General features: G+C 69.8%; 16 protein-coding genes and 1 pseudogene. 11 read left to right on the forward strand and 6 right to left on the reverse strand.

Going from position 1 to position 40,554, the window contains the following annotated elements; translation table 11 throughout:
• Nucleotides 1–89: 89 nt before the first annotated feature.
• The 4 genes from gndA to ACFXB5_RS25125 all read right to left on the reverse strand — a co-directional run bounded on the left by gndA (nt 90) and on the right by ACFXB5_RS25125 (nt 6,287).
• The gene (gndA, locus tag ACFXB5_RS25110; protein WP_385211688.1) at nt 90–1,544 is read right to left on the reverse strand and encodes an NADP-dependent phosphogluconate dehydrogenase; all 1,455 of its coding nucleotides are present in this window, start codon (nt 1,542–1,544) and stop codon (nt 90–92) included.
• 306 nt (nt 1,545–1,850) lie between these two features.
• Nucleotides 1,851–3,743 carry an SMI1/KNR4 family protein gene (locus ACFXB5_RS25115; RefSeq protein WP_385211690.1) on the reverse strand — a complete coding sequence of 631 codons (1,893 nt, stop codon included), beginning with the start codon at nt 3,741–3,743 and terminating at the stop codon, nt 1,851–1,853.
• A gap of 154 nt (nt 3,744–3,897) precedes the next feature.
• The gene (locus ACFXB5_RS25120) at nt 3,898–4,917 is read right to left on the reverse strand and encodes a Gfo/Idh/MocA family protein (protein ID WP_385211692.1); all 1,020 of its coding nucleotides are present in this window, start codon (nt 4,915–4,917) and stop codon (nt 3,898–3,900) included.
• On the reverse strand, nt 4,914–6,287 hold the full coding sequence (locus tag ACFXB5_RS25125) for an NDP-hexose 2,3-dehydratase family protein (RefSeq protein ID WP_385211694.1): 1,374 nt from the start codon (nt 6,285–6,287) through the stop codon (nt 4,914–4,916). Before ACFXB5_RS25125 ends, ACFXB5_RS25120 begins: the two co-directional genes overlap by 4 nt.
• Before the next feature lie 297 nt (nt 6,288–6,584).
• Here ACFXB5_RS25125 and ACFXB5_RS25130 point away from each other — a divergent pair, with 297 nt between their 5' ends.
• The 7 genes from ACFXB5_RS25130 (at nt 6,585) to ACFXB5_RS25160 (ending at nt 12,351) form a co-directional block, all read left to right on the forward strand.
• The gene (locus tag ACFXB5_RS25130; protein WP_385211696.1) at nt 6,585–6,791 is read left to right on the forward strand and encodes an MbtH family protein; all 207 of its coding nucleotides are present in this window, start codon (nt 6,585–6,587) and stop codon (nt 6,789–6,791) included.
• A gap of 24 nt (nt 6,792–6,815) precedes the next feature.
• Nucleotides 6,816–7,688, forward strand: a complete 873-nt coding sequence (rfbA, locus tag ACFXB5_RS25135) for a glucose-1-phosphate thymidylyltransferase RfbA (RefSeq protein WP_385211698.1) — start codon at nt 6,816–6,818, stop codon at nt 7,686–7,688.
• A gap of 12 nt (nt 7,689–7,700) precedes the next feature.
• Nucleotides 7,701–8,678, forward strand: a complete 978-nt coding sequence (gene rfbB, locus ACFXB5_RS25140; protein WP_385211700.1) for a dTDP-glucose 4,6-dehydratase — start codon at nt 7,701–7,703, stop codon at nt 8,676–8,678.
• 91 nt (nt 8,679–8,769) lie between these two features.
• On the forward strand, nt 8,770–9,555 hold the full coding sequence (locus ACFXB5_RS25145) for a thioesterase II family protein (RefSeq protein WP_385211702.1): 786 nt from the start codon (nt 8,770–8,772) through the stop codon (nt 9,553–9,555).
• 14 nt (nt 9,556–9,569) lie between these two features.
• Nucleotides 9,570–10,823 carry an activator-dependent family glycosyltransferase gene (locus ACFXB5_RS25150; RefSeq protein WP_385211703.1) on the forward strand — a complete coding sequence of 418 codons (1,254 nt, stop codon included), beginning with the start codon at nt 9,570–9,572 and terminating at the stop codon, nt 10,821–10,823.
• A complete protein-coding gene (locus ACFXB5_RS25155; RefSeq protein ID WP_385211704.1) occupies nt 10,820–11,428 on the forward strand; it encodes a dTDP-4-dehydrorhamnose 3,5-epimerase family protein in 609 nt (202 codons plus the stop codon). The genes ACFXB5_RS25150 and ACFXB5_RS25155 overlap by 4 nt, the downstream gene beginning before the upstream one ends.
• 5 nt (nt 11,429–11,433) lie before the next feature.
• Nucleotides 11,434–12,351: an NAD-dependent epimerase/dehydratase family protein gene (locus ACFXB5_RS25160; protein ID WP_385211706.1), complete on the forward strand. Its 918-nt coding sequence runs from the start codon at nt 11,434–11,436 to the stop codon at nt 12,349–12,351.
• 27 nt (nt 12,352–12,378) lie between these two features.
• Here ACFXB5_RS25160 and ACFXB5_RS25165 read toward each other — a convergent pair whose 3' ends face one another.
• On the reverse strand, nt 12,379–13,266 hold the full coding sequence (locus ACFXB5_RS25165) for a 2OG-Fe dioxygenase family protein (RefSeq protein ID WP_385211708.1): 888 nt from the start codon (nt 13,264–13,266) through the stop codon (nt 12,379–12,381).
• A 494-nt stretch (nt 13,267–13,760) separates the two neighbouring features.
• Here ACFXB5_RS25165 and ACFXB5_RS25170 point away from each other — a divergent pair.
• The 4 genes and pseudogenes from ACFXB5_RS25170 to ACFXB5_RS25185 form a co-directional block, all read left to right on the forward strand.
• A pseudogene (locus ACFXB5_RS25170) lies at nt 13,761–25,938 on the forward strand (type I polyketide synthase); the annotation flags it as partial.
• Nucleotides 25,939–26,179: 241 nt separating this feature from the next.
• Nucleotides 26,180–37,216 carry a type I polyketide synthase gene (locus tag ACFXB5_RS25175; protein ID WP_385211710.1) on the forward strand — a complete coding sequence of 3,679 codons (11,037 nt, stop codon included), beginning with the start codon at nt 26,180–26,182 and terminating at the stop codon, nt 37,214–37,216.
• A gap of 178 nt (nt 37,217–37,394) precedes the next feature.
• Nucleotides 37,395–38,798, forward strand: a complete 1,404-nt coding sequence (locus ACFXB5_RS25180) for a tryptophan 7-halogenase (protein WP_385211715.1) — start codon at nt 37,395–37,397, stop codon at nt 38,796–38,798.
• 15 nt (nt 38,799–38,813) lie between these two features.
• The gene (locus tag ACFXB5_RS25185; RefSeq protein ID WP_385211711.1) at nt 38,814–40,082 is read left to right on the forward strand and encodes a cation:proton antiporter; all 1,269 of its coding nucleotides are present in this window, start codon (nt 38,814–38,816) and stop codon (nt 40,080–40,082) included.
• 40 nt (nt 40,083–40,122) lie between these two features.
• On the opposite strand, the gene ACFXB5_RS25190 is transcribed toward ACFXB5_RS25185, so the two are convergent.
• The coding region (locus ACFXB5_RS25190; protein WP_385211713.1) for an LnmK family bifunctional acyltransferase/decarboxylase at nt 40,123–40,554 on the reverse strand (432 nt) is incomplete at its 5' end.

Raw genomic sequence — 40,554 nt, forward strand, 5'->3', positions numbered from 1 at the left:
TCACACACCCGGCCCCGCGCGCTATGCCCACCTCACGACGCCGGCCCCCCCCCCTCAACCCGGGGCGGTCGCCAGGCCGCCCGCGGCCGTCAGGCCGTACGCTCGTCGCGGTCGGCGCCCCACAGCGTGTGGAACGAACCCTCGCGGTCCACCCGCCGGTAGGTGTGCGCGCCGAAGAAGTCCCGCTGCCCCTGGACCAGCGCCGCGGGCAGCCGCTCCGAGCGCAGCGCGTCGTAGTACGCCAGCGCCGCCGAGAAGCCCGGTGCCGGTACGCCCAGCTCGACCGAGGTGGCCACCACCCGCCGCCAGGCGTCCTGCGCCGCGCCCAGCGCCTCGGCGAAGTGGCCGTCGGTCAGCAGCGTGACGGGCTTGCGGTCCTTGGCGTACGCCTCGGTGATCCGGTTCAGGAACCGCGCCCGGATGATGCAGCCACCGCGCCAGATCCGCGCGACCGCCCCGGGGTCGATGTCCCAGCCGTACTCCTGGCTGCCCGCCTCGATCTGGTGGATGCCCTGCGCGTACGCCACGATCTTCGAGGCGTACAGCGCCTGCTCGACATCGTCCGCGAACCGCTCCGCGGCGGCCCCCGTGAGGCCCTTGCCGGACGGCCCCGGCAGCCCCTGAGAGGCGTCCCGCAGATCCGCGTGGCCGGACAGCGAACGGGCGAACACCGCCTCGGCGATCCCGCTCACCGGCACACCCAGGTCCAGCGCGGTCTGCACGGTCCAGCGGCCGGTGCCCTTCTGCTCGGCCTGGTCCTGCACGATGTCCACGAACGGCTTGCCGGTGGCGGCGTCGGTGTGCCCGAGCACCTCGGCGGTGATCTCGATCAGATACGACTCCAGGCGGCCGCCGTTCCAGGTGCGGAACACCTCCGCGATCTCACCCGGCGACATGCCGAGCGCCCGCCGCAGCAGGTCGTACGACTCGGCGATGAGCTGCATGTCCGCGTACTCGATGCCGTTGTGCACCATCTTCACGAAGTGGCCGGCGCCGTCCGGGCCGATGTGGGTGCAGCACGGTGTGCCGTCCACCTTGGCGGAGATGGACTCCAGCAGCGGGCCGAGGGACTTGTAGGATTCCACCGATCCGCCGGGCATGATGCTGGGCCCGTTGAGCGCGCCCTCCTCGCCGCCGGAGATACCGGTGCCCACGAAGTGCAGCCCGCGCTCGCGCAGGGACTTCTCCCGGCGCCGGGTGTCGTCGAAGTGGGCGTTGCCCCCGTCGATGATCACGTCGCCCTCTTCGAGGAGGGGTGCGAACTCCTCGATGACGGCGTCGGTGGGCGCACCCGCCTTGACCATGATGATCAGCCGCCGGGGCCGCTGCAGCGAGGCGACGAACTCCTCCGCGCTCTCGGCCGGCACGAAATTCCCCTCGTGACCGTGCTCCTCCATGAGCGCCTTGGTCTTGGCGAACGTGCGGTTGTGGAGAGCGACGGTGTGCCCGTGCCGGGCGAAGTTACGGGCGAGGTTGCTACCCATGACGGCGAGCCCTGTGACGCCGATCTGGGCGGTGGGCTGGGCGGTGGAAGGGCTGGGCATACGGTGTTCCACTCCTGTCACGCGCATCGAATCCTTATGCGAGGCAGCAACGCCGAGGGGAGCGAGGATCTTCCCCATCGATCAGCCGGATATCGCCCGGCCATAGTTGCACGATGTGCGCGACGGCGGACGAGTGTCCGAGGAAAGCGGCCGGGGTGTGTCATTTTTCGCACGCCCGGACGGGACGCCGGATTGTGGGGTACTCACAAGGGGCGTGGTGGACGGGGGGTGGGGATGCGATGGGTGCACGGTGGGTCCGTCGGCGGGTGATCTTGCCGCTTGTCGGCGGTCCTGGCGTGCGGCTTCCTAGTGCATGTGGATCACCGCGTAGGTCTCGCCGTCTCTCGGCGGCCGCGTCCAGGAGCGGGTGGCAATCGTGTGCAGCCGGCCGTTCACGATGGCGTGACGCGGCAGATGGGCGCCGAACTCCCCGGCCAGCGCTTCCAATAGCGACCGTTCCACCTCGGCGCTGTCCTCCAGGTTGCTGAAGAACCCGCTCGGGTCCAGCGCTTGCGGTATCTCCCCGCTTGACCGGACCTCTCCGTCGGCGTACGTGAACGCGTACTCCTCGACGCCGTCTCGCGCCACCGACAGGTGGAAGAACGGCTCCCCGTGCCAGGTCCTCAGGCCGCTCCACACCACCACCGCGCGAGTGCCCGCGCTGGCGGCCGCGGCCGGGGAGACGAACCGCCGCCGGTCGAACGGGGCGGGATCGCCGTCGAAGGCGAAGCTCCAGCCGGTGCCGGCCCGGCCGACCGCCATCAGAGCCCTGTCCTCGTAGGACGAGAACTCCCTCTGGCCATGCCGCGACCTGTCGCGCGCCTCCCAGAAGGTCATGGGTTCGGTCAGCACGGTGCCGTCCCCGTCCGCGAGACGGCCGGGCAACTCCTCCGGCTCCACGCCTTCCACCAGGACGAACCGGTAGGAGGTGCGGTTGTTGCCCGGGTCCGGCTCCGCGAGCCACGCCAGGCCGCTCGTGTCGAGCCCGGCCGCCGGAGCCGGTGCCTGGCCGGTCTGTCCGCCCCGTGGAGTGGACAGCAGCTCGCGGCCCCGCTCCGGAGTCAGCAGCGGCCCGAGCACGGGGTCCGCCACCCACCCCAGCGGCGCCAGGTGGTCCGGCCCCAGCGGCTCCCACAGGGGCAGAGCATGTATCAGTGTCCGCCACGCCCCGTCGGTGTCTCCCCACCGCGCCAGCTCCCGCGCCCGCTCGACCGCCTCCCCGAACGGTCCGGCCGCCGTGTACCGGTACGTGCCGTTCCGCACCTGATCCAGCGTCGCGTAGGCCAGTGACACCAGGTCGTCGTCGGCGCCCCGCAGATGGAACGTCAGCGTGGCGTCGTCCCGGTACGAGTGCGCCGCGTGCTCGGCGACCAGTGGTGGCAGCAGCTCGGGAGCGTAACTCCGGTCCGTCACCAATCCGTCGAAGTACACCATGGAGGTCTGTCCGAGCAGGCGGCGTATCTGGTCGCCCAGCCCGACGGCCCGAGGTCTGCCGTACTCCTTGGCCTCCTCCAGCGCCGTCCCGGCCCGTTCCCATCCGCCGCGCAGCGCCTCCAGCCGGGCCTCCTCCACCCGGGCGTCCAGCTTCCGCGTCGTATCGTTGGCGAACACCGGCTCCTCGTCACTCGGGTGCGCCAGCAGGCTGTGGAACTCCCGGTACATATCCCGCATGAACGCGAGGAAGTTCGCATGCCGGTCGGGTGGCGCGGCCCGCCAGCTCGCCCACGTGTACACGGCCCACTCACCGTTCTCGTCCACGTCCTCGGGATCCAGGAGGACGTGGGTGATGTCGGACTCCACGTCGAGCTGCAGCCCGCGCCGCCAGATGTCCGACTCCCTCCGCTCCTCGGCCCCGGCATCCTCGTCCAGGTACTCCTCGAACATGTCCGCCAGGCCCGACTCGTTGTTGTGCCAGTGCGCGTCCTCGGTCCCCGCCAGCAGCCACACGAACTCGCCCGCATGCCGCCACCCGTCGCTGACCTCGAGGAACTCCCGGTACGACGGGGGTATCCGTCGGCCGAGGCGCTCTTCCATGGCCGCGATCCGCTCCTCGGACGCGGGCGGGAACCCCAGCCACCGCGACTGCCGGGCGGCCTCGTCGTCCTCGCTTCGCGTCTCGTCGTCCGGCAGGGAATCCGCCCACTCCCCGCTCCACCTGAGCAGGAAGGACCGCCAGTCGAATGCCGTGGTGTCCGTCATACGCCCGATGCTGCCACCTGCCACTGACATCACTCCGCCGCTTGCCGCGGTCAGCGCCTCGTTGGTCCGATCGCGGACCGGGACCAACGTCCCGTCCACGATCGACATCCGATCCGGGCCGCACCGGACTCTGTGCGGAAGGACGGGGCTCCCCTTATGGGCGGTCATCGGTCATGACGCGCACGGCTTGGCTGCGCACTTCATCCACGCACTCCAGCAGGGCGACCGCGTCTCGCCGCTTGTCGGCCTCCGCGCTCCCGTCGCCCACCTCGCCCCCGCGCACCGCGGCCACGAAGTCCTGGAGGCAGCCGCGCAGTTGGTCCGACGCCGGCAGCGTGAACCGCTCCTCGTGGTCCTGCTCCTTTAGCACCAGCACCGGCTGGTGAGCGGCGGGCGGAGTGAACGCGCGCGTCACCGACAGTCGCCCCCGGTCTCCCCACAGCGTGTACGACGACGCGTACACATGCTCGAAGCCGAACGTCACGTGGGCCAGTACCCCAGAAGGCGAGATCAGCAACGCCTGCCCCGACAGGTCGAGCCCGTCCGAGGCACGCGTGCGCAGCGTCGCCCCCGCCACCCGCGGCCCGGGCCCCAGCAGCAGCGCCGCGGCGCGCAACGGATAGACGCCCACGTCGAGCAGCGCCCCGCCCCCGAGGCCGGGTGCGTACCGGATGTCGTCAGCGGGTAGCGGCGGAATACAGAAGGACGCCTGGAACGTGCTCGGCGTGCCGATCCGTCCGCGCCGCACCAGGTCCGCGGCGAACGCGTGCTGCGGATGGTGCGGGAACATGAAGTTCTCCCGCAGCACCAGACCGCGCTCCCGCGCGAGGGAGCACAACTGGCGTGCCTCGTCGGCGTTCACCCCGATCGGCTTCTCGATCAGCACGTGCTTGCCGGCGCGTAGCGCGCGGTCCGCCCACGCGCGGTGCAGCGCCGTCGGTGTCGAGATGTACACCGCCTCCACGTCCGGGCGCCTCAGCAGCGCCGCGTAGTCCGTCTCCGCCGCACAGCCGAATTGCTCGGCGAAACGGCCCGCCTTCTCCACGGACCTGCCGGCGATCGCGATGAGATCGACCTCCGGCATGCTCACCGCGGTGGGGAGCACGCGCCTGCGGGCGATCGACGACGTGGCCAGCGCCCCCAGCCGCAACGGCCGGACTCCGGCCGGGCTCACAACGCCCGCAGCGCCGCCACCAGGGTCCTGGCCTGCACGTTCACGTGATGACTGTAGTGGAGCAGTTCGTCCAACTGGCATGGTGTCACCCAACGGAAATCGTCCGATACGGTGGGGAGGTCGCTCTCCGCCTCGATGATCAGGTAACGGCTCTGGGCGTTCCGGAACCGGCCGCCTTCCTCCGACAGGACCACGTCGTAGGCGGCGCCATCGGCGCGGGCCAGTGCCTCGGCGAGATAGGGCGGCTGGTCGGCCGCGGGGAGATGGGCGTAGTTCTCGGGCACGCACTGCACCGTGGGGCCGAGCTCGACTACGTCGAGGAAGCCCGGCTCCGCCCGCGCCCGCAGCAGCGCGTGCGGTACACCGTCGACACGGCGGACGAACAGGGCCACGACTCCGGTGCCGTGCGGTTCGAGCAGCGGCTGGGACCAGGAGGGCACCTCCCGCCGGCGCGAGGAGACGTCGACCGCCACCACCTTGAAGTACAGCGCCCGCTCATGGGCCACCTCGTCCGCGGTACGGTGCCAGCCCGCGGTCTCCGCGAGGCCGATCGGCACCACCTCGACCTCGTGCTCGGCCCGCCGCCGCGTGATCCAGCTACGGATCTCCCGGTCCGCGTGGAGCGCCCGCCGCGTGTCCTCCTGCCGCCAGTCCGGAAGGCAGGACAGGACGGTCCGCGCGTCCATATTGATCAGGTTGTCCTGCCGCAGCAGCGCGTGGACTTGTCCCAGCGTCAGCCAGGCGAAGTCCGCACCCGCCTCGGCCTCGGGGCCGACCTCCACGACCATGTTGCGGTTGCGCTTGCGCAGGAACCACGAGCCCTGTTCCGACTGTAGAACGTCCGCGACGACGGATTCGGGTGCCGCGCGGCGGAAGAGCTTCAGATAGGGGACGGCGGAACCACCGTGCACCCGGGAGTAGTTGCTCTTGGTCGCCTGCACCGTCGGCGACAGCTGCACGCCGTTGACGTTCCCCGGCTCGGGCTTCGCCTGCATCAGCAGATGTGGCACACCGTCGAAGTCGCGCAGCGCGATGCCGAGAAGGCCGATCTCCGGCTGTCGGATGATCGGCTGTGACCATGCGGACACCGGACCGAAGTCCGATCGCACCCGCAGCCCGTGCACCGAGAAGAACCGTCCGCTCGCGTGCCGCAGGTCGCCCGTCCGTTCGTCGAAGCCCCAGCCGCGCAAGGCGGCGAACGGCACCCGCTCCACTCGCTGCGCGTGCTCGCGACGACGTCTGTCGAGCCACGCCAGTACCTCCGGGTTGCTCATCACCCCGCCGTCGACCGCGGCGGCGGAAGCGGCAAGCCTCGACACGCTACGGGGCTCCGCGGTGCGGGACGGCAACATCAGACCTGTCGCGGTCATCGACTCCGCCTCTACTCGTTCCGGGAAACACGGCCGCCGAGCGCTCGGCGATCCGCGGGCTGCGCGGTGCACGACATCGGCACCGCGCCGCCACCCAACTGTGGGTGCAAAGGGCGGATCTTGCGGCGGCTGTTGCGCAGCAAGAGTGCCATAGGAGGGTTTGCCTGGCACCGGTTCAGGGTGTGACGGGATCTGTAACTGTGGCTCTCGCGGACGCCCCTCCCGCCGGGGCACGTGAGGATGGTGGCGTTCAGGTGGCCTATCCACCGCAGGACGGCATGAGAGGCAGAGACTGGCGTGAATCCTTTCGACGATCCCGACGCCGAGTTCTTGGTGCTGGTCAACGGCGAGGGGCAGCATTCGCTGTGGCCCGCCTTCGCGGACGTGCCCGACGGCTGGCAGGTCGCCCACAGCAAGGACACCCGTGAAGCGTGCCTGGCCTACATCGAGGAGAACTGGACGGACATGCGGCCCAAGAGTCTGATCGAGGCCATGGGCGGCTGAGCCGTCCTCGGCGCGCGTTACGGTATGAAGGGGATAGTCCTCGCGGGCGGGAGCGGTACCCGGCTGCATCCTTTGACGCATGCGGTGTCGAAGCAGATCCTGCCCGTCTACAACAAGCCGATGGTCTACTATCCGCTGTCGGTGCTCATGCTCGGCGGGATCAGGGAAATCCTCGTCATATCGACTCCGCGCCATCTGGACTTGTTCCGTGTGCTCCTGGGCGACGGCAGCCGGCTGGGGATGTCGATCGAGTACGCCGAGCAGCGTGCGGCGAACGGCATCGCCGAAGCCTTCGTCATCGGTGCGGAATTCATCGGGGACGAGCCCGTGGCGCTCGTGCTCGGGGACAACATCTTCCATGGTCCCGGTTTTTCGAGGATTCTGCACCGGGAGGCAGGCAACATCGACGGCTGCGTGCTCTTCGGCTACCCGGTCAAGGACCCGGAGCGCTATGGCGTTGGAACCATGGACGAGCGGGGCCGACTGATCCACCTGGAGGAGAAGCCGGCGGAGCCCAAATCGAATCTGGCGATCACCGGACTCTATCTCTATGACAACGACGTGGTGGACATCGCCAAGAATATCCGGCCCTCCGAGCGCGGCGAACTGGAGATCACCGACGTCAACCGGGTCTATCTGGAGCGCGGTAAGGCCAGGCTGATCAGCCTGGGCCGCGGCTTCGCCTGGCTCGACACCGGAACGCACGATTCACTGCTCCAGGCCGGACAGTACGTCCAGCTCCTCGAACAGCGCCAAGGAGTGCGGATCGCCTGTCTCGAAGAGATCGCCTTCCGCATGGGGTTCATCGACGCCGTGGCCTGTTACGAGCTCGGCGAGCAACTGCGGCACACGGACTACGGAAAGTATCTCATGGACATCACGGCCGAAAACCGCTGAGGGGAAGAACTCATGCGCATAGTCGTGACTGGCGGCGCGGGCTTCATCGGCTCGCACTTCGTCCGCCGGGCACTGACAGGGGCGTACGAGGCCCTGGTGGACGCGGAGGTGGTGGTGGTCGACAAGCTCACCTACGCCGGCAACGAGGCCAACCTGGCCGAAGTCGCCGCCAGTCCCCGGCTGCGTTTCGTGCGGGGTGACATCTGCGACGTGGCGCTCATCAACGACCTGTTGCGCGGGGTCGACCAGGTGGTCCACTTCGCCGCCGAATCGCACGTAGACCGTTCCATAGCCGGCGCCGAGGAGTTCGTCAGGACCAATGTGCTGGGCACACACACTCTCCTCGAGGCGGCGGCCGAAGCCGAGGTGGCGAAATTCGTCCACGTCTCCACGGACGAGGTGTACGGCTCCATCGACCTGGGCTCCTGGAGCGAGAACGAACCACTCGATCCCAACTCCCCCTATGCCGCGTCCAAGGCATCGTCCGATCTCCTGGCACTGGCCTTTTACCGCACCCACGGGCTTCCCGTGTGCGTGACCCGGTGCGCCAATAATTACGGCCCCTATCAGCATCCGGAGAAAGCCATCCCGCGGTTCATCACCAACCTCATGGATGGCGAGCCGGTGCCGCTGTACGGCGACGGCGCGAACGTGCGGGACTGGTTGCATGTCGAAGACCACTGCCGGGGCGTCGCCCTGGTCGCGGAAAGGGGCCTGGCGGGGGAGGTGTACAACATCGGCGGCGGTACGGAACTGGCCAATCGGGAGCTCACGGAAAGAATACTCGAATTGCTCGGTGCCGACTGGTCGATGGTGCGGAAGGTGCCGGACAGAAAGGGACATGACCGTCGCTATTCGCTGGACATCACCAAGATTTCCGGCGAACTCGGCTACCAGCCCGCCATGTCCCTCGAGGAGGGCCTGGCGGATACCGTGAAATGGTATGCGGGGCGGCGCGATTGGTGGGAGCCACTGAAGGTGAGCGGATAGTGGGTGGGTGCGCGGAAGAGAACTCTCGAAGCTGAGGGAACCTCTCGTCCACGAGAGAAAAGGATCACCAGAGAAAGGAACGATGAGCGCCATGGCGTTGCCCGCTACCGGTGAGAGCCGGTGGTTCCGCAGGTTCCATCCGAACCCGGAGGCCGATATCAGCCTGGTGTGTCTGCCGCACGCCGGGGGAACCGCGAGTTTCTACTTCCCGCTCTCCGAGCTGCTGCCTTCGACCGTGGAGGCCGTGGTCGTCCAGTACCCGGGGCGACAGGACCGGCTGAGTGAGCCGTGCGTCGAGAGCGTCCCCGAGATGGCGCGGGCCGTCTTCGACGTGCTGAAGCCGCTCGCCGCCAAGCGTCCCGTCGCGCTGTTCGGTCACAGCATGGGCGCCGCCGTCGGATTCGAACTGGCCATGCTGCTCGAACGAGAGCTGGGGACCACACCCCTGGCGCTCTTCGCCTCGGCCAGGTCCGCGCCTTCGCTCCAGCGCGGCCGGGACATCCACCGTCTCGACGACGCCGGGCTCGTCGCCGAGCTGCGACGGCTCAGTGGCACCGACGCGCAGATCCTCGACGAACGCGAACTGCTGCAATTGGCTCTGCCGTCGATCCGCAGCGACTACAAGGCGTCCGAGACCTACCAGACAGAGCCCGGCACGGCACTGCGGTGCGACATCGTCGCACTCACCGGCGAAGCCGACGACCACGTCTCGGTCGAGGAGGCGGCGAGCTGGCGGGAGCACACCGCGGGCAGCTTCGACCTGCGGGTATTCCCCGGGGGCCACTTCTATGTCGCCGAGCACGGGACAGCGGTGGCCGCGGCGATCACGGACACCCTGAGTGCGGCGCGGACCCGCGGCGGACAAACCATCGGCTGAGGGAGAACCCGACGATGCGTGTACTTTTCGTGACGCTCTCCGACAGGTCGCATCTGCTGTCCATGGTGCCGCTCGCGTGGTCCCTGGCCGGCGCGGGCCACGACGTCCAAGTGGCCAGCAGCCCCGCGCTGGTGGACGCCATCAAGAGCATGGGCCTGACCGCGGTCTCCGTCGGCGAGGACCACAACTTCCACGAGATGCTGGCGCGGAACCGCGGCTCGCTGGAGAACCCGCTTTCCGACTGGTCCAACCCGACCCTCGAGGCGCACTCGTGGGAGCAGGCACTGACGAAGCTCAGAGTCAGCGTCATGTTCTCGCACCAGGTCTACAACGACCCCATGATCCCCGACCTGGTCGCGTATGCCCGCCGCTGGCGACCCGACCTGGTCGTCTGGGAACCCCTCAGCTACGCGGGGCCGGTGGCGGCGCGCGTCGTCGGCGCCGCCCACGCCCGGCTGCTGTGGTGCTTCGACAACCACTCCGCGATGCGCGACGTCTTCCTCCAACGCCAGGCGGAACGCCCGCGGGAGCGCCGTGAAGACCCGATGGCCGACTGGCTCGGCAAGCACCTCAGCCGCTACGGCAGCTCGTTCGACGAAGAGGTCGTGGTCGGCCAGTGGACCATCGACCAGGTACCCACCAGCCTCCAATTTCCGTTGACGGTGGAGCGGATACCGGTCCGCTACCTCCCCTACAACGGCCCCTCCGAGATCCCGGACTGGCTGCACGAGCCACCCGAACGCCCGCGCGTCGTCCTGACTCCCGGCATCTCCGCGCGTGCCGTGGTCGGCGGCACCCTCCTCCCGATCCCCGACATGATCGACACGCTGGGCGACATGGACGTTGACGTGGTGGCCACGCTGCCGCCCGACGAAGCCGAGAAGCTCGTCAAGGTCCCCAGCAACACCCGTATCGTCGAATTCGTCCCCCTGCACGCCCTGCTTCCCACTGCCTCGGCCGTCGTCCACTACGGTGGCTTCGGCTCCTGGAGCACGGCACTCGCCAACGCCGTACCCCAGTTCATCCCCACCATCCGCTACGCCGACTGGTGGAACAGAGCGACAAGCCTGTCCAAGGCCGGCGCGGGACTCGCCGTTCACGCCTCCGAGCTGACGGCCGACGTTCTGCGCGACAGCGTGCAACGGCTGGTCAAGGATCCGTCCTTCAAGAGCGGAGCCGAGCGCCTGCGCCAGGAGAACCTGAACGCCCCCACCCCACACGATCTGGTGCCCGTACTGGAAAACCTCACCGCGGAGCGTCGCCGATGAAGGTACGAGAGCTGGCGGTGTCCGGCGCCTACGAGTTCGTCCCCGACGTTCACCGCGACCAGCGCGGCGCGTTCGTCGCCCACTACACCGAAACCGCCTTCTCGGAAGCCGTGGGGTATCCGCTGCGCCTGGGCCAGGTCCACCACAGCTACTCCCGGCGCGGGGTCGTCCGCGGCGTGCACTATGAGGACGTACCGCCCGGCCAGGCCAAAGTGGTGACCTGTCCCGCCGGGGAACTGCTCGACGTGGTGGTCGATCTGCGGGTGGGTTCCCCCACGTTCGGCCGCTGGGACAGCACCCGGCTGAACCCGGACTCCTGCCGTGCGGTGTACCTGGAGGAGGGACTCGGGCACGCGTTCATCGCCCTGCGGGACAACACGGTGGCCGCCTATGTGACGTCGGTGGAGTACGACCCGGCCGCCGAGCACGAGATCGACGCCTTCGACCCGGCGCTCGGACTGCCCTGGCCCGACGGCATGGAGTACCTGGTCTCCCCACGTGACCGGGACGCGCCGACGCTGGCCGAGGCCCGCCGCGCCGGCGTGCTGCCGTCGTACGAGGCGTGCCGGGCGCTGCACGTGGACAGGGGTGACAGGGCACGGTGAACGACGTGATCGATGCGCACGCGAGCTCCGCCGTCGTCATCGGCGGCACCGGATTCCTGGGACGGCACATCTGCACGGCGCTGGCCGCACATGGATATGACGTCCTGGCCGTGGCGAGAAAACCCGTTCAACCGATTCCCGGGGCCCGCTTCCTTCCGCTCGACGTGGCATCCGCGACGGTCGGGGACATCGCCGAGGCCGTGGGCTCCGCCGATCTCGTCGTCAACGCGGCGGGCGACATCGGGGCGGACGACGAGGAACGGATGACGGCCGGGCATGTCCTGCTCGTCGACCAGCTGGTGCGTGCCGTCTCGACGCTCCGCCGGCGGCCGAGGCTGCTACAGCTCGGCACCGTGCACGAGTACGGCCCCGTCCCGGAGGGCACGGCCATCGCGGAGGACCACCCGACCGCCCCTGGCAGCCTCTACGCGCGCACCAAGCTGGCCGGCAGCCGAATCGTCCTGGACGCCACGGAGGCGGGGCGCGTGGACGGCTGTGTGCTCCGCCTCACCAATGGCTGCGGACCCGGCGCCCCGCTGCACGGCTTCCTCGGCCGACTCGCCGCCCAACTGCGCACCACCAGCGAGGACGCGCCGCTCACCCTGACCGTCGTCGACGACCAGCGCGACTTCGTCGACGTACGTGACATCGCCGAGGCCGTGGTGCTGGCGGCGGGCACACGGGCGACCGGGCGGCTGATCAACATCGGTTCAGGGACCGCCACCAGCATGCGGGAACTCGCCGGAATTCTCGTCTCCGTGTCGGGAGTGCCCCCGCACCTGGTGCGGAAGGGGCAGGCCCCGGTACACAGCAAGGGTGGCGCGTGGACCCAGGCCGACATCCGGCTCGCGCGCGGGCTGCTGGGCTGGTCCCCGCGGGTGCCGCTGGAACAATCCCTCCGCGACTTGTGGGCCGCTTCGTGACTTTTCCGGTCTGACGCGGCGCGGCCGCTACCTGGATGGTGTGCTGTCGAGGAGGCGCAGGCCGACCGTCATGGGAAGCTCCCGGTGCGGCTTGAGCGAATCGAAGGAGTGCGAGTGGTGCCCTTCGGCCACCGGCTTGCGGGTCAGGAAGGCCAGCAGGTCTCGCGTGGCGGGCTTCGACTTGTCGGCGGCGTACAAGGTCGAGACGCTGTGCTTGCTCTCGTGGTCGACGATCAGGCACGTGTCGAGGAAGTCACGGTGCTGCGCCTTGGCGTGAACCAGGTCGGCGTCCGCGTCGTGCCATCGAGTGCCGTTCACCTCGCGCATGTCGTGCAGGAACGTGACGGCGCTGTCGCCCGTCATGTTCTCGCTGCCCAGGTAGGTCGTCATGGTGTGGTCGACACCGTCGCTGTGTACCCCTTCGAGCGCCGGCTCGCCGATCAGGTCACCGTCGGTGATGGTCCGCACGTTGAGTAGTGTGCAGATCCACTGGTCGCTGTCGTAGTCCAGTTTCGGCCGGTGGGTGACCGTCACGCCTTCGAAGACCAGGAACTTGAAGACGAAAAGCGCCTGTAGGGCGGTGTTGAGCTGTAGGTCGTTCTGAATCTCGTCGAAGATGCGCACCTGACCGGAATCGTGCCGTACGAAGTCGTCCTCCATGGACAGCATGAACGGCTGGAATTCGAGCCGCCGCACCCGCATGGACCGCGGGTCGAAACCGAAGCGGCCGGTCCTGGTCTTTCGGAACGGGAGGGTCGGGTCGCTCTTCAGCCCGTCACTGACGGTGGTGAGGCTCTTGAGGTCGTCGTCTGTGGCGCCCAATCCCTTGACGATCCTGGTGAGCTGAGCGCCGGGGACGAAAGCGAAACGATCGCGGATATAGGTCGAGCGTATCTCTGTAATCTCGGAAACCACGGAGTCATAGTTCGACATATCTTTTGTGCCCTCCATGATGATACGGCGGATTCATTGGCCGAGACCGAGGCCGACGGCCGCTCGGGTGTGATGCGCAAAGTCTGTGTGATCTACCAGGTCTGGGAAGCCGCTCGGCGGACTGCGGTTCACCGGATGACGGAATCGGCGAGCCGGTACCAGAACATTCGGCATGCGCTGACGTCACATTTACCATCCGACGGCCCGGTGGGCAATGGGTTGCGAAAGCTGATGCCGATGGGGTGGCGCTGTAACGGCGGTTATCGCCGATGTCACTGATGGGTGTGGCGTCGGACAGTTAAGGGCAGTTGATGCCGGGTATATCGAGAGCATGAACTCCACGCCGGGCCTCTTCTGAATTCGTTTCCGTTCGGCCGTACGCCCGGTGCTGGAGGTTTCTCTCGATGACCACTGTCGGCCTGCCTGGAGGGGTCCTCGCCGGAGACGCTGTCGACCCGGACACGGCGATAGCCGTGATCGGCGTCTCCTGCCGGTTCCCGCGGGCGGAAAGCCCGCAGCGGCTGTGGGAGCTGTTGGCGTCGGGCGAGAGTGCCGTCACGGAGGTCCCGTCGGACCGCTGGACAGGTCAGGCCTCCAACGAGGCACCTCGCTGGGGCGCCTTTCTCGACCGGCCGGCGGACTTCGACGCGGGCTTCTTCGGCCTCTCCCCCCGCGAGGCGCCTTTCGTCGACCCGCAACAGCGACTCGTATTGGAACTGGGCTGGGAAGCCCTTGAGGACGCCCGCGTGGTCCCCAGCAAGGTCAGCGGCAGCCGACTGGGCACATTCGTCGGCGTGAACGCGGACGACTACGCGAAGCTGCTGACTCGTCACGCCGAAGCACTCGGCGCCCACCACACCTTGCCGGGCATTCAGCGCGGCATTATCGCCAACCGGCTCTCCGCTTTCCTCGGCGCCATTGGCCCGAGCCTCACGATTGACTCCGCACAGTCCTCCTCCTTGGTGGCCCTGCACCTGGCCTGCGAGAGCCTGCGGTCCGGGGAGTCGGAACTGGCCATCGCGTGTGGCGTCAATCTGCACCTGATGCCGGAAAGTGTGCTGCTCGCCGCAAGCTGGGGCGGTCTCTCGCCGGACGGTCGCTGCTACACGTTCGACGCCAAGGCCAACGGATATGTGCCGGGCGAGGGCGGAGGCGCCGTCGTGCTCAAGCGTCTGAGCGCCGCGCTCGAGGACGGAGACCGCATCCTGTGCCTGGTGCGTGGCAGCGCGACCAACAACGACGGCGGGGGTGAGACGCTCACCTCTCCGACGGTGGGCGCCCAGGCCGATGTGCTCACCCGGGCCTACGAGCATGCCGGCCTGTCCCCGGCCGCCGTCCGCTACGTCGAGCTGCACGGAACCGGAACCCCGGTGGGCGACCCGGTCGAGGCTGCCGCGCTGGGAGAGGCCATCGGCTGTCGGCGTCCGGTCGGCCGGCCTCTCGCCGTCGGGTCGATCAAAACCAATATCGGCCACCTGAGCGGCGCGGGCGGTATCGCCGGGTTCATCAAGACCGTCCTGGCCCTCAAGCATCGACTGCTGCCCGCCAGCTTGAACTTCGAGACACCGAACCCCCGGATTCCTCTGGACGAACTCAACCTCCAGGTGCAGCGGAAACTCGGTCCGTGGCCCGGGGACCCGGCGCCGGACGAGCCACTCGTCGCGGGGGTGAGCTCCTTCGGGATGGGCGGCAGCAACTGCCATGTCGTGCTGTCGGACTGGCGGCCGGAACCGGCGGACGAGCACACCGGCGGGCGTACCCGAACGGATCTGCCGGTCGTGCCCTGGATCGTCTCCGGCCGCTCCGAGCAAGCGCTGCGCGGACAGGCGCGCCGCCTGGCCCGATTCGTCGAGGGCGCCGGCGACATGGACGTGGTCGATGTGGGCTGGTCGCTGGTGTCGTCGCGGTCGTGTTTCGGGCATCGCGCGGTGGTGTTGGGTGCGGGTCGGGGTGAGCTGGCCGAGGGGTTGTCGGGGCTGGCTGAACGGGGCGGTGGCTCGGGAGTGGTGTCGGGTTCGGTGGTGGACGGTGATGTGGGGGTGGTGTTTTCGGGGCAGGGCGCGCAGCGAGTCGGTATGGGTGAGGGCTTGTCGGGTTTTGGTGCGTTCGCCGCGGCGCTGGATGAGGTGTTGGGCGTCTTTGACGAGGTCGCTGGTGGTGTGGCCGCTGGCATAGAGCTCTCGGAGGATCTTCAGGAGGTTTTTGGGGTCGGCGGGGATTTTTCGGCTCGACTGCGGGAGGTGATGTCCGGAGGTATTGACGGGTTGACCGGGACGGGGTGGGCCCAGCCGGCGTTGTTCGCGTTCGAGGTGGCTTCGTGGCGTTTGCTGGGTTCGTGGGGTGCGCGTCCCTCGGTGGTGGCGGGGCATTCTCTGGGCGAGTTGGTGGCGGCTTATGTGGCGGGTGTGTGGTCGTTGCGGGACGCGGCTCGGGTGGTGCTGGCGCGTGGGTGGTTGATGCATGGGTTGCCGACCGGCGAGGGCGTGATGGTGGCGGTGGGAGCTGGGGTGGATGCGGTGCGTTTGGGTGACGGTGTGGAGGTCGCGGCGGTGAACGGTCCTGAGTCGGTGGTGCTTTCGGGGACGGTGGCGCCGGTGTTGGCCGAGGTGGGGCGCTTGGAGGGGTTGGGGGTGAGGACGCGGCGTTTGGCGGTGTCGCATGCGACTCATTCGGCGTTGATGGAGCCGATGTTCGAGGCGTTCGGGCGGGTTGTGGGGTCGGTGGGGTATCGGGATCAGTCTGTGCCGGTGGTGTCGAGTGTCACGGGACGGGTGGCTGCTCCGGGGGTGTTGCAGGATCCGGAGTACTGGGTGCGCCAGGTGCGCAGGACGGTGTTGTTCGCTGATGCGGTGACCACGATGCGTGAGCACGGGGTGGCGACCTTTCTGGAGATCGGCCCCGACGCCGTTCTCACCCCCATGATCAAGGAGTCGGTCCGGGCCTGGACCGAGGACGAGCGGACGCATCCCGACGTCGCCGCTGTCCCGTTCTGCCGCAGGGATCGGGACGAGACGCATACCGCGGCCACTGCGATGGCTCACCTATGGGTGCGCGGTGAGGAGGTCGACTGGGAACCGTTCTTCGTGGGGGCGCGAAAGGTCGACCTGCCCACCTACGCGTTCCAGCGCGAGCGGTACTGGATCGAGAGTCGGCCGTCACCGGAACGGACGGTCGCCGAACCCACTCGGAAGGTCCTCGAGACCGACGGGACCGGGGTGGTAACGGCGTTGGACGCGAGGCGGGCCGACGGACGCCTCGCCGCTGTTCTGGCCGGGCTGTCCGAGCCCGAACAACGTGACGCCATCCTCGACGCGGTGTGCGACCAGGCGGCGTCGGTCATGGAGTACACCGGCCGGGTCGATGCCACGCTGACGTTCAAAGACCTCGGCTTCGACTCGCTGATGGCGCAGGAACTGGCCGACGGACTCGCCGAACGCACCGGTCTGCCCCTCGCCGGCCGGCTGGTCTTCGACTACCCGACCCCGCGCGGCCTCGCCCACCACCTCTACGAAGAGATCACCGGAAAGCGACAGGTGGCTGTCACCCGCGTCGCGAAGGCGACGGCGGAGCCGTTGGCCATCGTGGGCATGGCGTGCCGCTACCCCGGCGGCGTGAACACGCCCGAACAGCTGTGGCAGCTGGTCGTCACCGGCGAGGACACCATCTCCGGGTTTCCCGCCGACCGGGGCTGGGACCTGGACGGCCTCTACGACCCGGACCCCGGGCACTGGGGCACCAGCTACACACGGAACGGCGGCTTTCTCAGCGGAGCCGGTGACTTCGACGCGGAGTTCTTCGGGATTTCGCCGCGTGAGGCGCTGGCGATGGACCCGCAGCAGCGGCTGCTGCTGGAGACGTCCTGGGAAGCACTGGAGCGAGCCGGAATCGATCCGCGATCGCGCCGCGAGTCGGCGACCGGCACCTACATAGGCGCCACCACCCACTACTACGGTCCACGTGCTCACCAGGCCGCTGACGGCTTCGCCGGTTACCTGCTGACCGGTAACACGCCGAGCGTGATGTCCGGCCGTATCGCCTACGCACTCGGACTGGAAGGTCCGGCGGTGACGGTGGACACGGCGTGTTCGTCGTCGCTGGTGGCGCTGCATCTGGCTGGTCAGGCGCTGCGTTCCGGCGAGTGCGACCTGGCCCTCGCCGGCGGCGTCACGGTCATGGCCTCCCCGGACATGTTCATTGAATTCAGTCGGCAGCGCGGGTTGTCGGCGGATGGCCGGTGCAAGGCGTTTTCGGCGGGTGCGGATGGTACGGGGTGGGGTGAGGGTGTGGGTGTGCTGGTGGTGGAGCGGTTGTCGGACGCCAGGCGGAACGGGCACCGGGTCCTTGCCGTGGTGCGTGGTTCCGCGGTGAACCAGGATGGTGCGTCGAATGGGTTGACGGCGCCGAACGGTCCGTCGCAACAGCGGGTTATTCGGTCGGCGTTGGCGAGTGCGGGGCTTGGCGCGGACGAGGTCGACGCTGTCGAGGCGCATGGTACGGGGACGAGGCTGGGTGACCCGATCGAGGTGCAGGCGCTGCTGGCCACGTATGGGCGGGACCGGGGCGGGCATCGGCCATTGTGGCTGGGTTCGTTGAAGTCGAATATCGGTCATACGCAGGCGGCCGCGGGTGTGGCCGGTGTGATCAAGATGGTCTTGGCGATGCGGCACGGGGTGTTGCCGAAGACGTTGCACGTGGCGGAGCCGACGCCGCAGGTGGACTGGTCCGTGGGTGGGGTGGAGCTGCTGACCGAGGCGCGTCCGTGGGCCGGGGGTGGTCGTCCGCGACGGGCGGGTGTGTCCTCGTTCGGGATCAGCGGCACCAACGCACACGTCATCCTGGAAGAGGCCGAAGAGGCCGAAGAGGCCCCGGACAAGCCGGAAGCGCCGGCGGAAGAACCAGATGGCGCCCCCGCTGTCATGCCCTGGGTCCTGTCGGGGAAGAGCGAGGCGGCGCTGCGCGGGCAGGCGCGGCGGCTCGCGTCCTTCCTGGAGACGCGCCCCGAGGTGTCGCCCGTTGACGTCGGGATGTCACTGGTCACCTCACGGTCGCTTCACGAGCGGCGCGTGGTCGTGACGGGCGGCTCGCGGGAGGAACTCCTCAAAGGGGTAAGGGCCGTGGCCGAGTCCACCGCGACGAGCGGTGCGGCGCGAGACGGCGGAATCACGCCTCGCCCCGTGTTCGTGTTCCCGGGGCAGGGGTCGCAGTGGGTGGGAATGGCTCGGGAGCTGCTGAGGTCCTCGACGGCGTTCGCCTCACGGATGAGCGAATGCGCGGTGGCGCTGTCCTCGTTCGTGGAGTGGTCGCTGCTGGATGTGCTCGACGATGCCGATGCGTTGGAGCGCGTGGAGGTGGTCCAGCCGGCACTGTGGGCGGTCATGGTGTCGCTGGCCGAGGTGTGGCGCTCGTACGGTGTCGAACCGGCGGCCGTGGTGGGCCACTCGCAGGGGGAGATCGCGGCCGCGGTGGTGGCGGGCGGCCTGTCGCTGCGGGACGGTGCCCGGGTGGCGGCGTTGCGCAGCCGCGCGATCGGCACCGGGCTGGCCGGGCGCGGCGGGATGGTGTCGGTGGCGTCACCGGTCGACGAAGTGCGACGGCGTATCGAGACGCTGAGCGGGGCGGTGGCGGTGGCGGCGGTCAACGGGCCGTCGTCCACGGTGGTGTCGGGTACGCCGGAGGCGCTGGACGTACTGCTGGCACGGTGTGAGCGCGACGGAACAAGGGCGAGGCGTATCGCGGTGAACTATGCCTCGCACTTCTCGCAGGTCGATGAGGTTCGCGAACAGATCCTCGCCGATCTGGCGCCGATGGAGCCCCAGACGTTCGCGGTGCCCTTCTTCTCCACGGTCACTGGGGACTGGCTGGGCGGCGAGCGCGGCCCGGACGCCGAGTACTGGGTGCGAAACCTGCGGCAGACGGTGCGTTTCGAAGAGGCGATCCGCGCGCTGGCCGGTGAGGGTTTCGGGGCGTTCGTGGAGTGCAGCGCGCACCCGGTGCTGACCGCGAGCGTGCGGGAGACGCTGGTGACCGCGGGAAGCGACGCCGTGGTGGTCGGTTCGCTGCGGCGCGACGACGGCGGTGCGCGACGCATGCTCACGTCGCTTGGCGAGGCGTTCGTCCACGGTGTGCCGGTGGACTGGACGCGGGCGTACACCGGGTCGGGGGCGCGGCGCGTCGATCTGCCCACGTACGCGTTCCAGCACGAGAGGTTCTGGTGGGAGCCGGACGCCGAGCCGGCACCGGAGGGCAGCGCGGCCGACGCCGCGTTCTGGCAGGCCGTGGAGGACGGCGACGCGGAGGCGCTGGCCGGCGCACTGGAGGTCGACGACGAGTCGGTCGCCCAAGTGCTGCCCGCGTTGAAGTCCTGGCGGCAGCGGCAGCTCGTGACCTCGACGGTGGACGGCTGGCGTTACCGCACCAGGTGGGTCCCCATGAGTACGGCACGTCAGCCGACGCTGTCCGGCACCTGGCTGCTGGTCGTCCCGGAGGGCCGCGCCGGGGAGGCCGTGGGGCCGACCGCGGCCGCGGTGCGGGACCACGGAGGCGACGCGGTCACGGTCGAGCTGCCCGCCGGGGCCGTCCGCGACCGGATCGCCGACATGCTGCGAGGTGTTCGGGCGGAGGGCGGCGAGTACCGCGGTGTGTTGTCGCTGCTGTCCCTGGCTGACGGGCCGCCCACCGGAGCCGGTGTCTCCCGGGCGGGCCTGACCGGGACGCTCGCCCTGTTCCAGGCGCTGGGCGACGCGGGGGTGAACGCACCCCTGTGGTGCCTGACCCGCGGTGCGGTGGCCGCCGCGGACAGGGAACAGGTCGGCGTCCCCGCCCAGCGGATGGTGTGGGGCCTGGGCCGGATCGTGGCCCTGGAGCACCCGGAGCGGTTCGGCGGCCTGGTGGACCTGCCGGAGCGGTGGGACACACGCGTGGGCCGCCTGCTGGCGGCGGTACTGGCCGGTGCCGAGGGCGAGGACCAGGTCGCGATCCGTCCCTCCGGAATGTTCGCCCGCCGTCTCGCCCGCGCCACGCGTCCCGGCCCGGGGGCGGTGTGGCGCCCGCGCGGCACCGTGCTGGTGACGGGTGGTACCGGTGGTCTGGGCGCGCGGGTGGCCCGCTGGCTGGCCAGGTCGGGTGCCGAGCACGTGGTGCTGGCCGGCCGCCGTGGACCGGACGCGCCCGGCGCCTCCGCGCTGCGCGAGGAACTGGAGGCCACCGGCGCGCGGGTGACCATCACCGCCTGCGATGTGAGCGACCGCACGGCACTCGCCCGGCTCCTCGATGACGTATCCGACGGCTGCCCGCTGTCGGCGGTGGTCCACACCGCGGCGGTCCTGGACGACGCGGTCGTGGAGCGGCTGACCCCCGAGCAGATCGACCGCGTGCTGCGGGTGAAGGCCGACGGTGCCTGGTACCTGCACGAGCTGACCCTCGGCATGGACCTGGACGCGTTCGTGCTGTTCTCCTCCGTGGCGGGCACCCTGGGCGCCTCCGGACAGGGCAACTACGCGCCCGGCAACGCCTACCTCGACGCCCTCGCCGAGCACCGGCACGGCCTCGGCCTACCCGCGTCCTCGGTGGCCTGGAGCGCTTGGGCCGAGGAAGGCATGGCCGAGGGCGGTATCGGCACGGTGGCGCGCCGGCACGGCCTGCCGGAGATGGCCCCCGAACTGGCGGTGTCGGCACTGGCGGGCGCGGTGGCCGAAGGCGAGCCCAACGTCGTGATCGCGGATGTCGAATGGGACAGGTTCCATGTGGCCTACACCGCCACCCGCCCCAGCCCTTTCCTGGCCGACCTGCCCGACGTACGCGGGCTCGCCCACGCGGCCGGTCCCGGCACACACGCGGCGGCCGCGCCCGACGGCCTGGCCGGCAGGCTGGCCGGTCTGGCGACCCGGGCCGAACAGGAGACGGCGATGCTCGCCGTGGTACGTGAACACGTGGCGTCGGTACTGGGCCACGTGGAAGCCGACGCGGTTGATCCGGCCCGCGCGTTCAAAGACCTCGGCCTCGACTCGGTGACCGCCATCGAGCTGTGCAACCACCTGAACGCGGCGACCGGCCTGCGCCTGTCGCCCACCTCGGCCTTCGACTTCCCGAACGCCCGCGCCCTAGCGGCCCACCTGCGCGCGGAACTGCTCCCCGGCCCGGAGGCGGCGGCCGCCTCGCCCGTGGCCGCAGAACCGGCGACGGACCAGGACCCCGTGGTCATCGTCGGGATGAGCTGCCGATTCCCCGGTGACGTCCGGTCCCCCGAGGACCTGTGGCGGATGCTCGATACGGGTGGGGAGGGAATCACCCCGTTCCCCGACGACCGCGGCTGGGACTTGGCGGCCCTGTACGACCCGGACTCCGGCTCCGACCGCGCCGGGACGTCCTGTACCGACGAGGGCGGTTTCCTCCACGACGCGGGGGACTTCGACGCCGACTTCTTCGGGATTTCGCCGCGTGAGGCGCTGGCGACGGACCCGCAGCAGCGACTGCTGCTGGAGACGTCCTGGGAGGCGCTGGAGCGGGCGGGCATCGACCCCTTGGCGCTCAGGGGCACCGGCACCGCCGTCTTCGCCGGGACGAACGGCCAGGACTACCTCGCCCTGAGCCCCGAGGTGCCCGAGGAGGCGGCGGGATACGTCATCACCGGCAACACGGCCAGTGTGCTCTCCGGCCGGGTGTCCTACGCGCTGGGCTTCGAGGGTCCCGCGATGACGGTGGACACGGCATGTTCGTCCTCGCTGGTGGCCCTGCACCTGGCCATACAGTCGCTGCGCACCGGCGAGTGCACGCTCGCCCTCGTCAGCGGGGTGACCGTCATGGCCACGCCCGGCCTGTTCACCGAGTTCACCCGCCAGGGCGGGCTCGCTCCTGACGGGCGCTGCAAGGCGTTCGCGGCGACGGCCAACGGTGCCGGCTTCTCCGAGGGCGTGGGCGTACTGGTGGTGGAGCGGCTGTCGGAGGCCCGGCGCCAGGGGCACCAGGTGCTGGCGGTGGTACGGGGTTCGGCCGTGAACCAGGACGGCGCCACCAACGGCCTGACGGCGCCGAGCGGCCCGTCGCAGCAGCGGGTGATCCGGGCGGCGTTGGCGGACGCGGGGCTGACCGCGGGTGAGGTCGATGTCGTGGAGGCGCACGGTACGGGTACGACGCTGGGCGACCCGATCGAGGCGCAGGCGCTGCTGGCCACGTACGGTCGCGACCGGGACGGAGACCGGCCGTTGTGGCTGGGCTCGGTGAAGTCCAACATCGGGCACACCCAGGCGGCGGCTGGGGTGGCCGGTGTGATCAAGACGGTACTGGCCATGCGGCACGGGCTGTTGCCCCGGACCCTGCACGTCGATGAGCCGTCGCCGCATGTGGACTGGTCCGCGGGCACGGTGAGGTTGCTGGCCGACCCCGTCGTGTGGCCCGAGACCGGCCAACCGCGTCGGGCGGGTGTGTCCTCCTTCGGCGTGAGCGGAACGAACGCCCACATCATCCTGGAACAGGCACCGGAACAGGCACCGGAACAGGCACCGGAACAGGCACTGGAACAGGCGGCTGCGGAGGCCGAGGCGGACGACGAGCCGGTGCCTAGCCCCCTGGCGATCTCTGCCGGCGGTATCACCCCCTGGGTGCTGTCGGCGAAGTCCGAGGCGGCGGTCCGCGACCAGGCCGCGCGGTTGCTGTCGCTTGCCGACGAGGGCGCCGGCCCGGACACGGTGGCAACGGGCGATGTCGGTTTCTCGCTGGCGACCACCCGCGCGGTGTTCGACCGTCGCGCGGTGGTCCTGGGCGCGGATCGCGCCGATATGGTTCGCGGCCTGGCCGCCCTGGCGGAGGGACGGGAGGCCCCGGGCGTGGCGCACGGTGCTGTCATCGGCTCCGACGACAGAGCGGTGTTCGTCTTCCCCGGCCAGGGCTGGCAGTGGATGGGGATGGCGGTCGAGTTGCTGGATTCGTCGCCGGTGTTCGCGGAGTGGATGAGGAAATGCGCGGCGGCGCTGGCGCCGTCGGTCGACTGGTCGTTGCTGGATGTGGTGCGAGGTGTCGAGGGGCCGGAGTGGATTGACCGGGTCGACGTGGTGCAGCCGGTGATGTGGGCGGTGATGGTGTCGCTGGCGGGGACGTGGCGTTCGCTGGGTGTGGTGCCGTCGGCTGTGGTGGGGCATTCGCAGGGGGAGATCGCGGCCGCGGTGGTGGCGGGTGGCTTGTCCTTGGAGGACGGCGCGCGGGTGGTGGCGGTACGCAGTCGCGCGTTGCGGGCGCTGTCAGGCCGTGGGGCGATGGCGTCGGTGAGTCTGCCGGCGGGAGCGGTGGAGGAGCGGTTGGCGGCGTGGGGTGAGCGGTTGTCGGTGGCGGCGGTGAACGCGCCGGCGTCGGTGGTGGTGTCGGGTGATGTGGAAGCGGTTGAGGAGTGGCTGGCGGTGTGTGAGGCGGAGCGGGTTCGAGCGCGTCGGGTGTCGGTGGATTACGCCTCGCACTGTGCGCATGTCGAGGCGATCGAGGCCGAGCTTGAGCGGAGTCTTGCCGGGATCGCTCCGCGGCCGTCGTCGGTCCCGTTCTATTCGACGGTGACGGGCGGTGTGTTGGACACGGTGGAATTGGACGCGCGGTATTGGTATCGGAACCTGCGCGGGAGGGTGCGGTTCGACGAGACGGTGCGGGTGTTGCTGAGCGAGGGCTTCCGGGTGTTCGTGGAGGCCAGTGGGCATCCGGCGCTGGTGATGGGCGTGGAGGAGACGGCCGATGACTATGGAGTCGGCGTCGCGGCGGTGGGGACGTTGCGCCGTGGCGAGGGCGGTCCGGATCGGCTGTTGGCATCCGTGGCTGAGGCTTTTGTGGGTGGCGCCGAAGTGGATTGGCCGGCGGTGTTCGCGGGATCGGGAGCGCGGCGCGTGGACTTGCCGACGTACGCCTTCCAGCGTCGGCGGTACTGGCTCGACTCGCGTGTTGCTGCGGAATCCGGTGCCGCGGCCTCGGTGGGGTTGGAGCCGACGGAGCACCCGTTGCTGGGGGCGGCGGTGTCGCTGTCCGAGTCGGACGGGTTCTTGCTGACGGGGCGCTTGTCGCTGCGCGCCCAGCCATGGCTTGCCGATCACATGATGCTGGGGCGGGTGGTCGTGCCGGGGTCGGCATTGGTGGAGATGGCCTTGCGGGCGGGGGAGGAGGTGGGGTGTCGCCGGCTGGAGGAGTTGACGCTGGAGGTGCCGCTGGTGCTGGCCGACGAGGGCGCGGTCCAGGTGCAGCTCGTCGTCGGCGGGCCGCGGGAGGAAGACCGGCGTGAGCTGAGCGTGTACGCCCGTGATGGCGGCAGCGGTTCGTGGACGCGCCATGCGCGGGGTCTGTTGAGCGTTGGTGGTGAGGCGGGCGGCTCGGGGGATGTGAGCGCATGGCCGCCGGTGGGAGCGGAAATGGTCGACTTCGCCGGGACGTATGAGCGGTTGGCGGGTGTGGGGCTCACGTATGGGCCGGCGTTTCGCGGGCTGCGGTCGGTGTGGCGCCGGGGGAAGGAGGTCTTCGCCGAGGCGGAGTTGCCGGAGGTGGCGAGTACGGGTCGTTTGGGGATGCATCCTGTGCTGCTGGACGCGGCGTTGTATGCGTGGTTGGCATGCGTGGACGGCGCCGGGGACGGGGTGCGGTTGCCGTTCGCGTGGAGTGGTGTGTCCGTGCATGCGGCCGCTGCCGCGGCTTCGGTGGTGCGGGTGCGGCTGGTGCCGGATGGCGATGGCGGGCTGTCGATGGCGGTGGCCGACGCGGCGGGGATGCCGGTGGTGTCGGTGGACGCTCTGGTCATGCGACCGGTGCGGGAGGCGGAGTTCGCGGTCCCGGACCGAGTCGAGTGGGTGCCGGCCGCGTTGCGTGTGGCGTCGGGGGGCGGATCGCGGAGGTGCGTTGTGGTGGGGGAGGACGTCTTCGGGTTGGCCGAGGCGCTGGGGGCGGAGCTCTTCAAGGATCTCGCCGCGCTGAGCGAGCACGCGGCGCCGGATATGGCGGTGGTGTGTGTTGGTTCCGCTGTCGGCGATGGGGTGGTGTCGGCCGCGAGCGGTGCCATGGGCGGGATTTCGGGTGTGGTGCGGGAGTGGTTGGCGGAGGAGGCGTTCGCTCAGTCGCGGTTGGTGGTGGTGACGCGGGGCGCGGTGGTCGTCGAGGCGGGTGAGGACGTCCGCGATCTGGCAGCGGCCCCGGTGTGGGGGTTGCTGCGCTCCGCGCAGACGGAGAATCCGGGGCGTTTCGTGTTGCTGGACGTGGACGATTCGGCGGCGTCGCTCGATGTCCTGCGTCAGGCCGTCCTGGCAGGAGAGGGACAGGTGGCTGTACGCAGCGGCGAGGTGTTCGCGCCGAGCTCGGCCCAGCCGAAGGGACGCGTCCGTCGGCCGGTCCCCGCACGACGCACCCCCGCCCCCACCCACGCCGAAGCCTCCCGTTCGGAAGGGGCGCCGCTGGTACAGCGTCTGTCGGGCCTCGGCCACGGGGAGCGACAGCGGGTACTGCTCCGGACGGTCCGGGAACACGCCGCGGCCATCCTCGGCCTCGGGGAAGCGGGATCCGTGGCGCCTGATCGCGGCTTCCTCGACCTCGGCTTCGTCTCGCACACCGCGATGGAACTTCGTAACCGGCTGAACGCGGCCACCGGGTTGCGACTGCCCACGACCCTGATCTTCGACTACCCGAGCCCGACCGCGCTTGCCGAACACCTCGGAAAGAAACTGGCACCTCCCGACGCCCCGGCATCGGACGGCCCGACGCAGGCCGGCTCGGCGCCGAAGGCCCCGGTCACCATTGCTGATCGTTTGGAGTCCGCGGCGGCCGACGACCTCTTCAGCTTCATCGACCAGGAATTCGGATCGTCCTGAGAGCACGCTCTCGCACGCCGTACACCAACCGCACGCCGTACACCCAAGCTCCCGAAGCTCAATCCCGTGAGGTATTGATGTCGGACCAAGAAAAGCTCCTCGGCTACCTCCGACGGGTGACCGCCGATCTACATGAGACCCGACAGCGCCTTCAGGAAGTGGAGGCGGCGGCGCGCGAGCCGATCGCGATCGTCGGGATGAGCTGCCGCTACCCCGGGGGTGTGCGGACTCCCGAGGAGTTCTGGGAGCTGCTGGCCGGTGCACAGGACGCGATCACGGCCTTTCCCGAGGACCGTGGCTGGGACGTCGACGCCGTGTACGACCCGGATCCCGACCGGCCGGGTACCTCCTACACCTGCGAAGGCGGCTTCCTCAGCGACGCGGGGGACTTCGATGCCGACTTCTTCGGGATTTCGCCGCGTGAGGCGCTGGCGATGGACCCGCAGCAGCGACTGCTGCTGGAAACGTCGTGGGAAGCCATCGAACGGTCGGGCATCGATCCCGCGTCGCTCAAGGGAAGTCAGGCCGGTGTCTTCATCGGAACCGTCACCCCGCACTACGGCCCGCGCCTGCACAGGGCCACCGACGGTGTCGAGGGACACCTGATGACCGGCACTGCCCTCAGCGTCGTGTCCGGACGCGTCGCCTACACCCTCGGGCTGGAGGGTCCCACGGTGACCGTGGACACGGCGTGCTCGTCCTCGCTGGTGGCCCTGCACCTGGCCGTACGGTCCCTGCGCCAAGGCGAGTGCTCCGGCGCGCTGGTCGGCGGTGTCACGGTCATGTCCACGCCCGGTACCTTCATCGGCTTCAGCCGGCAGCGCGGGCTCGCCCCGGACGGCCGGTGCAAACCCTTCTCAGCCGCCGCGGATGGCTTCGGGCTTGCCGAAGGCGCCGGCATGCTGTTCCTGGAGCGGCTGTCCGACGCGCACCGCAACGGCCACCCGGTGCTGGCCGTCGTACGCGGCACGGCGATGAACCAGGATGGGGCCAGCAGCGCGCTGTCCGCGCCAAACGGTCCCTCGCAACAGCGGATGATCCGGGCGGCGTTGGCGGACGCGGGGCTGACCGCGGCTGAGGTCGATGTCGTGGAGGCGCACGGTACGGGTACGACGCTGGGCGACCCGATCGAGGCGCACGCGCTGCTGGACACATACGGTCGCGACCGGGACGGAGACCGGCCGTTGTGGCTGGGCTCGGTGAAGTCCAACATCGGGCACACCCAAGCCGCCGCGGGCGTGGCCGGTGTGATCAAGACGGTGCTGGCCATGCGACACGGCGTGCTACCGCCCACCCTGCACGTCAACGAGCCGTCGCCGCACGTCGACTGGTCGGCCGGCAACGTCCGGCTCGTCACCGAGGCCACCCCCTGGCAGGAGGGTGAGCGACCGCGCCGGGCAGGTGTCTCCTCGTTCGGCATCAGCGGCACCAACGCGCACGCCATCATCGAGCAGGCGCCCCACCTGCTGAAGGGCGAAGCGGACGGCGCATCGGATGACGACGCCGTACCGCCCGCGGTGGCTTCGGCATCGCTCCCACTCGTTCCCTGGGCGTTCTCGGCCAGGTCCGCGGCGGCTCTGCGCGGCCAGGCCGCCCGGCTGCTGGACCATGTGCGAAGGCATCCGGGGGTTGCCGCGGCGCACACCGGTCTGGCCCTCGGGACCACCCGGACCGTCTTCGACCACCGCGCGGTGGTCCTCGCGCCGGACCACGCGGGCGCCGTATGCGAGCTGGAGAAGTACGTCGCGGACCACGACACTCCGGGGGTCGTCGCGGGCCTCGCACGACACGGCACCGCGGTGGCGCTCGTCTTTCCGGGGCAGGGATCGCAGTGGGCCGGGATGGCGGCGGAGCTGTTGGATTCCTCGCCGGTGTTCGCGGAGCGGATGGGCGAGTGCGCCGTCGCGTTGGCGCCGTATGTGGACTGGTCGCTGCTGGACGTCCTGCGGTGCGCCGACGGGGACGGCTGGTTGGGCCGGGTGGACGTGGTGCAGCCGGTGCTGTGGGCGGTGATGGTGTCATTGGCCGAGCTGTGGCGTTCGTACGGCGTGGTGCCGGCGGCGGTGATCGGTCACTCCCAGGGGGAGATCGCGGCCGCGTGTGTCGCGGGCGGGTTGTCGTTGACGGACGCGGCACGAGTGGTCGCGCTGCGCAGTCGGGCGTTGCGGGCGCTGTCGGGCCGGGGCGGCATGGTGTCCGTCAGCCTTCCTGTCGCCGAGGTGCGGGAGCGGCTGTCCGCGTGGTGCGAACGGCTGTCGGTGGCGGCGGTGAACGGGTCCTCGGCCGTGGTGGTGTCGGGTGACACCGACGCGCTCGAGGAACTGCTGGTGCGGTGCGAACGTGACGGAGTACGGGCACGCCGGGTTCCGGTGGATTACGCCTCGCACTCCGCACATGTGGAGGCGATCGAGGACGAGTTGCTTCGCGACCTCGCGGGGATCGCTCCGCGGTCGTCGGCGGTGCCGTTCTATTCGACGGTGACCGGCGGGGTGCTGGATACGGCGGAGCTGGATGCCGCCTACTGGTATCGGAACCTGCGGCAGACGGTCCGCTTCGATGAGACGGTACGGGTTGTGCTGGGCGAGGGTATCCAGGTGTTTGTGGAGGTCAGTGCCCATCCGGTACTGACCATGGGGATCGAGCAGACAGCCGATGACCACGGAACGCGGGCGACGGTGGTCGGGTCACTGCGTCGCGACGAGGGTGGGCCGGCGCGGTTCTTGAAGTCTGTGGCCCAGGCGTACGTGGGTGGCGCCGACGTCGATTGGCGGGAGGTGTTCGCCGGTACCGGTGCGCGCCGCGTGGACCTGCCCACGTACGCCTTCCAGCGTCGCCGATACTGGCTGGAGTCCGAGACCACTGAGGCTGATGACGTGTCGTCGGCAGGGCTGGCCTCGGCCGGGCACCCCCTGCTGGGAGCCGTCGTTCCACTGCCCGACTCCGATGGACTGCTGTTGACGGGCCGCCTGTCGCTGCGTACGCATGCCTGGCTCGCCGACCATGCGGTGCTGGGCCGTGTCGTCCTGCCCGGCACGGCGTTTGTCGAACTGGCGTTGCGAGCGGGAGACGCCGCCGGATGTGATCGGCTGGAAGAGCTCACGCTTGAGACGCCGTTGGTGCTGCCCGAAGAGGGCGCGGTCCAGGTGCAACTGGTCGTGAGCGGGCCGCAGGAGACGGGGCACCGCGAATTCGGCGTATACGCGCGCCGTGACGACGCGCCGAGCGAGTCATGGACGCGTTACGCGAGAGGCACACTGACCGCGCTGAGCCCGACCGCGGCCTCCGCGGATCTGAGCGTCTGGCCGCCGACCGGCGCCCAGGCGGTCGAGATCGCAGGGCTCTACGAGCGGCTGGCGGCCACTGGGCTTGCGTACGGCCCGGCGTTTCGTGGACTGCGGGCTGCCTGGCGCCGGGGTGATGAGCTCTTCGCCGAAGTGGCGCTGCCGGAGGACGTACGAACCGAGGCGGGCCGGTTCGGGGTACATCCCGCGTTGCTGGATGCGGCGCTCCACGTCTGGTCGGTCCACCACGATACGGAAACCGATACGAAAACCGGGGGAGTCCGGTTGCCGTTTGCGTGGAGTGGTGTCTCGTTGTCCGCGGTCGGGGCTTCGGTGGTGCGGGTGCGGCTGGCGCCGGCCGGCGATGGCGCGGTGTCGGTAGTGGTGGCCGATGGGGCGGGGGTGTCGGTGGCGTCGGCGGATGCCTTGGTGACGCGTCCGGTGGGGGAGGGGGAGTTCGCGGCCGCTGCCGGCGTTGGGGAGTCGTTGTATCGCGTGGAGTGGGTGCCCGCGTCGCCGGCCGCGGGGCTGGAGGTTGGAGTACAGGGGCGTGCGGTGGTCGGGGAGGATGATTTCGGGCTGACTGAGGCGTTGGGGGCGGAGGGGTTCGCGGATTTCGATGAGGTGGGCGAGTGGGTGCCCGATGTTGTGGCGGTATGTGTTGGTTCTGTTGGTGATCGGGGCGTCGTGTCCGGGGTGAGCGCGGCGGTTGACCGGGTTCTGCGCTTGGTACAGGGGTGGCTGGCGGAGGAGCGGTTCGCCGGGTCGCGGTTGGTTGTGGTCACGCGGGGCGCGGTGGCGGTCGAGGCCGGTGAGGATGTGCGTGATCTGGCCGCGGCCCCGGTGTGGGGACTGGTGCGCTCGGCGCAGGCCGAGCACCCGGAGCGGTTGGTCCTGCTGGACGTGGACGACGCCGGCGCTTCGCTGGACGCCCTGCGCGAGGCGGCGCTGACCGGGGAGCCTCAGGTGGCCGTGCGCAGGGGTGAGGTACTGGTTCCGCGCCTGACCCGAGGCCCAGCGGGTGGAGTGTTGGTGCCCGTGGACGAGGGGCAGCCATGGCGGATGGAGCCTTCGAGGGAGCGGACGCTCCAGGGGTTGACCCTGGGGACGGCTGAGGACGCGGCTCGTGAACTGGGTGAGTTCGAGGTGCGCGTCGCCGTGCGCGCGGCGGGACTGAACTTCCGCGATGTGCTCATCTCGCTGGGCATGTATCCGGACCACCGGGCGCTGATGGGAAGTGAAGGAGCCGGTGTCGTGGTGGCCACCGGCCCGGGGGTCGAGTCCTACGCCGTCGGTGATCGCGTGATGGGTCTGTGGACCGGCGGTTTCGGACCGCTGGCGGTGGCGGACCACCGCACCCTGACCCGGATCCCGGACGGCTGGTCATTCACCGAAGCCGCGTCCGTTCCGGTGGTGTTCGTGACGGCGTTGTACGCGTTGCGCGAGCTGGCGCGCGTGCGGCCCGGTGAGTCGCTGCTGGTGCACTCCGCGGCCGGTGGGGTGGGCATGGCGGCGGTGCAGCTGGCGCGGGTGTTCGGCCTCCAGGTCTTCGCCACCGCCAGCCCTGGTAAGTGGGACGTATTGCGCGGTCTGGGAGTTGACGGCGCGCATCTGGCGTCGTCGCGGTCGTTGGAGTTCGAGCAGCGGATCCGCTCGGTATCGGGTGGTCGTGGTGTTGATGTCGTGCTGGACTCCCTGGCGGGTGAGTACGTCGACGCCTCGCTGCGGCTGCTCGGCGAGGGCGGGCGCTTCATTGAGATGGGGAAGGCGGACGTGCGGTCCGCCGACGAGGTGGCGGCGGCGCACCCCGGTGTGGCATACCGGGCGTTCGACCTGGTGGAGGCGGGGCCGGAGCGCATCGGGGAGATGCTCACGGAGATCGTCGGCCTTTTCGAGCAGGGTGCGCTCAAGCGATTGCCGACGCGGGTGTGGGATGTGCGCCGGGCGGGTGAGGCGTTTCGTTTTATGCGTGCGGCGCGGCATGTGGGGAAATTGGTGGTGAGCGTTCCGGCCGCCTTGGATCCGGAGGGGGTTGTGCTGGTGACGGGGGCGGGGGGCGTGTTGGGTGGTTTGGTGGCTCGGCATCTGGTGGCTGAGCGTGGGGTGCGTCATTTGCTGTTGGTCAGCCGTCGTGGCTCGGCGGGCGAGGGCATGCCGGAGCTCGAGGCGGAGCTGATGGGCATGGGTGCGTCGGTGACCGTCGCCGCATGCGATGTGGCGGATCGCGACGCCCTGGCGCAGGTGCTGGCGCGGTTGCCCGGCGGGCGTGGTGTGACGGGCGTGGTTCATGCCGCGGGGGTGTTGGACGACGGGACCGTGGCGTCGCTGACGCCGGAGCGGGTTGACGCGGTGTTGCGGGCGAAGGTGGCCGGGGCGTGGAATCTGCATGAGTTGACGCGGCGCCATGATGTCGCGATGTTCGCGTTGTTCTCGTCGGCCGCTGGTGTATTGGGCTCGGCGGGGCAGGCGAATTACGCGGCGGCGAATACGTTTCTGGATGGGCTTGCCGCGCATCGTCGTGCTCTGGGTTTGGCCGGCGTGTCGTTGGCGTGGGGCATGTGGGCCGAGCGTTCCGGTATGACGGAGCACCTTGGCGAGGCGGATTTGTCGCGGATGGCGCGGGTCGGTGTGGTGCCGTTCTCGTCCGACGAGGGGTTGCGGCTCTTCGACGCGGCGCACGCCCTGGCGGAGAGCCTGGTGGTACCCGCCCGGCTGGACACCGGTGCCCCGGCCGCCGCCGGCACCGTGGTACCCGCCATGCTCAAGGGACTCATACGGCGGTCGATCCCCGCACGACGCACCCCCGTCCACGCCGAAGCGCTCCGCGCGGTCGACCAGGCCACCGAATGGCGGCAGTGGTTGCTCGGCATGAGTGCCGCCGACCGCGGCCACACCGTGCTGGAGCTCATCCACGCGCAGGTGATGGCCGTGTTGGGGCACGCCACGCCTGACGCGGTCGAGTCCGACCGGGCGTTCAAGGATCTCGGTCTCGACTCGCTGACCGCCGTCGAGCTGCGCAATCTGCTGAGTGCGACGACCGGGCTGCGTCTGCCCGCCACGCTGGCCTTCGACTACCCGAACAGCAAGGCACTGAGCGAATACATCATGGCCGAACTGGTGGGGCAGGCCGACGCCGACGGCGCGGCGGCGACGTCCTCCCCGGTCGGCGGAAGCGATGGCACGTCCGACGACGACCTCATCGCGATCGTCGGGATGAGCTGCCGCTACCCGGGCGGCGTGACGTCCCCGGAGGAACTGTGGCAGCTCGTCGCCTCCGGCGGGGACGCGATCGGCGGACTGCCCACCAACCGTGGATGGGATCTCGACGGCATCTACGACCCGGACCCCGACGCGCCCGGTAAGACGTATGCGCGTGAGGGCGGGTTCCTCTACGCCGCGGGCGAGTTCGACGCGGAGTTCTTCGGGATCTCACCGCGTGAGGCGTTGGCGATGGACCCGCAGCAGCGTCTGGTGCTGGAGACCTCGTGGGAGGCGCTCGAACGCGCCGGGCTGGTCGCGTCGTCGCTGCGCGGCAGCAGGACAGGTGTCTTCGTCGGCTCCCACTACCAGGAGTACGGCCCGCGGCTGCACGAGGCGGTGGAGGGTTCCGAAGGCCACCTGATGACGGGGAACGCGGCCAGTGTCCTGTCCGGGCGCGTGGCGTACGCCTTCGGCTTCGAAGGGCCCGCGGTGACGGTGGACACGGCGTGTTCGTCGTCGCTGGTGGCCTTGCATCTGGCGGTGCGGTCGCTGCGTCAGGGCGAGTGCGACATGGCGCTGGCCGGCGGTGTCGCCGTCATGCCGAATCCCGGCCCGCTCATGGGTTTCAGCAGGCAGCGCGGTCTGGCACCCGACGGGCGGTGCAGGGCGTTCGCGTCGGGCGCGGATGGGACATCGCTCGCCGAGGGGGCGGGGGTGTTGGTGGTGGAGCGGTTGTCCGATGCCCGGCGGCGGGGGCATCGGGTGCTGGCGGTGGTGCGTGGTTCCGCGGTGAATCAGGATGGTGCGTCCAATGGGCTGACGGCGCCGAACGGTCCGTCGCAGCAGCGGGTGATTCGGGCGGCGCTGGCGGATGCGGGGGTGTCGGCGGCGGAAGTCGACGCGGTGGAGGCGCACGGTACGGGGACGAGGCTGGGGGATCCGATTGAGGCGCAGGCGTTGCTGGCGACGTATGGACGCGAACGGGCGGGCGGGGGACGGCCGTTGTGGTTGGGGTCGTTGAAGTCGAATATCGGGCACACCCAGGCGGCCGCTGGTGTGGCCGGCGTGATCAAGGTGGTGCTTGCGCTGCGGCACGGTGTGCTGCCGCCCTCGCTGCACATCGACGAGCCGACGCCGCACGTGGATTGGTCGGCCGGCGGGGTGGAGCTGTTGCGGGACGCGGTGGAGTGGCCCGCGGAGGGAGGGCCGAGGCGTGCGGGTGTGTCGTCCTTCGGGATCAGCGGGACGAATGCGCATGTGATCGTGGAGCAGGCTCCGCAGGAGGAGCCTGTGGAGGCGTCAGCGGATGACGCGGGTGTGGTGGCGTGTGTGGTCTCCGCGCGGTCGGAGTTGGCGTTGCGTGCGCAGGCGGAGCGTCTGGCGGAGTTCGTGCGGGCTGATGGCGGCCTGTCGCCTGTGGAGGTGGCGTCGTCACTCGTGACGTCCCGGTCGGTGTTCGAGCACCGCGGTGTGGTGTTGGCCGCGGGGCGTGATGAGCTGTTGGCGGGCTTGGCGGCCTTGTCGTCGGGGAAGCCGGCGGCCGGTGTGGTGCGCGGCGCCGTTCTTCCCGGGAAGTCGGCGGTGCTGTTCTCGGGGCAGGGCAGCCAGCGCATCGGCATGGGGCGGGAGCTGTACGAGAGGTTCCCGGTGTTCGCGGAGGCTTTCGACGCGGCGTGCGCGCGGTTCGACGCACTGCTGGACCGGTCGTTGCGGGAGGTGGTGTTCGGGGACGTGGACGCGTTGGCCCGGACGGAGTTCACGCAGTGTGGATTGTTCGCGGTTGAGGTGGCTCTGTTCCGGCTGGTGGAGTCGTGGGGTGTGCGGCCGGAATTCGTGGGTGGCCATTCGTTGGGGGAGGTGGTGGCAGCACATGTGGCGGGGGTGTTGTCGTTGGAGGACGCCTGTGCGTTGGTGGCGGCTCGGGGTCGGCTGATGGGGGAGTTGCCTGTGGGCGGGGTGATGGTGTCGGTGCGGGCGGCGGAGGCGGATGTGTTGCCGCTGCTGGCGGCGTTTGCGGACGAGGTGAGCGTCGCGGCGGTCAACAGCCCCGGGTCCGTCGTGCTCTCGGGAAGGGAAGCGGCGGTGGCCGAGGTGGTAGGGGTGTTGGCGGAACGGGGCGTGGAGGCGAAGCGGCTGAGGGTGTCGCACGCCTTCCACTCGCCGTTGACGGAGCCGATGCTCGCCCCGTTCCGCGAGGTGGTGGACGGGCTCTCCTTCCGCGCGCCGCGCATTCCGGTGGTGTCGAATGTGACGGGCGCGGTGGCCTCGGCCGACGAGTTGTGCGCGCCTGACTACTGGGTGCGGCATGTGCGGGAGACGGTGCGCTTCGCCGATGGGCTGACGGCCCTGGCCGGGCAGGGAGTGACGACGTTCGTCGAACTCGGTCCTGACGGGGTGCTTTCCGGAATGGGACACGAGTGCCTGCCCGATGCGGTGTTCGCGCCGGTCCTGCGGAGGGACGTGGACGAGACCGGCTCCGTCGTCGACGGGCTCGCCCAGGCGTACGTGCGGGGCGTGGCAGTGGACTGGGCAGCCGTCATCGCTGCCGGCGGCTCGTCGCCGCGGCGCGTGGACCTGCCCACGTACGCCTTCCAACGGGAGCACTTCTGGCTGCGCTCGACCGCCGAGACCGCTGCGACGACAGCCGGTGACGCGATGCCCGGGGGCCTCGCGGACGCCGGTTTCTGGGAGGCGGTGGAGCGTGGTGACGCGAGCGCGCTCGCGAGCGAGCTGTCGGTCGAGGACGGAGACGGCGCTGGTGAGTCGCTGGCGGCGGTGCTCCCGGTGCTGTCGGCGTGGCGGCGGCGTCGGCGGGAGCTGGAATCGGTGGACGCCTGGCGCTACCGGGTGGCGTGGTCGCCGGTGGGCGGTGGGACGGGCACGCTGACGGGGGCGTGGCTGGTGGTCGTCCCCCAGGAGCACACCGGGGACGCGTGGGTGTCGCACGTCGTGAAGTCGATGGCGGAGCGCGGGGCGTCCCCCGTGGTCGTGGAGCTGGCGTCGGGCGCCACGGACGGCGACGCGGTGGCCGGACCGTTGCGCGCGGCGCTGGCACGGGCCGGCGACGCGGGTATCGTCGGCGTGCTGTCGCTGCTGGCACTCGCGGAGGGACGGCACGCGGTGTACGGGTCGGTGCCGCTGGGGGTGGCGTTGACGCTGGCCATGGTGCAGGCGGCGGGCGAGGTGGCGGTGCGGGCCCCGGTGTGGTGCGTCACGCGCGGGGCCATGTCGGTGAACGGCGCGGAACGGGTGCGGAGCACGGAGCAGGCCGGGGTGTGGAGTCTGGGACGTGTGGTCGGTCTCGAGGCGCCGGAGCGTTGGGGCGGGGTGGTGGACCTGCCGGACGTGCTGGACGGGTGGGTCACGGATCGTCTGGCATGGGTGCTCGCCGGCGGCTCGGGCGAGAGCGAGGTGGCGGTCCGGGGCGCGGGTGTGTTCTGCCGCCGTGTGGTGCGGGCCGCCGCGGGCGGACGCCGTGGTGCGGGGTGGCAGCCCTCGGGGACCGTGTTGGTCACGGGCGGTACGGGGGCGTTGGGCAGGCACGTGGCGCGGTGGCTGGCACGCGCCGGCGTCGAGCGCTTGGTTCTCGTGTCCCGCCGCGGTCCCGGCGCCGACGGGGCGGACGACGTGCGCAAGGAACTGGAGGGGCTGGGTACGCGGGTGGAGGTGGTGGCCTGCGATGTCGGTGACCGGAGGGCCGTCGCCGAGTTGGTGGCGGACGTGACAGCGCGGGCGCCGTTGACAGGAGTCGTTCACACGGCCGGGGTCCTGGACGATGGGGTGCTGGAAGGGCTGACCGCGGAGCGGTTCGAGGAGGTCTTGCGGTCGAAGAGCGAGGCGGCGTGGCATCTGCACGAGGTAACACGGGACTTGGGGCTCTCGGCGTTCGTGCTGTTCTCCTCGTTCGCGGGCGTCGTGGGTTCTGCCGGACAGGCGAACTGTGCGGTGGCGAACGCGCTTGTGGACGCGCTGGCTGAGCAGCGGCGGGCCGAGGGGCTGACGGCCACCTCGGTGGCGTGGGGGCCATGGGCCGACGAAGACATGGCCGTCAGCAGTAGCGAGGTCAGCTGCAACGTCCGGCGCGGTGGTCTGGCCCCGATGGATCCGCGGTCGGCACTCATGGCGATGGAGCGGTCACTGGCGGAGGGCGAATCCTCCGTCGTCGTCGATGCCGACTGGCCTCGCTTCATCGGTGCGTTCGAGGCCCGCCCCCTGGAACGGTTGCTCAGCGGCATCCCGGAAGTGCGGCAGCTCATGACTGACGCGGCCGACGACACCGGCGTGGCGCGGGCCGAGGATCCGGCCGAGCTCGCCAGGCGCCTCCAATCCCTGCCCGAGACCGAACGGAGCCGGGAGCTGCTGGAACTCGTGCGCGCCCATGCCGCCGCCGTGCTGGGGCACACCGGCGTGGACGCGATTGCCCCCGGCCGCCGCTTCACGGAGGTGGGATTCGACTCCCTGACCGCCATGCGCCTGCGCAACCGGCTCGGCGCGGCCACGGGCATCCAGCTCACCGCCGCGACGGTGTTCGCCCACGCCACGCCGACCGCTCTGGCCGACTACCTGCTCGCCACGTACGCGGCTCCCCCCGAGCGACCGAGGCCCCGGCTGCGGCCACGAGACCGGGCATGACGGCGTCGGTCGCGACCGACGCGGGCCGAGACACGTTGTGTAACGGTGGCTCTCGCTGATGCCGGGCTCACTGCCGCGCGTGATGATGGCAGAGATTTTGAGAACCCCTGCCCACCGGCGAACGATATGAGAGGCAGTGAAAGGCGTGAATTCTGCCGTTCAGTCAGATTACGACGTAGTGGTCGTCGGGGGTGGTCCTGGTGGATCCACGCTTTCGACACTAGTGGCACTCCAGGGCTATCGGGTGTTGCTCTTGGAAAAGGAGGAGTTCCCGCGGCACCAGATCGGCGAGTCGCTGCTCCCATCCACTGTGCACGGGATCTGCCGCCTCCTCGGAGTCACGGATGAGCTGGCGAATTCCGGCTTCATGAAGAAGCACGGAGGTACCTTCCGGTGGGGGCTCAACGCTGAGCCCTGGACCTTTGATTTCTCCGTTTCCGAAAAGTTCTCGGGCCCGACCTCCTACGCCTACCAGGTCGAGCGCATGAAGTTCGACAAGATCCTCCTCGACAATGCCCGCAGCAAGGGTGTGGACGTCCGTGAACGCAGCGAGGTCGTGGACGTTCTCGAGGAGGAGGGCCGGATCTGCGGTGTGCGGTACGACGACGCCGAAGGCGTCCGGCGGGAGGTCCGTGCCAGGTTCGTGGCGGATGCCTCGGGAAACAAGAGCCGCATACACAAGCGGATCGGCGGTGCGCGCAAGTACTCGGACGTCTTCCAGAACATCGCCCTATTCGGCTATTTCACAGGCGGAAGGCGAGCGCCTGCCCCCTGGGCGGGCAACATCACCTGCGCGTCATTCGATCTCGGCTGGTTCTGGTACATTCCCCTCTCCGATGAGCTCACCAGTGTCGGTGCGGTGCTGAGGCGTGAGGCGCTGGCACGCCTCCAGGACGGGCCCCGGGACAAGGTGTTGGAGGGCCTGATCGACGAGTGCCCGCTCATTGCCGACTACCTGTCGGAGGCGGAGCGCGTCACGGAGGGGCCGTACGGGCAGGTCCGCGTCCGCAAGGATTACTCCTACATTCAAGAGAAATTCTGGCGGCCCGGCATGGTGCTGGTCGGGGACGCCGCCTGCTTCATCGACCCGCTCTTCTCCTCCGGGGTTCATCTGTCGACGTACAGTGCCCTGTTGGCGGCCCGATCGATCAACACCACACTGCGCGGCGCCATCGACGAGGCTTATTGCTTCCGCGAGTACGAAACCCGTTACCGCAGGGAGTACGACGTATTCCACGACTTCCTGGTCGCTTTCTACGACCTACAGAAGGACGAACACGCGTACTTCCGTAAAGCGAAGAGTGTCATCGGGAGTTCTGCCCCGGCGGCGGAGTCATTCGCGGAATTGGTGGGCGGCGGCGCGTCCAATGAGGAGGCGCTGATCGGTAACGCGCCCTCCGTCAGCCAGGAACGCAGGGCGGATCTGCTGGAGCGGTCGCGGAAGATCCACTGGCAGGGATCCCGGGTTCAGGTCCAGGCACTCTTCGGGGAGAGCGTGGGGGACGCTCCCCTGTACGAGGGCGGTCTGGTCGAGTCACCCGACGGCATGCACTGGGCTCACCCCGAACAGCCCGCTTCCTGAGGGACGGGGCCCCATGTGCTGACTACTCACCAGGTTCAGTGGTTGTTCCTCGGCCTCGTCGCCGTCCTCGTTCTCGGCAGGCTGTTCGGCGCCGGGGCCCGTCTCCTGCGACAGCCTGCGGTGGTCGGGGAGATCCTGGCCGGAATCCTCATCGGGCCATCGCTGTTCGGGGGTGCCCTCGCGGATTTCCTGTTCCCCGCGGACACTCGCCCGCTGTTGGCGGCGTTTGCCAACGTCGGCCTCGCCCTGTTCATGTTCGTCATCGGTTATGAGCTGCCCTTCGACGAATTGCGTGGCAAGGCGCGGGTCGCCCTTCGGATCTCGCTCTGTTCCGTGGCGGTGCCCTTCGTCCTCGGTGTGCTGCTCGCGCTGTACCTGGTCCGCGATCACCACGCGCACAGCCAGACCGGTTTCGTGCTCTTCCTGGGCGCGGCGATGTCGGTCACGGCGTTCCCGGTGCTGGCGAGGATCTTGACCGACCACGGACTGGACCGCACCCGTCTCGGTGGCATCGCCCTGGCCGGCGCGGGGATCGGCGACGTTCTGGCCTGGCTGCTTCTCGGCCTCGTCGTGACCGTCAACGGGGGCACCGGTCAGGCGCGGTTGCTGCTGGTGCCCCTCGGCCTGACCGCGATGGTGACGTTGGTACGCCCGCTGCTGCGCCGGGCGTTCACCGCAGTGGACGGGAACGGGGGCACGACCGGCCCACTGGTGGCCGTCATGGCTGGGCTGATGCTCTCCTGCTGGGCCGCCGAGTGGGTGGGGATCCACTTCATCTTCGGGGCCTTCCTTTTCGGTACGGTGACACCCCGCACTGAGCGGGCGGATGTCAGGTCCGAGCTCACCGGGCACATCGAGTCGATCAGCAGTGTTCTTCTACTGCCCGTGTACTTCGTCCTGTCGGGAGTGCGGGTGGACCTCTCCGGGATCGGTTTCGCCGGACTCGGGGAACTGGTCCTCATCCTGGTCGTGGCACTCGCCGGAAAGTTCCTCGGGGCCTTCGCGGGCGCGCGGCTGAGCGGGATTCCCAGGCTCCAGTCGACGGCCCTGGCCGCGTTGATGAACACCCGCGGTCTCACCGAGATCGTGCTGTTGACCGCGGGTCTCGAACTGGGCGTGATCGACGCCTCTTTCTACTCCCTGATGATTCTCATGGCTCTGGTGACCACCGCCATGACCGGGCCGATGCTTCGCTTCCTGGAGCGGCGCGCCGGTGGGGACGCGCGACAGCTCGGAGAGTTCGAGTACGAGCGGCAAGGCTTCCGCTGGTTCGTCGCCGGGTAGCGGTCGAGCGCGGTGCTGGTACCGGCCCGGAGGGCGGATGTCACGTCGACGCGTCCGTGGAGGACGCGTCGAGGTCGATCTCGAGGCCGGCGACGGCGAGCAGACGACCCGTGCCGGAGTCACGCATGGTCATGTCGGCGATCTCGATCCGCGGCTGCGCCATGCTGCGCCACCTGCGCACCGTGATGGTGAACACCGCGCCCGGGTCGGCGTTGCCGAAGTACCCGACCTTCTGGTCGACCACCTTGCGCCGCAGGAACTGCTCGTCGCCACGGCCGAGCGACCGCCACACGCGCAGCAGCGCCGTATCGAAGATCGAGAAGTATGAGGCGAAGTACACCAGCCCGGCACCGTTGAGGTCGCGCACGACGTCCAGCGTGTACTCGGACGTGTGGGCCGGCCCGGCCGCGGGGGGGCGGGCGGGGGCCCCCGGGGGCGAGTAGCCCCGCGCAGCGCGGGGTCGCCAGGAGAG

This window comes from Streptomyces sp. NPDC059455, from assembly GCF_042750115.1.
In the GTDB taxonomy this organism is placed as follows: Bacteria; Actinomycetota; Actinomycetes; order Streptomycetales; family Streptomycetaceae; genus Streptomyces; species Streptomyces endocoffeicus.

Excerpts from the sequence above, each read along its gene's own strand:
- ACFXB5_RS25145 (WP_385211702.1), top strand. The coding sequence starts at position 8,770 with ATGGCGTTGCCCGCTACCGGTGAGAGCCGGTGGTTCCGCAGGTTCCAT.
- ACFXB5_RS25150 (WP_385211703.1), top strand. The coding sequence starts at position 9,570 with ATGCGTGTACTTTTCGTGACGCTCTCCGACAGGTCGCATCTGCTGTCC.
- ACFXB5_RS25155 (WP_385211704.1), top strand. The coding sequence starts at position 10,820 with ATGAAGGTACGAGAGCTGGCGGTGTCCGGCGCCTACGAGTTCGTCCCC.
- ACFXB5_RS25175 (WP_385211710.1), top strand. The coding sequence starts at position 26,180 with ATGTCGGACCAAGAAAAGCTCCTCGGCTACCTCCGACGGGTGACCGCC.
- rfbB (WP_385211700.1), top strand. The coding sequence starts at position 7,701 with ATGCGCATAGTCGTGACTGGCGGCGCGGGCTTCATCGGCTCGCACTTC.
- rfbA (WP_385211698.1), top strand. The coding sequence starts at position 6,816 with ATGAAGGGGATAGTCCTCGCGGGCGGGAGCGGTACCCGGCTGCATCCT.
- ACFXB5_RS25115 (WP_385211690.1), bottom strand. The coding sequence starts at position 3,743 with ATGACGGACACCACGGCATTCGACTGGCGGTCCTTCCTGCTCAGGTGG.
- ACFXB5_RS25125 (WP_385211694.1), bottom strand. The coding sequence starts at position 6,287 with ATGACCGCGACAGGTCTGATGTTGCCGTCCCGCACCGCGGAGCCCCGT.
- gndA (WP_385211688.1), bottom strand. The coding sequence starts at position 1,544 with ATGCCCAGCCCTTCCACCGCCCAGCCCACCGCCCAGATCGGCGTCACA.